The sequence below is a fragment of the Hathewaya histolytica genome (assembly GCF_901482605.1).
In the GTDB taxonomy this organism is placed as follows: domain Bacteria; phylum Bacillota; class Clostridia; order Clostridiales; family Clostridiaceae; genus Hathewaya; species Hathewaya histolytica.
The window spans coordinates 1324650-1382320 of record NZ_LR590481.1 but is presented as its reverse complement, the minus strand read 5'-3'; the positions used below and the strand labels follow the sequence as shown (position 1 = coordinate 1382320).

At 27.1% G+C, this 57671-nt stretch carries 55 protein-coding genes and 1 tRNA gene (2 of these 56 cut by a window edge); 11 read left to right on the top strand and 45 right to left on the bottom strand.

Features of this window, described 5'->3' with window-relative positions; all coding sequences use genetic code 11:
- Positions 1-984: the 3' portion of a tyrosine recombinase XerC gene (locus FGL08_RS06715; protein ID WP_138210049.1), read on the top strand. 6 nt of this gene lie to the left of the window's left edge; the window shows 984 of its 990 coding nt (coding positions 7-990); its start codon lies off the left edge, out of view; the stop codon is at positions 982-984.
- Between the two features lie 75 nt (positions 985-1059).
- On the opposite strand, the gene FGL08_RS06710 is transcribed toward FGL08_RS06715, so the two are convergent.
- Together FGL08_RS06710 and FGL08_RS06705 are read right to left on the bottom strand one after the other, a co-directional pair.
- Entirely contained in the window at positions 1060-1482 is a 423-nt protein-coding gene (locus tag FGL08_RS06710) for a hypothetical protein (protein ID WP_138210048.1), read from the bottom strand.
- 238 nt (positions 1483-1720) lie between these two features.
- A complete protein-coding gene (locus FGL08_RS06705; RefSeq protein WP_138210047.1) occupies positions 1721-2251 on the bottom strand; it encodes an ISAs1 family transposase in 531 nt (176 codons plus the stop codon).
- Positions 2252-2417: 166 nt separating this feature from the next.
- Between FGL08_RS06705 and lexA the strand changes: the two genes are divergently transcribed.
- Entirely contained in the window at positions 2418-3026 is a 609-nt protein-coding gene (gene lexA / locus FGL08_RS06700) for a transcriptional repressor LexA (RefSeq protein WP_138210046.1), read from the top strand.
- A 48-nt stretch (positions 3027-3074) separates the two neighbouring features.
- Here the strand turns inward: lexA and FGL08_RS06695 are convergent, their stop codons facing one another.
- From FGL08_RS06695 to miaB, 6 genes are all read right to left on the bottom strand, one after another.
- Positions 3075-4358 (bottom strand): methionine gamma-lyase family protein, encoded by a 1284-nt coding sequence (locus FGL08_RS06695; RefSeq protein WP_138210045.1) that lies wholly within the window; start codon positions 4356-4358, stop codon positions 3075-3077.
- A gap of 66 nt (positions 4359-4424) precedes the next feature.
- Positions 4425-4664 (bottom strand): RNA chaperone Hfq, encoded by a 240-nt coding sequence (hfq, locus tag FGL08_RS06690; RefSeq protein ID WP_138210044.1) that lies wholly within the window; start codon positions 4662-4664, stop codon positions 4425-4427.
- A gap of 91 nt (positions 4665-4755) precedes the next feature.
- Complete coding sequence (miaA, locus tag FGL08_RS06685) at positions 4756-5697, bottom strand: tRNA (adenosine(37)-N6)-dimethylallyltransferase MiaA (RefSeq protein WP_138210043.1); 942 nt, start codon at positions 5695-5697, stop codon at positions 4756-4758.
- Positions 5698-5709: 12 nt separating this feature from the next.
- Positions 5710-7596: a DNA mismatch repair endonuclease MutL gene (gene mutL, locus FGL08_RS06680; RefSeq protein WP_171012000.1), complete on the bottom strand. Its 1887-nt coding sequence runs from the start codon at positions 7594-7596 to the stop codon at positions 5710-5712.
- Positions 7597-7608: 12 nt separating this feature from the next.
- Positions 7609-10284, bottom strand: a complete 2676-nt coding sequence (gene mutS / locus FGL08_RS06675; RefSeq protein WP_138210042.1) for a DNA mismatch repair protein MutS — start codon at positions 10282-10284, stop codon at positions 7609-7611.
- Between the two features lie 20 nt (positions 10285-10304).
- A complete protein-coding gene (miaB, locus tag FGL08_RS06670) occupies positions 10305-11630 on the bottom strand; it encodes a tRNA (N6-isopentenyl adenosine(37)-C2)-methylthiotransferase MiaB (RefSeq protein ID WP_138210041.1) in 1326 nt (441 codons plus the stop codon).
- A gap of 181 nt (positions 11631-11811) precedes the next feature.
- Between miaB and FGL08_RS06665 the strand changes: the two genes are divergently transcribed.
- On the top strand, positions 11812-12984 hold the full coding sequence (locus FGL08_RS06665) for an aminotransferase-like domain-containing protein (protein ID WP_138210040.1): 1173 nt from the start codon (positions 11812-11814) through the stop codon (positions 12982-12984).
- Between the two features lie 124 nt (positions 12985-13108).
- The gene (locus tag FGL08_RS06660; protein ID WP_138210039.1) at positions 13109-14299 is read left to right on the top strand and encodes a pyridoxal phosphate-dependent aminotransferase; all 1191 of its coding nucleotides are present in this window, start codon (positions 13109-13111) and stop codon (positions 14297-14299) included.
- Positions 14300-14401: 102 nt separating this feature from the next.
- On the opposite strand, the gene FGL08_RS06655 is transcribed toward FGL08_RS06660, so the two are convergent.
- The 5 genes from FGL08_RS06655 to FGL08_RS06635 all read right to left on the bottom strand — a co-directional run bounded on the left by FGL08_RS06655 (position 14402) and on the right by FGL08_RS06635 (position 20344).
- Positions 14402-15292, bottom strand: coding sequence for a GNAT family N-acetyltransferase (locus FGL08_RS06655; RefSeq protein WP_138210038.1), 891 nt, complete (start codon positions 15290-15292; stop codon positions 14402-14404).
- 20 nt (positions 15293-15312) lie between these two features.
- Positions 15313-16368 (bottom strand): CotS family spore coat protein, encoded by a 1056-nt coding sequence (locus tag FGL08_RS06650; protein WP_171011999.1) that lies wholly within the window; start codon positions 16366-16368, stop codon positions 15313-15315.
- Between the two features lie 100 nt (positions 16369-16468).
- On the bottom strand, positions 16469-18382 hold the full coding sequence (locus tag FGL08_RS06645; protein ID WP_138210037.1) for a bifunctional 4-hydroxy-3-methylbut-2-enyl diphosphate reductase/30S ribosomal protein S1: 1914 nt from the start codon (positions 18380-18382) through the stop codon (positions 16469-16471).
- Positions 18382-19047, bottom strand: a complete 666-nt coding sequence (gene cmk / locus FGL08_RS06640) for a (d)CMP kinase (RefSeq protein ID WP_138210036.1) — start codon at positions 19045-19047, stop codon at positions 18382-18384. The genes FGL08_RS06645 and cmk overlap by 1 nt, the downstream gene beginning before the upstream one ends.
- A gap of 73 nt (positions 19048-19120) precedes the next feature.
- Positions 19121-20344: a BaiN/RdsA family NAD(P)/FAD-dependent oxidoreductase gene (locus tag FGL08_RS06635; RefSeq protein WP_138210035.1), complete on the bottom strand. Its 1224-nt coding sequence runs from the start codon at positions 20342-20344 to the stop codon at positions 19121-19123.
- Positions 20345-20544: 200 nt separating this feature from the next.
- Between FGL08_RS06635 and gltS the strand changes: the two genes are divergently transcribed.
- Entirely contained in the window at positions 20545-21729 is a 1185-nt protein-coding gene (gene gltS, locus FGL08_RS06630; RefSeq protein ID WP_138210034.1) for a sodium/glutamate symporter, read from the top strand.
- Between the two features lie 92 nt (positions 21730-21821).
- Here gltS and FGL08_RS06625 read toward each other — a convergent pair whose 3' ends face one another.
- From FGL08_RS06625 to FGL08_RS06615, 3 genes are all read right to left on the bottom strand, one after another.
- Complete coding sequence (locus FGL08_RS06625; RefSeq protein WP_138210033.1) at positions 21822-22775, bottom strand: aromatic acid exporter family protein; 954 nt, start codon at positions 22773-22775, stop codon at positions 21822-21824.
- A gap of 148 nt (positions 22776-22923) precedes the next feature.
- Positions 22924-22995, bottom strand: a tRNA-Glu gene (locus FGL08_RS06620).
- Positions 22996-23218: 223 nt separating this feature from the next.
- The gene (locus FGL08_RS06615; protein WP_138210032.1) at positions 23219-24604 is read right to left on the bottom strand and encodes a radical SAM/SPASM domain-containing protein; all 1386 of its coding nucleotides are present in this window, start codon (positions 24602-24604) and stop codon (positions 23219-23221) included.
- A 228-nt stretch (positions 24605-24832) separates the two neighbouring features.
- Between FGL08_RS06615 and FGL08_RS06610 the strand changes: the two genes are divergently transcribed.
- Entirely contained in the window at positions 24833-25054 is a 222-nt protein-coding gene (locus FGL08_RS06610) for a YuzB family protein (protein ID WP_138210031.1), read from the top strand.
- Between the two features lie 59 nt (positions 25055-25113).
- On the opposite strand, the gene FGL08_RS06605 is transcribed toward FGL08_RS06610, so the two are convergent.
- Together FGL08_RS06605 and FGL08_RS06600 are read right to left on the bottom strand one after the other, a co-directional pair.
- Positions 25114-25437 (bottom strand): thioredoxin family protein, encoded by a 324-nt coding sequence (locus tag FGL08_RS06605; RefSeq protein WP_138210030.1) that lies wholly within the window; start codon positions 25435-25437, stop codon positions 25114-25116.
- A gap of 43 nt (positions 25438-25480) precedes the next feature.
- Positions 25481-25696 (bottom strand): zinc ribbon domain-containing protein, encoded by a 216-nt coding sequence (locus FGL08_RS06600; protein ID WP_138210029.1) that lies wholly within the window; start codon positions 25694-25696, stop codon positions 25481-25483.
- 128 nt (positions 25697-25824) lie between these two features.
- Between FGL08_RS06600 and FGL08_RS06595 the strand changes: the two genes are divergently transcribed.
- The gene (locus tag FGL08_RS06595) at positions 25825-26085 is read left to right on the top strand and encodes a GIY-YIG nuclease family protein (protein WP_138210028.1); all 261 of its coding nucleotides are present in this window, start codon (positions 25825-25827) and stop codon (positions 26083-26085) included.
- A 58-nt stretch (positions 26086-26143) separates the two neighbouring features.
- On the opposite strand, the gene FGL08_RS06590 is transcribed toward FGL08_RS06595, so the two are convergent.
- The 3 genes from FGL08_RS06590 to FGL08_RS06580 all read right to left on the bottom strand — a co-directional run bounded on the left by FGL08_RS06590 (position 26144) and on the right by FGL08_RS06580 (position 28908).
- Positions 26144-27394: a dicarboxylate/amino acid:cation symporter gene (locus tag FGL08_RS06590; RefSeq protein WP_138210027.1), complete on the bottom strand. Its 1251-nt coding sequence runs from the start codon at positions 27392-27394 to the stop codon at positions 26144-26146.
- Positions 27395-27533: 139 nt separating this feature from the next.
- Positions 27534-27800, bottom strand: a complete 267-nt coding sequence (locus FGL08_RS13760) for a DUF5050 domain-containing protein (protein WP_512698495.1) — start codon at positions 27798-27800, stop codon at positions 27534-27536.
- Positions 27801-27804: 4 nt separating this feature from the next.
- Positions 27805-28908, bottom strand: a complete 1104-nt coding sequence (locus tag FGL08_RS06580) for a DUF5050 domain-containing protein (protein ID WP_138210026.1) — start codon at positions 28906-28908, stop codon at positions 27805-27807.
- 263 nt (positions 28909-29171) lie between these two features.
- Between FGL08_RS06580 and FGL08_RS06575 the strand changes: the two genes are divergently transcribed.
- Positions 29172-31520: a cation-translocating P-type ATPase gene (locus FGL08_RS06575; RefSeq protein WP_138210025.1), complete on the top strand. Its 2349-nt coding sequence runs from the start codon at positions 29172-29174 to the stop codon at positions 31518-31520.
- Between the two features lie 50 nt (positions 31521-31570).
- Here FGL08_RS06575 and FGL08_RS06570 read toward each other — a convergent pair whose 3' ends face one another.
- The 7 genes from FGL08_RS06570 to FGL08_RS06540 form a co-directional block, all read right to left on the bottom strand.
- Positions 31571-32467: a DegV family protein gene (locus FGL08_RS06570; RefSeq protein WP_138210024.1), complete on the bottom strand. Its 897-nt coding sequence runs from the start codon at positions 32465-32467 to the stop codon at positions 31571-31573.
- 172 nt (positions 32468-32639) lie between these two features.
- Positions 32640-33128 carry a methylated-DNA--[protein]-cysteine S-methyltransferase gene (locus FGL08_RS06565; RefSeq protein ID WP_138210023.1) on the bottom strand — a complete coding sequence of 163 codons (489 nt, stop codon included), beginning with the start codon at positions 33126-33128 and terminating at the stop codon, positions 32640-32642.
- Between the two features lie 75 nt (positions 33129-33203).
- On the bottom strand, positions 33204-34007 hold the full coding sequence (locus FGL08_RS06560; protein ID WP_138210022.1) for a lipid II flippase Amj family protein: 804 nt from the start codon (positions 34005-34007) through the stop codon (positions 33204-33206).
- Positions 34008-34081: 74 nt separating this feature from the next.
- The gene (locus FGL08_RS06555; protein WP_138210021.1) at positions 34082-34774 is read right to left on the bottom strand and encodes an ABC transporter ATP-binding protein; all 693 of its coding nucleotides are present in this window, start codon (positions 34772-34774) and stop codon (positions 34082-34084) included.
- A 16-nt stretch (positions 34775-34790) separates the two neighbouring features.
- Positions 34791-37301 carry an ABC transporter permease gene (locus FGL08_RS06550; RefSeq protein ID WP_138210020.1) on the bottom strand — a complete coding sequence of 837 codons (2511 nt, stop codon included), beginning with the start codon at positions 37299-37301 and terminating at the stop codon, positions 34791-34793.
- Positions 37302-37463: 162 nt separating this feature from the next.
- The gene (locus FGL08_RS06545; protein ID WP_138210019.1) at positions 37464-38345 is read right to left on the bottom strand and encodes a hypothetical protein; all 882 of its coding nucleotides are present in this window, start codon (positions 38343-38345) and stop codon (positions 37464-37466) included.
- Positions 38346-38491: 146 nt separating this feature from the next.
- Positions 38492-39262, bottom strand: a complete 771-nt coding sequence (locus FGL08_RS06540) for a nucleotidyltransferase domain-containing protein (RefSeq protein WP_138210018.1) — start codon at positions 39260-39262, stop codon at positions 38492-38494.
- A 607-nt stretch (positions 39263-39869) separates the two neighbouring features.
- On the opposite strand from FGL08_RS06540, the gene FGL08_RS13680 reads away from it, so the two are divergent.
- Entirely contained in the window at positions 39870-39995 is a 126-nt protein-coding gene (locus FGL08_RS13680; protein ID WP_279232945.1) for a hypothetical protein, read from the top strand.
- Positions 39996-40187: 192 nt separating this feature from the next.
- On the opposite strand, the gene FGL08_RS06535 is transcribed toward FGL08_RS13680, so the two are convergent.
- From FGL08_RS06535 to FGL08_RS06485, 11 genes are all read right to left on the bottom strand, one after another.
- The gene (locus FGL08_RS06535) at positions 40188-40814 is read right to left on the bottom strand and encodes a DUF5052 family protein (protein WP_243117954.1); all 627 of its coding nucleotides are present in this window, start codon (positions 40812-40814) and stop codon (positions 40188-40190) included.
- Positions 40815-40850: 36 nt separating this feature from the next.
- Positions 40851-41504 carry a TIGR00266 family protein gene (locus FGL08_RS06530; protein WP_138210017.1) on the bottom strand — a complete coding sequence of 218 codons (654 nt, stop codon included), beginning with the start codon at positions 41502-41504 and terminating at the stop codon, positions 40851-40853.
- Positions 41505-41727: 223 nt separating this feature from the next.
- Positions 41728-42255 carry a CPBP family glutamic-type intramembrane protease gene (locus FGL08_RS06525; protein ID WP_138210016.1) on the bottom strand — a complete coding sequence of 176 codons (528 nt, stop codon included), beginning with the start codon at positions 42253-42255 and terminating at the stop codon, positions 41728-41730.
- Between the two features lie 17 nt (positions 42256-42272).
- Positions 42273-42539 (bottom strand): hypothetical protein, encoded by a 267-nt coding sequence (locus FGL08_RS06520; RefSeq protein ID WP_138210015.1) that lies wholly within the window; start codon positions 42537-42539, stop codon positions 42273-42275.
- Between the two features lie 62 nt (positions 42540-42601).
- Positions 42602-43414, bottom strand: coding sequence for a CPBP family intramembrane glutamic endopeptidase (locus FGL08_RS06515; protein WP_138210014.1), 813 nt, complete (start codon positions 43412-43414; stop codon positions 42602-42604).
- Between the two features lie 282 nt (positions 43415-43696).
- Entirely contained in the window at positions 43697-44206 is a 510-nt protein-coding gene (locus tag FGL08_RS06510; RefSeq protein ID WP_138210013.1) for a TIGR04002 family protein, read from the bottom strand.
- Positions 44207-44428: 222 nt separating this feature from the next.
- Complete coding sequence (locus tag FGL08_RS06505) at positions 44429-45286, bottom strand: DMT family transporter (RefSeq protein ID WP_138210012.1); 858 nt, start codon at positions 45284-45286, stop codon at positions 44429-44431.
- A 173-nt stretch (positions 45287-45459) separates the two neighbouring features.
- Positions 45460-45669, bottom strand: coding sequence for a helix-turn-helix domain-containing protein (locus FGL08_RS06500; RefSeq protein ID WP_138210011.1), 210 nt, complete (start codon positions 45667-45669; stop codon positions 45460-45462).
- Between the two features lie 17 nt (positions 45670-45686).
- Positions 45687-46181: a DUF2975 domain-containing protein gene (locus FGL08_RS06495; RefSeq protein WP_138210010.1), complete on the bottom strand. Its 495-nt coding sequence runs from the start codon at positions 46179-46181 to the stop codon at positions 45687-45689.
- 127 nt (positions 46182-46308) lie between these two features.
- Positions 46309-47742 (bottom strand): DUF4153 domain-containing protein, encoded by a 1434-nt coding sequence (locus FGL08_RS06490; protein WP_138210009.1) that lies wholly within the window; start codon positions 47740-47742, stop codon positions 46309-46311.
- Between the two features lie 219 nt (positions 47743-47961).
- Entirely contained in the window at positions 47962-49638 is a 1677-nt protein-coding gene (locus FGL08_RS06485; protein ID WP_171011998.1) for a leucine-rich repeat domain-containing protein, read from the bottom strand.
- 469 nt (positions 49639-50107) lie between these two features.
- Here FGL08_RS06485 and FGL08_RS06480 point away from each other — a divergent pair, with 469 nt between their 5' ends.
- Positions 50108-50752: a hypothetical protein gene (locus FGL08_RS06480; protein ID WP_138210007.1), complete on the top strand. Its 645-nt coding sequence runs from the start codon at positions 50108-50110 to the stop codon at positions 50750-50752.
- Between the two features lie 129 nt (positions 50753-50881).
- On the opposite strand, the gene FGL08_RS06475 is transcribed toward FGL08_RS06480, so the two are convergent.
- The 5 genes from FGL08_RS06475 to FGL08_RS06455 form a co-directional block, all read right to left on the bottom strand.
- A complete protein-coding gene (locus tag FGL08_RS06475) occupies positions 50882-51652 on the bottom strand; it encodes a DUF2087 domain-containing protein (RefSeq protein WP_138210006.1) in 771 nt (256 codons plus the stop codon).
- A gap of 197 nt (positions 51653-51849) precedes the next feature.
- A complete protein-coding gene (locus tag FGL08_RS06470; protein WP_138210005.1) occupies positions 51850-52797 on the bottom strand; it encodes a ribonuclease Z in 948 nt (315 codons plus the stop codon).
- A 256-nt stretch (positions 52798-53053) separates the two neighbouring features.
- Positions 53054-54001: an alpha/beta hydrolase gene (locus FGL08_RS06465; protein ID WP_243117953.1), complete on the bottom strand. Its 948-nt coding sequence runs from the start codon at positions 53999-54001 to the stop codon at positions 53054-53056.
- 135 nt (positions 54002-54136) lie between these two features.
- On the bottom strand, positions 54137-54574 hold the full coding sequence (locus FGL08_RS06460; RefSeq protein ID WP_138210003.1) for a winged helix-turn-helix transcriptional regulator: 438 nt from the start codon (positions 54572-54574) through the stop codon (positions 54137-54139).
- 38 nt (positions 54575-54612) lie between these two features.
- Complete coding sequence (locus FGL08_RS06455) at positions 54613-55884, bottom strand: redoxin domain-containing protein (RefSeq protein ID WP_138210002.1); 1272 nt, start codon at positions 55882-55884, stop codon at positions 54613-54615.
- A gap of 454 nt (positions 55885-56338) precedes the next feature.
- Between FGL08_RS06455 and FGL08_RS06450 the strand changes: the two genes are divergently transcribed.
- Positions 56339-56734 (top strand): VOC family protein, encoded by a 396-nt coding sequence (locus FGL08_RS06450; protein WP_138210001.1) that lies wholly within the window; start codon positions 56339-56341, stop codon positions 56732-56734.
- A gap of 124 nt (positions 56735-56858) precedes the next feature.
- On the opposite strand, the gene FGL08_RS06445 is transcribed toward FGL08_RS06450, so the two are convergent.
- Positions 56859-57671, bottom strand: partial view of a tyrosine-type recombinase/integrase gene (locus FGL08_RS06445; protein WP_138210000.1) — the 3' portion only. 171 nt of this gene lie beyond the right edge of the window; 813 of the gene's 984 nt are visible here — the last part of the coding sequence; its start codon lies off the right edge, out of view; it ends in the stop codon at positions 56859-56861.

Sequence of the window (57671 nt, the reverse complement as noted above, 5' to 3'; positions counted from 1 at the left end):
AAAGAGTATTTGGATATTTTTGAAAGTAACCTTCCTTCTATATTAAAAGACTTTTTAACCTACTCTCTTTCTATTAAGGGTCAATCTATTAACTCCATTAAAGGATATCGTTCTGATCTTACCTTATTCTTTAAATACATTCTAATGGAAGAACAAAAATCACAAATTAAATTTGAGGATATAGATATATTAAATATAGATATGAAAAAAATTAAGTCTATAACCTTAGATCATTTAATTAACTTCATAAGTTTTACAGAGCTTTATTTAAATAATAGTAATTATGCTAGAGCTCGTAAAATTTCGGCACTAAAGTCATTTTTTAAATATTTACATGATATTAAATTGATTATTCATCAAAACCCTGCTGAAAATTTAGAGATGCCTAAAATCCCCAAAAGGCACCCTATTTATTTAAATTTAGAGGAAAGTAAAGATCTATTAAGAGCTGTTAAGAATAGTAAAGATAGGAATATGGAGAGGGATTTTTGCATTATAACTCTTTTTTTAAATTGTGGGCTTAGACTTTCAGAACTTTGTAATATAAATATATCTAAAATAAAAGATGATACTTTAAAAATAGTAGGTAAAGGGAATAAAGAGAGAACGGCATATTTAAATAAAGCGTCTTTGAAAGCAATTAATGAATACTTACCTATAAGAGAGACTATTATCCCCTATGTACCTGATGAAGATAAAGATGCTTTATTTATTTCATCTAAAAAAAGAAGGATAAGTCAAAGAGCTGTTGAACGTTTAGTCAAAAAATATGTTCAAATAGCTAATTTAGACTACACTGTATTAACACCACATAAGCTAAGACATACATCAGCTACACTAATGTATAAGTACGGTAAAGTAGATCTTAGATCTATACAAAGTCTTTTAGGCCACGAAAGTATATCGACAACGGAAATATATACACATGTAGATGAAGAAGATTTAAGAGATGCAGTTTATGCAAATCCATTAAGCAAAGATTAAAAGTCAAAGGATAAATACCTTTGACTTTTAATCTTTGTAACTATTATTATTTGTCAGTATTCTTTTTTATAGTAATTAAACCAGGGTATTCTTCCTTGAAGTTTTTTCATATAAAGACTTATCTTCTAATAGTTCTGATAAACCATCCTCATCTTCTATATAAGTCCATAACCCTTCCATATCTAAAATATCAAATGATTCTTCTTTAGTATCTAATTTATAATTTAACATGATATTTTTCTCTAAGTTATCTTTATCTACTACAAAGTCATCATTGTTAAGCTTTATTCTATTTAAATCACTCTTATTTAGCTTTACTGTTCCCATATGTATTTTATCATCATAAACTTTATTAATCTTAATGGATCTAGAAGAGTCTTTTTTTAGTTCTATGTATTCACCACAGATATTACAAAATTTTATATCGTCCATATAATAAAAATCAGCTTTACCACATTTAGGACATATAGAATTGTCAATTGTATTTTCTTTATCCATATTATCAACCTCTTTTAAATTCAACTTATTTTTATATGAATTTTAAGTTTATCATAAATGCTATAATTTATCAATACCGTAACATAGCATAGACAGGGCAAACGCATCTTTATATTGTATTTATTTCAATATAGAGATGCATTTTATAAAATATGTATAATCAAACAGAAACAGCATAAACAAACTGAATATTAAGAAGGTTATTCTTAGTTTTCGCCTAGTGGTATTTAGATGCTTTTTATTCTTTACCTCGTAGAGGGTCAAAGATAACTTTTTCTAAATATTTTTTATCTAATGCACACCTAACTTTTTTTATATTTAAACTTTTCTTTAAAGTTTTTTCTTGTCTAAGTAAATTTAAGGCTAAATGTCGTAAGACAGTCAAATTTTCAGCTGCATTATCTTTTCTAGCTCTACACTTATCTTCATTAAAAGATACGTCTAAAACCCAATGAAGCTTATTTTCTATACCCCAATGTTGCCTAACTGCATTTGAAAATAACTCTATAGACTCTAAACTTGTTATATAGTAGCTTCGCTCAAAAGTTTCTTTATCTCCTACAATTCGTTTTCTTTCAACCATACCTATGGATTGAATGTTTTTCCAGTCCTCTTTATTATCCAGCCATGCAATTTCATTAACTAAAAAGTATTTTCTTGTTTCAATTCTCCCATGATCTTTATCATGAGTAGTAAGGGTTTGTACTTTTATATCTGTAATTTTATCTCTCAATATAGATTCAAAAAATAATTTAACATTTTGTACAATTTAAATTATAAGCATTATTTCAACAAAATAAAAGAGCTAACGCCCTAAAAATTATATGCGTTTGCCCTGATAGCATAGGTATATAATAATTTAGAAAATTAGAACATTAGTTTGATTATTTACTATCTATGTGATATAATTTTTTTATCATAGTGAGGTGAAATAGATGTCAAATAAACAAGGTAGTAAACAACTAGAGATATATGAATATATAAAATCACAAATTCAATCAAAGGGATACCCCCCTTCTGTAAGAGAAATTTGTAAGTCTGTAGGACTTAGTTCTACGTCAACAGTACATGGGCATTTGTCAAGACTTGAGCAAAAAGGTTATATAAGAAGAGATCCAACTAAGCCTAGAGCTATTGAGATATTAAAAGAGTCTTTAATAAAAAAGGAAATGGTTGATATACCTATAATCGGAAAAGTTACTGCTGGACAGCCGATTTTAGCCGTAGAAAACATAGAAGATACTTTTTCACTACCTTTAAATTATGTTAAAAATAATAAGGAATTATTTATGTTAAAGGTTTCAGGAGAAAGTATGATTGATTCAGGGATTTTAGATGGTGACTATGCCATAATTGAAAAGTGTAATGTGGCACAAAACAATGACATTGTAGTGGCTCTTATTGATAATGAAGCTACAATAAAACGTTTTTTTAAGGAAAATGGATATTACAGACTTCAACCAGAAAACTCCACTATGGAACCAATAATAGTAAGTGAATGTTCTATTGTTGGAAAACTTGTCGGCATATATAGAAGGTATTAAGGTACAGCAAAACTTGTACCTTAATACCTGTCTATAAATTTCTTTAATTTATTTTAAGTTTAATACTCTTTGAATTGCTATTAAAATCCCTATTTTAGAATGATCAAAGGTAAGTCCACCTTGAAGATATGCAATATAAGGTTCTCTAATAGGAGCATCAGCAGAAAGCTCAATAGAAGAACCTTGAATAAATGCACCTGCTGCCATAATTACTTGATCTTCATATCCTGGCATATCCCATGGCTCACATTCTACAAAAGAATCTATAGGAGAACCTTGTTGTATACCCTTGCAAAATTGAATTAACTTTTCTTTATCATTAAATTTAATAGATTGGATTATATCACTTCTTTTTTCATTATATTTAGGTAGTACTTCAAAACCTAATAGTTCCATAATTCTTGAGCATAATATAGCACCTTTAACGGCTTCCATTGATATGTGAGAAGCTAAAAACAATCCTTGGAATAACGTCCTCATAACTCCAAAAGTAGAGCCACATTCTGCTCCAATACCTGGAACAGTTAATCTATAAGAAGCATTTTCTACATAAGATTCTTTTCCAACAATATAACCCCCTGTTGGAGCTATCCCACCGCCTATATTTTTTATTAAAGATCCTGCAATTAGGTCAGCACCTACATCTGTTGGTTCTATAGTATCTATAAACTCACCATAACAATTGTCTACAAAGCAGATTATGTCCTCACGTACGGATTTTACAGCCTCAATGATTTCTTTAATTTCACACACTTGAAGAGAATGTCTCCATCCATATCCTGTAGAACGTTGTATATGTACAAGAGTTATAGATTTATCATTATTTAGAACCTTTATAACTTCTTCAAGATTGACTTTATTGTTTTTTAAATCTATTAATCTATAGTTAACTCCATGCTCCTTTAAAGAACCTTTTGAGTTTTCTGTGATTCCGATAATACTATGTAATGTATCGTATGGAGTACCACAAACAGATAACATGGTATCTCCTGGCTTTAGATTACCTAAAAGTGCAGTTCCTATAGCATGAGTTCCATTTACAAAGTGAGGTCTTACTAAAGCAGATTCACAGTTAAATACTCTAGCAAAGACTTTATCAAGAGTATCTCTTCCAATGTCCCCGTAGCCATATCCTGTAGAGTTAGTAAAATGCATATCACTTATTCTCTCTTCCTGAAAAGCTTTTAGAACTTTTAATTGATTATATTCCCTAATTTCATCTAAGGATTTAAAGATATCTCTTGTGTCACTTAAAGCTTGTTCATATATACTTATAACTTCCTTATCAATATTATAAAATTCTTTTAATGTATTTAAAGTCTGGTCTAACATAAAATCACCTTTCCCTTATATTCTTGAGTGAATAATAAAGAATAGGATATATCCTATTCTTTATTATTATTTATTTAGATTATTATTATATAGAATCGGTTTTTGAGGTGTAATTGTTGATATTCCATGTTTATATATTAGTATTTGCTCTCCATTACAGTCCAAAAATACTGTAAAACTATCAAAACCCGTTACAAATCCTTTTAGACTATATCCATTGAGTAATCTAATATTAACCGCTATTTTATTCTTTCTAGCATTATTTAAGAAAATATCTTGCAAATTACTATTTAATTTATTATTCATATCATACCCTCCGTTTGTACCATTAAAAGTACTTTAAATTAATTATTCTATAAGTCTACTTAAAATCCTTTTAAGTTTTAATTAATTATTATTAATTTATTTTTCTTTTTAAGAAATCCTTATATATATAGTTTATAATATCTCCCTCTGAAGAAAAGTCATCTTTATATACCCATATAACTCTTTTATCTTTTCTAAACCAAGTAAGCTGTCTCTTAGCATAATTTCTAGTTCCTTTTTTGATTAGATATACAGCTTCTTCATATGAAATCTTACCTTTAAGATATTGTATAATTTCTTTATACCCTATCCCTTTCATAGATTGAGTATCTTCACTTAGCCCCATGGAAATTAAATCTTTAACTTCATCTATAAGACCTTGTTCTAACATTATATCTACCCTTTTATTAATTCTTTCATATAAATTATTACGGTTCATGTTTAGTACATAATAATATATATTGTAAGGTATATCATATATATCCCTTTCTTCATTAATTTCTCGTATAGTTTTGCCAGTAGTTTTATAAACTTCTAAAGCTCTTATATTTCTTTTAAGATCTTTTACGCTAAGTCTGTTATAGGATTCCAAGTCTACGTCCTTTAACATTTGATGTATATGTTCTTTTCCTTTCTCCTCTGCCAATTGCCTAAGATATTCTCGATATTCTTCATCACGATTACTCTCTGCAAAATTATAATTAAATATTAAAGAATCAAGATATAGACCAGTTCCACCTACTAACATAGGCAAATGACCTCTGTTTTTTATATCCTCTATCTTTTCTTTTGAGAGACTTGCAAATTCTGATACACTGAATTCCCTTCTAGGATCTACAAAATCAATTAAATGATGTGGTATGTCATCCATATCATTCTTATTAATTTTAGCAGAACCTATATCCATATGCTTATATATTTGCATAGAATCAGCTGAGATAATTTCCCCATCTAAAAGCTTTGCAAGTTTTATAGATATATCTGTTTTTCCAATAGCTGTTGGTCCAGATAAAATGAACAAATCTTTTTTCATATATATACCTCTTTATTGAATTCTTTTAAATACTTTCTCTACTTCTTTCAACGTATATTTAATTATAGTTGGTCTACCATGCGGACAAGTAAAAGGTTGATCTATAAATCTAAGCTCATTTAAAAGATGAGACATCTCTTCTATAGATAAATTATGATTTGCTTTTACTGCTGCTTTACAAGCGAGAGTGGCTATTTTTAAATACCTAACTTGTTCCTTCTCACCTTTACCCATGTTTTTTAGATCTTCTAATATATCATTAAAAAGATTATTAACATCAGTTTCACCTAAAAATATGGGAACTTCCCTTATACTAATAGTGTTTTCACCGAAGGGCTCTATATTAAAACCTGTATTAAAAAAAACTTCTTTATTTTCATAATATAAAGCATAATCTTCTTGACTAAGTTCTTGAACCTGAGGAAAGGCTAAAACTTGAGATATAACTTCCCTATTTTTTATTTCTTCCATATATCTTTCAAATAAAATTTTCTCATGGGCTGCATGTTGATCAATTATATATAATTCCTTGAAAGCTTCTCCTAAGATATAAGAATTATTAAATTGACCTATAATTTTAACCTCGGGAAATTTAGATTTCTTTACTTCTATAGGTATAGTAGTTAATTCCTCATTTATAGCTTTATAATTTGTATTATAGCTTAAATTTTGTTGTTCATCTTCAATTGAACTTTTAGTTTCTTTGGGAGCTTTAAAAATGTCTTCTTTACTACCTTTATAATATATAGAATTATTCTGTAAACTTTCCAGTGCCATAGTATCTGTGCCTAAATCCATTTTTTCTTGAATTCTTTCATTAGTACTTTCTTCGTTGTGGTTTTTTAAGTAGATATTTTCAAATTTATTTTCACTTAAAGTAACATTAAAGGAGTTTTTTAAAGAGTCTTTTAGTGCATGATGTACGGAATCAAAGATAAATTTAAAAATAAATCTTTCGTCTTTAAATTTTATTTCTGATTTTGTAGGATGGACATTTACATCAACAAATTCAGGATATATATCTATAAGTATTGTAAAGAAAGGAAATTTATTTACTGTTAAAAATGATTTAAAAGCATTTTCTATAGCTGCAGTTATAAGCTTACTGTTAATACTTCTTTTATTTACAAAAATACTTTGACGATTCCTACTACCGCGGCTTATATCAGCATTCCCAATATAACCATATACAGATACTACATCACTATGTCCTTCAAAAAAAGTTACATTTTTATAGACCTCTTTTCCATATAAAACCCTTATATTTTCTAATAAATCTCCATTACCACTAGTTGAAAAAACCTGCTTACCATTGCTAATATACTTAAAGGCTATTTCACTATGAGATAGTGCTATTTTAAGAATCATATCCGATATAATAGCAGCTTCTCGTTTAGAAGATTTTAAAAATTTTTGTCTTGCTGGTACATTGAAAAATAAGCCTCTAATTTCAATGGTAGTTCCTATACTACAACCTACATCTTTAAAATCTACTATATTCCCACCTTCAATTATTATTTCTTTACCTTCCACAAATTCAGGTTTCCTACTTTTTAGTGATACCTTAGATACAGATGCTATACTCGCTAGGGCTTCACCCCTAAAACCAAGAGAAGTTATGTTATATATATCATTGATATCTATTATTTTACTTGTAGCATGTGGAACAAAGGCAAGCCTAATATCTTCTGGATGAATTCCTTTTCCATCGTCAGACACTATTATGGATGTTTCTCCACCATCTTCTATTGAAATCGATATATTTTTTGCTCCTGCATCTATAGAATTTTCAATTAATTCTTTTACTGCTGAAGCAGGTCTTTCTACAACCTCTCCAGCAGCTATTTTATTTGATGTATCTTCAGATAATAAGTTAATTCTATTCAATTTATCTATCATAGCTTTAAACACCTAGCTTTCTTTTAAATTTTTAGCTTTTTGAATAATTTCAAACAGCTTATTGAATCCATCCATAGGTGTTAAATTTAAAATATCTATATCACAAATTTCATTAAAAAATTCACTTTTTTCTATGTCCTCAAAGCTAATTTGTACTATATCATTTTCATTTGTCTTCTTAATATGAGTTTCTTTTATTATATTATTATGATTTTTAATAGTTGGGCAATTTGTAGAATCCTTTAAAATTGTAGATTCATCTTTTTTAGTATCAGATATTGAGTCTTCTTTTAATGTTATTAAAATCTCTTTCGCTCTTTCTATAACATCATTTGGTAATCCAGCTAACTTTGCAACCTCTATACCATAAGATTCATCAGTTCCACCTTTTATTATCTTTCTTAAGAATACAACTTCATTATCTATTTTCTTTACAGCTATGGAATAATTTTTAACTCCAGGTATTTCTTTTTCTAATTTAATAAGTTCGTGATAGTGAGTTGCAAATAAGGTCTTACATTTTAAAGTATCCTCTTTGCTTATATGCTCTATAACCGCCCAAGCAATACTTAAACCATCGTGAGTACTTGTTCCTCTACCAACTTCATCTAATATAACTAGACTATTTTTAGTAGCATTTTTTAGTATATTTGCAACTTCCCACATCTCTACCATAAAGGTACTTTTTCCAGAGGCTAAGTCATCAGATGCCCCTATTCTTGTAAATATTCTATCACATATAGATATATTAGCATGTTTTGCAGGTACAAAACTTCCTAGTTGAGCCATTAAGGTAATTAAAGCAACTTGCCTCATAAAAGTAGATTTTCCTGCCATATTTGGACCTGTAATAAGCAACAACCTATTTTCTTCATTGTCAAGACAAGTATCATTCTCAACAAAAGAATTTCCTGTTAGAGTAATTTCAACTACTGGATGTCTTCCCTCTTTTATATCTATTATCCCATCTTCATTTATTATAGGTTTTACATAGTTATTTTCTTTTGCTACGGTAGCTAGTGAATTTAAACAATCAAGTTCAGATATTATAGTTGCTGTTGCCTTCATTCTTTCTATTTCTTTTTCTATACTGTCTCTTATATTTATAAATAAGTTATATTCCAATGAAGTTAACTTTTCCTCTGCACCAAGAACCTTAGCTTCCATTTCTTTAAGCTCTGGCGTTATGTAACGCTCTCCATTACTTAAAGTTTGCTTTCTTATATACCTATCTTCTGGTACTAAATTTAAATTACTCTTAGTTACTTCTATATAATATCCAAATACTTTATTGTATCCTACTTTTAAAGATTTTATTCCAGTAATATTCTTCTCTTCTTTTTCTAAATTAGCTATCCATTCCTTACCATGAGATCTGGCATATCTTAGGGTATCTATATCATCATCGTAACCATCTTTTATTATGTTACCATCTTTTAAGGTATTTGGAGCATCTTCTTTAATAGAGCTATCTAATAACATATATATATCATTTAATGTATCTAGCCTATTACATAAATCTTTAAGAACATTACTTTCAAACTCACTTAATATGTTTTTTATGCTTGGAAGCTTACATATGGAATTTTTAAGACCTATGAGTTCCTTTGCATTAACATTTTTAGAGCTTATCTTTCCAACCAATCTTTCAATATCATAAATTCCTGATAAAGCTTCTTTTAAATCTTCATGGGCAAATACATTGTTTATAAGCGCTTCTACTGCATTTTGCCTTTTTAATACTACTTCTTTATTAAGTAAAGGTTGTTCAACCCATTTTCTAAGTCTTCTAGCACCCATAGAGGTTGAAGTCTTATCTAAAACCCATAAAAGAGACCCTTTCTTATTTCTTTCCTTCATGCTTTCAGTAAGTTCTAAATTAGTTCTAGAATTATTATCTATTATTAAATAATCTACAATTTGATAATATTCAATAGAAGTAATATTAGATAAGAGAGTTTTTTGTGTGTGATTTATATATTTAAGTAAAACATTTATAGAAGACTTAAGAGTATCTTTAATATTCTCTTTTAGATTTTCAATCTTTTGTTTTATGTCTAATTCAAGAGCTTCTTCTAAATAGTCTTCATCATAGAAAGTTAAAGTAGCTGAAAATCTCTCCCTAATATTTTCTATTAAATCTTCTGCTCCGTCTTTTCTAAGAAGTATTTCGGAAGGTTTAAATTTTGAAATCTCATCCAATATTTGAGTGTGTGTTAAATTACCTAAGGTACAGTAAAATTCACCAGTAGAAATATCTGAGGAACTTATGCTTACTTCTCCTGTGTTTTTATTAAAATAAATACACATTAAGAAATTATTTTTACCTTCTTCAAGAAAAGATGTATCCGTATAGGTACCAGGAGTTACTATTCTTATTATATCCCTTTTGACTATACCTTTAGATTTAGAAGGATCCTCTACTTGCTCACATATAGCAACCTTATATCCCTTTGAAATAAGTCTACTTATGTAATTATTAGCTGCATGATATGGTATTCCACACATAGGGGCTCTTTCTTCTAATCCACAATCTCGCCCAGTTAAAACTAGTTCTAACTCTCTAGATGCTATTACTGCATCCTCAAAAAACATCTCATAAAAATCGCCTAGTCTAAAAAATAGAATGCAATCTTTACATCCTTCTTTTATAGACATGTATTGTGTCATCATAGGAGTTAATGCCAAGTTTATCTCCTCCTCTTAAATTACACTTCTTCTCCTAGAAGTGAAAATGATTTTGCTTCTGTTATTTTAACATTTACAAGTTTTCCTATATTACTTGAGTTTCCTGTAAAGTTTACTAATTTTGAAGTTCTAGTTCTACCCATGAGTTTAGTCTCATCATTTTTACTCAAACCTTCAACTAAAACTTCTACGACTTTGCCCTCATAAGCTTTATTTTTCTTTTCTGAGATTTCATTAACTACTTCAACTAATCTATCAAATCTTTCATGCTTAATTTTTTCCGAAACTTGTTCTTCATATTTTTCAGCTGGTGTACCCTTTCTCTTTGAATATAAGAAAGTAAATGCTGAATCATACCCTACAGTTTTAACAAGTTCTAGGGTATCGTTAAAATCTTCTTCAGTCTCACCTGGGAATCCTATTATAATATCTGTAGATAAAGATACATCAGGAATTTCTTTCTTAATATTTTCTACTAATTCCAAGTACTGTTCTTTAGTATAATGTCTATTCATTTTCTTTAACATAGAGCTTGAACCAGATTGCACTGGAAGATGTATATGCTCACATAATTTATCACATTCTGCTATAGCATGTATAACTTCATTTGATAGATCCTTAGGATGAGATGTCATAAATCTTATTCTTTCTAACCCTTCAATTTCATTTAATCTTCTTAGTAGTCCTGCAAAGTTAATATCGGGAACTAATCCTTTTCCGTAAGAATTTACATTTTGACCAAGTAAAGTGATTTCTTTATACCCTTGTGACACAAGTGATTTAATTTCTTTTTCTATTTCTTCAGGGCGTCTACTTCTTTCCCTTCCTCTTACATAAGGCACTATGCAATAAGTGCAAAAGTTGTTACATCCGTACATAATAGTAACAAAAGCTTTTATAGAACTTAATCTGTCTACTGGCATATCTTCAACTATATCTTTTTCCTTGTCCCAAACATCTATAATTGGTCTATCTCCCCCTAAAACTCTATTTAAATACTCAGAAAATTTATATGAATTATGAGTCCCTATTATAATATCTACAAATGGGAATCTTTTAGCTATTTCTTCTGCCATACCTTTTTGTTGAGTCATACACCCACATACAGCTATTATTAAATCTTTATTCTTTTCCTTTAATTTTTTTAACATACCTAAATGACCAAATACTTTTTGTTCAGCATTTTCTCTAACACAACATGTATTAAAAACGATCAAATCAGCATCTTCTCTATTATTAACATATTCATAATTTTTAAGCTTAAGCATTCCAGATATTTTCTCAGAATCCTCTTCATTCATTTGACATCCCCATGTTTCTATATAATACTTTAATTTTTTGCTCATTTATAGTCTCCTCTTCTACATAATAATACTTATTACTAATTCTTTATTATATATAAAAAAAGTATATTTTTAAAGTGTTTTTATAGCTTTAATCTTATTGAAGACAAACTTAGTATAGTTGAAAATAAATTATGTACTGATGTATAATAGATTCATTAATTTAAAGGAGATACATGTTAATATGAATTTTAATTTTTCAACTAGAATAGATAACATTAATACACATGAACTAGGAGACTTTTTAAAGCTAGCTGAAAAAAGTGATATTATATCTTTTGCTGGAGGATTTCCGGCATCAGAAATGTTTCCCATCAGCCAGCTTAAAGAAATAAGTATTAATATAATAGATAATTATTCAAATACAGCATTTCAGTATGGTGCCACAGAAGGGTATACTCCTTTAAGACATACTATATCACAAATTAAGATGCCAAAATTCGGTGTGAAATCCTCATTAAAAAATATAATGATAACCAGTGGAGCGCAGCAAGGACTAGATTTATCTGCAAAACTTTTTATAGATAAAGGTGATAATATAATTTGCGAAAGGCCTACCTATTTAGGAGCTCTTTCTGCATTTAAAGCATATGAACCAAATATATTAGAAGTGCCTATGGAAAGTGATGGTATGGATTTAAATCTTCTTGAAAATTTATTAAAAAAACATAAAAATATAAAGTTTATATATACTATACCAGATTTTCAAAATCCAACGGGTATTACAATGTCTAAGACAAAAAGAGAATATTTAGCATTCCTAGCATCTAAATATAAAGTACCTATAATTGAAGATAGTCCTTATTCCGAGCTTTCCTTTGAAGGAAGGATACTTCCAAGTATAAAAAGTTTTGATAAGAATGGCTATGTAATATATCTAGGCACATTTTCTAAAACACTATGTCCTGCATTTAGAATAGGTTGGGTTTGTGCAGAAGAAGATTTAATACAAAAATATATTCTTTGTAAGCAAGGAGCCGATCTTCAACCAAGTACTTTTAATCAGATAATAACCTATGAATACTTAAAAAAGTATGATTTAGACTCTCATATAAACAAATTAAGAGGAGTGTATAAAAATAGAGGAAATGTAATTTTAAATGCAATAGCTAATTATCTTCCATCTTATATTAGTACAACATATCCTGAAGGTGGTATATTTACCTGGATAGAGATACATAATAAATATACTTCAAAAGAATTCTTAAATAGGGCTTTGGATGTACAAGTAGCTTTTGTATTAGGAGATGCTTTTTTTGCAAACGGAAATGATAATAAACACTTGCGTGTAAATTTTTCCTCGGTAAATGAAGAAAAAATATTTGAAGGAATACAGAGGTTAGGAAAGAATTTGTAAGTAGCACTTGAAAGAAGTCATGCAAATGGTTTAAAATATAATAGAATTCTTTCAATTAAATGAATTTAATTTCAATTTTCTTGTTTTTTTATATAAAGTAGATAGGAATTGTGGGGGTAAAAAAATGAATTTGTCTAATAGGATTAAAGAAATGCAATTTTCACCGATTAGAAAGCTAATCCCGCTTGGTGATAATGCTAAAGATAGAGGTATTAAAGTATATCATTTAAATATTGGTCAACCAGATATAGACACTCCAAGAACATTTATAGAAGGGTTACGTAACTATGATGAAAAAGTTCTTAAATATGCAAACTCACAAGGACTTAGTGAACTTATTGATAGCTTCAGAAAATATTATAAAGAGTGGGATATAAATTTTGATAAGGATGATATAATTATAACAAATGGAGGTTCAGAAGCAATCACATTTGCTTTAATGGCTATTTGTGACCCAGAAGATGAAATAATAATTCCTGAACCTTTTTATACTAACTATAATAGCTTTTCAGCTATAGTAGATGCTAAAGTTGTCCCATTTCAAACTAAAGCTGAAGATGGATTTCATCTTCCGAAAAAAGAAGAGATTATAAGTAAAATTACCGATAAAACAAGAGCCATTATGATATCTAATCCGGGAAATCCTACAGGTGTTGTTTATACTAAAGAAGAAATTAGAATGCTTGGAGATATTGCAAAACAGTTTAATATCTACCTAATAGCCGATGAAGTTTATAGGGAATTTGTTTATGATAATTTAGAATATACATCTGCCCTATACCTAGAAGATGTATTAGACAGGGTAATTTTAATTGACTCTGTATCAAAACGCTACAGTGCTTGTGGTGCTAGAATAGGACTTCTAGCTTCTAAAAACAAAGAATTAATGAGTGGGGTTTTAAAACTTGCCCAATCAAGGCTTTGTGTTCCAACTATAGAACAATTAGCTTGTGCTAATCTAATTAATACACCTAAAAGCTATTTTAATGATGTATTAAAAGAATATGAAAAAAGAAGAAATATATTGTATGAAAAACTATCAATGATACCAGGAGTTATTTGTGAAAAACCTAATGGAGCTTTCTATGTTGTAGCAAAACTTCCTATTAAATCTGGAGAAGATTTTGCTAAATGGTTACTAACTGATTTTAATTATAATAATAAAACTGTAATGGTTGCCCCAGCAGAAGGATTCTATGCAACAGAAGGTTTAGGCAAAGATGAAATAAGAATTTCTTATTGTATAAATTCATCAGCTTTAGAAGAAGCTATGGATATTTTAGCAGTGGCTATCAAAGAATATACAAACCTTTAAAAATAAACCTTTTAATGCTTATTATTATGCGAACTATAGCTAATAGTAAACTAGCTATATAAAATAAAGGAGAGCTAAAAAGCAATTCCTAGATTACCTTCTTTAGCTCTCCATTTTTCCTATAAACCATGTACTTCTTTTTTTATAACATTTGAATCCAAAAGACTTATAAAGATTTATCGCTGTTCTATTAATATTGTGCACCTTTAATTTTAAAATTTTATCCTCTGAACAAATTTTAAAAGCGAGTTCTATAAGTTCATTTAAAAGAATTTTCCCATATCCTTTTCCTCTATACTCTGGTACTATTCCAAAATTCACAATGGTTAAATAGTCATCCTCTAAAATTAGTTGACCATATCCTATATAATTTCCATGTAATTTTAAAAATAGTGAAGCACCCTCTATATAATAGTCTTGTTTTTCATCTTCTAAAATATCATTAATGTTTATAGGAGTACGGTTTTCATTTCCAAATACAGCATTTTGTACATTGCAACGTATTTGTTCATGAATACCTTCCTCAAAATACTCTATTTCTACATTTGTATTTGCTTGATTGATTATATATTTTTTTAAAGCATCTAAATGTAATTCCATTTCTACAATACTTTTATGCTTTTTAAAATGTAACTTTGAAAGTAAATTTTCATTTAGTTCATTATCCTCACATTTATACATTGCACCAGAAGATTTGTTGAATATTTTCCATATATCAGATGCAATTATTTCTAGATTAATTTCAGATAAAGTGTAAAATTGATTTATAGTACATTTAATTTTTTTAAAGGAATTAACCCATATAAACCCTATAATTTCATTATCATATTTCAATACTTTAGCCTTCTTTCTCAAAAAGAAACGTTTAAATAAATTAGATCTACTATATATGTTTAAAAAATCTTTATTTAGAGCATTAAATTGCTTATTATAATTATTAAGTTGTTTCAGCTTTTCAATATTATCTTTCTTTATATTTTCCCATACTACCATATTTTTAATCCTCTATTTAATTATTTATATTTGTTAAGGAAATATATATATTCTTTATAAAATATGTCCTGTTTTTCTATAGATTCTAAAATTTTATCTAATTTTTTTCTATATTTAGTTTCGGTCCATTTTTTATGTTTTTTATATCTCTTTTTTCCAAGTTTCCAAAACTTATGAGGAAACATTATTAAAGAAAGCATTATTTCTAATTCTTCCTTACTTAAGGGATATACGGAGTTATATGACATTATAAGTTCTTTAGCCTTTTCAAAATTCCAATTGTAATATTTTTTGTCCATTAATCTCCTTATAAACCTACCTAAATCATTAATCCTTAAATCTATAATAATACGATTTAAGTCTATTAAAAAGTACGTATCATCCTTTTTTATTACATTTTGATAATAAAAACTTCTATGACATATTGGTTTTTGTTTCTTAGCATCTTTACTTAATCTATAATAACAGGATATATTTAAAAGATTAAGAGAATTCAATGACCTCTCAATAAAAGTATCTATATTCTCATAATATAAATAATCGAAATCATTTTTTAAAATTTTTTTATTTATAGTTAGTTTATAACTATTCATATCTTTTATGCACTTATTATATATTTCAGGCCAGTTCTTTAAACAATTTTTTAATTTATATCCCTTAGTATTTATTTGTTGTGAAGCAATATGAAATTTAGCTAAGAGTTTCACAGCATCCTTAGCTTCTTCTAAATCGCTAAAATCACATTCTCTTCCATCTATCCATTCAGTCATTAAGAATATATATCCCTTATGGGTAACATAAATTTCACGTTTTTTAGTAATTAAGTATCTTGGAGTATTTGTAAAACCATTACTAATTAGGTCTTCCGTAAGTTTATATGAGTTAATTATTTTCTTTTTACCACTTTTCATTCTTTTTAAACAATATATATTATCTAAAGTATCTATTATTTTATATGCACTTCTAACCTTATAGGCTTTTTTTAGATCTATAGAATACTTACTGCAAACATATGATATGTTATTTAATTCTTTTTCACTTATAATATCATTTAATAGATTATTATAATTATTCAAATATACCCTCCAAAATCATCGATACTAAATTATATTATAAATTAAGAAATATATTACTTATGTAACATATAAAAAACGCGAATAAATCGCGTTTTTTATATTAAATATCCATTAATTCTTTTGTACTTAAAGAAACTCTTCTTTTTTCTGAATCTACCTCAATAATTTTAGCCTTTATATTCTGTCCTATTTCTAATACATCTGTAGGTTTATCAATTCTAACATGGCTAATTTGAGATACATGTAATAATGCATCCATTCCAGGTTCCAATTCCACAAAGGCTCCAAAATCAGAAAATCTAACAACTTTACCTAGAACTATACTTCCAACAGGGTATTTTTCATCTGCACTGTCCCATGGATTGCTAGAAAGTTTTTTTAAGCTTAAGGAAAGTTTTTTATTTTCTTTATCAACATCTAATACATACACTTTAATTATTTCACCAATTTTAAGTTGTTTATTGATATCCTCAACTTTACCCCAAGATATTTGTGAAATGTGAAGCAAACCATCTATACCATTCACTTCTATAAATGCACCAAAACTATTAATTCTTCTAACAACACCCTCAACAATAGTATCTTTTTTTAAGTAATTCCAGCTTTCATCTTCCCTAGATTCTTTCTCTTTTTGTAATAAAACTTTTCTAGATACCACAATTTTAGTATTATGTCTTTCTCTATTAAATTCTATAACTATAACATCTAAATCTTTTCCTATAAATTCACCTAAGTTATCTACATATCCAACTTGTATTTGAGAGGCAGGTAAGAATACTTTTATACCTTTATAATTACCTACAAGGCCTCCCTTTACTTCTTCCTTTAGTCTTATATTTATCATTTGATTATAATCAAATGAATCCTTAAGATCTTTATAGCCTTCTTCTCTTTCAAATTCTATTCTAGATAAAACTACATTTCCATCAGAATTTCTTACCTGTATAACTTTGGCTTCTACCATATCACCTAGCTTAAACATATCTTCAATTTTAAAATGCTCATCACTAGTTATTTCATTTAAAGGTAATACTCCCTCTGATTTATAATTTAAGTTTATAAACACTTCTTTTGAATTTATAGAGATAACCTCTCCTTTTACCACTTTTCCAATATATATATCTGTTTCATTCTCTTTCATATATTCTAATTGTTCATTTGTTTCAGATTCTATATTATCCATGTTTTCCATTTTTCTTATTGCCTCCTCAATTATCCATTGTGGCGTTGAAGCTCCGGCAGTAACACCAATATTCTCAAAATATCTTAACTCTTCTGGAAGTTCACTGGCATTCTCAATATGGTAAGTATTTTTACAATTTTCTTTACATATCTCATATAACTTAGTAGTATTTGAACTATTTTTACCACCAATAACAACCATGGCATCTACAGTTTTAGATAATTTCATGGCTGAACTTTGTCGTACCTCTGTGGCATTACATATAGTATTAAATGCAATAACTTCTTTACACTTTTCGGTAACCACACATAAAACCTTTTGCCAGCTACTTTGTTTTTCTGTGGTCTGAGATACCAAGCAAACTTTCCCCTTTAAATCGTATAAATTACTACCGTCTTTTGTTATGATTGCATCATCATTACAACTTCCATTTATACCTATAACTTCAGGATGATTTTCATCCCCAAGAATTATTATTTTATAACCTTCATCATAGTATTTAGCAACCTTTTTATGAATATTTGTAACATAAGGACATGTGGCATCTATAACATCAAATCCTCTATTAATTAATTCTGATTTTACAGAAGGCTTAACCCCATGAGATCTTATAATAATAGTATCCCCATTTTTCAATGTATCTATTTCATTAAAATCAACTGCTTCTATATTATTATCTTTTAATTTGTTAACTACATCATTGTTATGAATTAAAGGTCCTAAAGTAAATATACTTTTATTAACTTCATTTTTAGAATTTATAGCTGTATCTACTGCTCTTTTAACTCCAAAACAAAACCCGGCACTATCAGCTAATTTTATATTCTTCATCATTTGTCCTCCATTATAATAGGATTTATATAACCTATCATAGAATCTACTACTTCTTTTATTGTCTTACCAGTAGAATCTACAAGTATAGCATCATCTGCCCTTTTTAACGGATCTACTTTTCTCGTAGAGTCGTACTCATCTCTCTTAATTATATCATTTAATATGGAATTGAATTCTACATCCATGTTTTTATTTCTTAGTTCATTATACCTTCTAGTAGCTCTCTCTTCTGGTGAAGCTGTAAGAAAGAACTTAAAAGCAGCATCTTTAAGAACTACTGTACATATATCTCTACCATCCATTACAACATCATGTTTCAAGGCTATCTTTTGTTGTAATAATACAAGTTTCTGCCTCACTAATTTATTTGCAGCATATTTAGAAACATTATTGCTTATATATGGAGTAGTAATTTGGTCTTGTACATCTATTCCATTTAAAATTAAATTATCACCTTGAAAATACATATCACTTTTATCGATAAGTTCTTCCAGGTCTTTATTCATTGTTTCATCTATATTATTTTTAAGTGCAAGATATGCAACCGCCCTATACATAGCACCTGTATTTATATACATTAAATTTAGTTCTTTTGCAAGAAGTTTAGCAATAGTGCTTTTGCCTGCTCCCGCTGGTCCATCTATTGCAATGTTATATCTCAATTATTTCACGCCTTTCATTTTAATATATAATTATATTATATATAATAATAAAAATCTGTCTTAATAACAAGTATTAAATACTTATACCAGCTATGTATCCTGTAGAGAAAGCTATTTGAAGATTGTATCCTCCTGTAAATGCATGAAGATCTATAATTTCACCTGCAAAAGAAAGGTTAGATATTATCTTAGATTTCATAGTAGATGAATCAATTTCTTTTGTATTTATTCCACCTGATGTTATTATTGCTTCTGCAATTGGTCTATATTTTTTTATATTAAGTTCCATACTAGTTAAAAGTTCTACTATTCTTCTTCTTTCTTCCTTTGTTATTAAATTAACCTTTTTATTTGGATCTATTCCAGATAACTCAATTATAGTATCTATAAGTTTACTTGGTAAGAGATCATTTAAAGAGTTTTTAAAATCTTTATTTATATATTTTTTAAAGTCTTTTTGTATTCTCTTATCTAACTCATTTAATCCTAAAGCTGGTTTAAAATTAACAAAGACACTCAACCCATCTTTTGTTGCTTCTTCGGAAATTTTAGCACTAGCACTTAATATTAAAGGTCCAGAAATACCATAATGAGTAAAAAGCATTTCTCCAAAATCTTTAAAAATTATTTTGTTCTTATGCTTAAAAGTAACCTCTACATTTTTAAGAGAAAGTCCTTGAAGTTCCTTAACAAAAGACTCTTTAGTTTCCATTGGAACTAAAGCAGGTTGAATATTTTTAATGCTATGTCCTAGCTTTTGTGAAAATTTATATCCCTCTCCGTTAGATCCTGTTTGAGGATATGATGCGCCTCCTGTACATAAAATAAAGTAATCTCCTTCTAATTTTGATCCATCTTGAAATTCTATATAATTAATTTTCTTATCAGTATATGCAATATTAGAAACTTTTTTATTCAATAATACCGTTACGTTTGATTGTTCTAATTTACATTCTAAAGCTTTTATAATATCTGAAGATTTATCACTTTGTGGGAAAACTCTGTCTCCCCTTTCAACTTTTAATTTAACACCAGCATTTTCAAAAAAATTCTTTGTATCCTCATTGGTAAAAGTATAGAAAGAACTATATAAAAAATGAGAATTTCTTGGAACTTGATCAAAAAATTCAGAGATATCCTTATTGTTAGTTACATTACATCTTCCTTTACCAGTAATAAAAAGTTTTTTACCTAGTTTTTCATTTTTTTCTATTAAAATCACAGAATGATTTTTACTCGCAGCTATGGCAGCCATTATCCCAGCTGGCCCACCACCTATTATTATAATCTTGCTCAATATAAAACACCCACCTTATAAGGTAAAATTCATATAGGTATAGTATATTTGTATTTAAAATATTTGTCTAGCTTCTATAACGTTTAATAGGCATACCAGGAATTTATATTTGACATTAAAAAGCTTTTTTATTATAATTGTCTTCATTAGAATTAAATGAATTATTAGAAATTTCACAATACTAACTGGGGGTGCAACAAATGATTCTAAAATTAGACATGCTTCAAACTATGACTTTAGCAATTTTAGTGTATTATCTAGGAAACTTAATAAAAAACAGAGTGAAAATCCTAGACAAGTTCTGCATACCTTCTCCCGTTATAGGAGGATTAATCTTTGCAATATTAAATTTAATTTTAAAGGAATCTAATTTACTTGAAATTTCTTTAGACACAACCCTTCAAAAACCTTTTATGATGGTGTTTTTTACCACCATAGGCTTAACTGCTAGTGTGAAACTAATAAAAAAAGGTGGAAAGCATGTAATAGCCTTCTTTTTTGTATCTCTTATGCTAATATTTTCACAAGACCTCATTGGTATAGGAATCGCTAAGTTAATGAATGCCAATCCACTCTTAGGACTTATATGTGGCTCTGTTACAATGGTCGGCGGGCATGGAACAGGTGCAGCTTTTGGTGCTTTATTTGAAAAAAGTTATAACTTTGCTGGAGCTACAACAGCAGCTATGGCTGCAGCAACTTTCGGACTTATTACTGGAAGTCTACTAGGTGGCCCTGTAGGTAGAAAACTTATAGTAAAAAATAACCTAGAACATTCAATACATGAAATTGAACTTATACATGAAAATAAAGAAGAATCTCTATCATATGAAGGGATATTTAAAACATTATTTATTATAATGATATCCATAAGTATAGGATCAATATTAGAACATTATTTATCTAAACTAGGGTTAACTTTCCCATCATACATAACAACTATGGTAATTGCATCTCTTATTTTAAATGTAGGTGAATCCACAAATAAGTTGGAAATCAACGAAAAATGTGCAGATCTATTAGGTAGAATTGGTCTTAATATATTTTTATCCATGGCCTTAATAAATTTAAAGTTATGGGAACTAAGCCAACTAGCTCTTCCATTAATAGTTATATTAGTAGCTCAAGCTATTATAATGTTTGTATTTGCATACTTTATAGCTTTTAGATTATGTGGAAGAGATTATGATGCAGCAGTAATATCATCAGGCTTCTGTGGTTTTGGAATGGGTGCTACACCTAATGGTATGGCTAATATGGAAGCATTAGTTGAGAAGTTTGGTCCTGCTCCAAGAGCATTCTTTGTTCTTCCCATAGTTGGTGCATTTTTTATTGACTTTGCTAATTCTGTAGTTATAACACTAATATTAAACTTCTTTAAATAATAAAAATAGAGTGTGAAAAGTAAGTTCAAACTTGCTTTTTAACACTCTATTTTTTAATAACTTAATCTTTTTATAATGTTTATTTTTTAACTTTATATATATTCTAAAAATTCTTTCTCAATTTCTAAAAAATTTTCAATATCATTTAAAAATTGAAATAATATAGCTCTATTTTCAAACTCTTCTCGTGTAACGGGCAACTTCTTTTTTCTAAAAAACTTTTTTAACTCTTCTAATTCCAACAAAAGTTCTTCAGTACTTATATTCTCATCTATTGAATGTGAAACCCTTTCTGTAAATTCAGCAACTATACAAGTTTCCTCAAAGGTCATTGAAAGCTTTAAAAAATGTTTTCTCATATATTTTAGTATTTGAAACTGAATATTTCTCATTTCAAAGTACATAATATATGGACTTTCATTTTGGAATAAATAATTATTAAAATGCGTATAAGCCCTATTATGTGCTTTATTTAATCGTTCTTCTAGATTATTAAATAAACTTTCTTCATAAATAGAAACATATTGGTTTCTTAAAGTGATGGCCATTTGAAGGAATATTTCTTTCATATTATTTTCAATATATTTCTCATCTTCTTTAAGTTGGGCTTCTATATTAGGCATATATAAATTAAAAATTATAGCTATTCCAGCTCCAACAAACATTAATAAAAGTTCGTTTTTAATCCAAAATACACTTACTGATTTTTGAGATAAAATATGAGTTACCAATACAGAACTTACGACAATTCCTTCCGAAATTCTTAATCTTACGGCTAGTGGTATAAAAATTAAAAGATATATACCAAAAACTATAGCTTTAAATCCTAAAACCATAAATAAAATACAGGAAATAAGTAGTGCTAATATAGTAGACATAAACCTTTTAAATGCAAATTCTATAGACTGTTTCTTTGTATTATGTAAGCTTAAAATAGTTATTATACCTGCTGAAACAGCGAATTTCAGACCTAACTTTTCTGCTATGATCATAGCTAAAGTAGCTCCTATAGCAGTTTTTAAAGTTCTAAATCCGATAAATCTCAAATAAATCTCCCCTTTTATATTTAATAAAAAATGTCGATGATTCTAAGTCATCGACAAAAGAGTTTGTTTAAATTATATCATAAATGAACTTAATAAAAAATAAAAAGAACCAATCTTAAGATTAGTTCTTTTAAAACCAATTACGCAATGACTCCTAGGGGACTCGAACCCCTGTTACCACCGTGAGAGGGTGGTGTCTTAACCACTTGACCAAGGAGCCTTATTGTTTTCAACATTAATTATTATAAAACTATTTCTAAATAGTGTCCAATAGCTAATATGCATAGAACTATTAACATTTATTTGTATAATATATACATGAATGTTGTATTTTATACACCACCAATTAAAATTTAATTGATGGTGCATAAATCTAAAGACTTACAAAACTAAAATTGTAGGTCTTTAGATTTATCTTTATAAAATATAACATATGTTATATTTTAACCCTTGGACATTTCATAATTGCCTTTATTATTAAATTCTTCTTTATAAGCTTTCTCTGCATAGGGTTTAAAGTCATTAGAAAGCTTATCTAATTTGTTCATAAATTCTTTGTCTGTAACCATTAATTCAGCACTAGGATGAGTGGCTTTAGCACCAGTATCTTTGACTATTTTTCTTAACTCTTTTGGATTATCTATCATAGGACAAGGCATCAATAAATTTTGATTATATGGTTGTCTTTTTCTCAACTCTTTAAAGTAAAGCGATTTAAAAGCTTCTACTAATGATTTATTAAGAATATTGTCTGTAGCAAAGTGAGAAAAAATACAAGGTTCTAAATCTCCTTTAGAATTTATATGACAATAATATTTTCCAGCAATGCAACCACCTACATACGGTGCATCATTAAAAAAGTCTATAGCAAAAATTTTTTTACTTGTTCTAATCTTTCTAGTGGTTTCGCCTAATTTTAGACGTTGTTCAGGTGTAAGCATGTAATCCATTTCTTCCTTTGGATTATTTCCAACCGGCATAAACATAAAATACCAGATCATTCTAGCACCTTTATCTATTATCATATCTATAAATTTATGGGAGGTTACAGTGTCTATATTATATTTTCCAGTTGCAGTGGAAACACCAAAAGGAACTCCTTTTTCCTTTAATAAATCCATACCTTTCATTACGGAATCAAATACACCTTTAGACCTACGTTTGTCTGTATCCTCTTTGAAACCTTCTAAAGAAAACATAGGCATTACATTACCTAAAGAAGTTAATTTTTCTACTAGTTCTACATCAAACAAAGTTCCATTTGTAAAAGGTGTAAAATATACATCCTTATATTTCTCATATATTTTTAACATATACTTATTAAAAAAAGGCTCTCCTCCAAGAATAATAATATAATATATACCCAAACTACGAGCTTCTTCAATAAGTCTATCTACTTCTTTATAAGGTAAATCATCATCTTTACTATAATTACCCGCATAACAACCTTCGCAACTTAGATTACATCTCATAGATGGACTTATTAAAATAGTAAAAGGTATTTTTGTGTCATGTCTCTCCCCTTCCCTTTCCCTTTTAGGAACTCCATACCATATGGCATTTGAAACAAAGTTTGAAAAAAATTTCTTTAATGCAATACTATTTGTATTTTTTAAAATATCTTCAACATATTCTTTAACTGAAGGTACTTCTTTATAATATTGTTCTATTTTTTCTATACCATCTCTATTAAGGTCATCTTTTATACCCTTCCTTATAACTGTAAATAACCGTTCAACATTTTTTTCAGGATTTTTCTCAAGTAAACTTAAACCGGTTTTAACTATAGCATCCTTTGTACCTTTTTTCATAAGATCTTTAAAGCCCATAAAATTGCCCCCTTATAGAAAGACTTTAGAAGAAAATTTAAGTTAATATTATATATTTATTTTATATTTTAATGATTATGCGTAAATTTTATGGTTTTTTATTATATAAGTAGGGGAATATTATAATTAGTTAACAAAACAATTGATTTTTTAATTGATAAATGTTATTATTTAATAGTAAATTTAAAAGACGTTTTTTTAATTAACTTTTACCTAGGAGGAATTACAATGAAAGAAATTTTCTTTTGTGAAAATAATGTTAGCAAAGGTTTAGAAACTATTATAGAAAAATTACAAGTAGAATTTAGTGATTTAACAATATATCAAGAACCCTGCCTTGGATATTGTGGAGAATGTATGGCAACTTTTTATGCTATGATGGATTCTGACATGATAACTGGAGAAACTCCAGAAGAGTTATATGAAAATATAAAGTCAAGATTACAATAAAATTTAAATAAAAAAGAGTTGCATTAAATGCAGCTCTTTATAACTATATAAAATAATTATTATCTTATATACTTATATAGTTTTTCTATTTTATTTTGAAGTTCTTTAACACTTATAAATCTAGCCTCTCTTATGGACTCTTTTCCTTTAATAAATATAATTATACAAGGAAGCGTAAACACACTGTATTTACCTGTTATTAATAATAGTTTTTCAATTTCAACTTCCCTAGCATTAATCTTTGGGAAAGACATTAATAAGGACTCTATCTTAGATAATAACTCAATACAAACATTACAATCTTGGGATGAAAAATATAGGAGAGCAATCTTATTTTCTTCTATAAAGTTTTCTATTTCTCCTATTGATTTTAACTTAATCATAAATTCCCCCTATAATATTCCTAAGTGAATTAGATATACTTTATTACCAATCATTCCATCCATCTAATCCATGTTTAGCACCCATATAGAAAAATTCACTATGTCCACATCTATGACAAACATATACCTTAAATATTAATTGCTCCTCTACATCGAAAATTTTTCCTAAAAAACCCCTATTATTATCTTGAGAGTCAAATCTGTATTCCTTTAAATACTCCATTTTCCCGTTACATCTTAAACAATTAAGCTCACTCATATGCTCACCACCTTAGTACAAAATGATATTGCTTTAATTATAATAATATATTATATTTTAAAATATGTATATATCTTGTATAATTGTTTTCATACAAAATATAATATATAATATCTTAGGTGATAAAAATGTGTTATGTTTATATATTAAAATGTGCTGATAATACTCTATATACAGGATGGACAAACAATTTAGACAAGAGAATAAGTAGCCATTCTAATGGTAAGGGTGCGAAATATACAAGAGCTAGACTTCCAGTAGACCTTGTATATTTTGAGAAGTATGAGGATAAAGTATCTGCACTAAAAAGAGAGTATCAAATTAAACAAATGAATAGGAAAGAAAAGTTGAAATTAATCTCTAGTTCTAACTTATTAGTAAATACGTAGAATCTTGTATTTATATTAAAATAGACTGCCAAATTATAAATGAACAGTCTATTTTATATTATGCCTCTATTTCAACAGTTTTTTTACCCTCTACTATTCTTTCTACTAACATTGCACATACTGTATTTCCAGTGGAATTTAATAAAGTTCCTGGAGCATCAATAATTGTGCCTATTAGTACAATCATTGGTAAAGCTTCTGCTGGGAATCCATATATACTTATAATAAGCATTTCCCCCATCATACCACCACCTGGAATAGCTCCCATAACCGCTCCAACAAGTATTGAAACAACTAAAATACTTAGTATAGAACTAAAATTATTTATATTTCTACCGAATATTCCAAACAAGAAGATTATTTTAATAACCCCTCCAATTACTGAACCATCCTTATGAATATTAGCTCCAAGAGGTATAACGGTCTCTACAATATCATCTGCAACTCCCATAGCTTTTGTTGCCTTTAAATTTGCAGGAATACTTGCTGCACTGGAGCAAGTAGCAAGAGATGTAACCGTTGGAAGTAATGCATTTTTCCAAAAAGTATTGACTCCTCGTTTACCATCAGCTAAAAATGCATAGAATGTAAAAAATCCAAAATAATATACTAAAGTGAGAACTATATACAATATAAAAACCCTTATATATCCTTGTAAGATTTGAGTCCCAAGTTCTCCAACTACATTGGCAAAATAACACCCTAGACCTATTGGAGAATAATACATTATTAAATTTATCATTTTCATCATTACCTCAGAACCAGAAGATAATAATTTTGCAAAAGGTTGTCCCTTTTCTCCAATTAGAGTAGTAGAAATACCTAGTAACATGGAAAATATAATAAGTTGCAACATACTTTTTTTAGTAAATAGCGATAAAAAATCGGGTACAGTAACAGTATTTACAACATGATCTAATATACTTAAATCTTTTGCTTGAACTGCTGACTTTGTTCCTTCATTTATAATACTTTTTATAGCTCCATAATTTATACCTTTAGCTGGATTCATAATCAAAGATGCAACTATTCCTAATATAGAGGATAGCAAAGCTGTAAATGTAAATACAATAAAAATCGTCCCTATTATTTTACCAAGTCTTTTAACATTAGTCATATTAGCTATAGAGGATGAAATGCTAAAGAACACCATTGGTATTAATGTTACAAACATTAAGTTTAAGAATAAGTCACCTAAGGGTTTAACTATTGAAACCCTAGTCCCCCAAATTACGCCCATAAAACCACCAAGGATTATAGATAGTAATAATATTATAGAAAATTTATAATTTTTTAGTATTGACTTCATTTATTTCCCCCAACTATATTTTACTTTATATACCTAAATATTATCATAAACACTTATTATATCCAACTAATTTAACATAAACTTAAGCGAAAAGCCGTACAAATATAATTTTTACATATTGTACAGCCTAATTAAAATATTATTTTTTTATTTTTAAATTTTTATTATCTGAATCGAAATGTATCCATTTAGAGCTAATGTTAAAATATCTACACATCTTATTTGTTAATTTCATTCTAGCATTCCCATTCATATCTAACTTATATATACCATAATTTTTTTCTTCATCAGTACTTTGATTATCTACACTATAATATAAATGTTTACCATCACAATTTAAACTGTATATACCAGTTAAAGCTTTATAAATAACTTTTTGAGAGGCTCCATCTAAGTTACATCTTATAATTTCATTGGAATATTTTTTTATGGAATATATGATTATCAGATACTAAAAAATTACTTGAGTCAAAATTTAAAACTTTCTTAAGAGCTTTTCCATTAGTTCCAATTCTCCAAACACCATTTGTAAGAGTAGTATAATCGGTACCGTTGAAATAAATTAAATCTTTATAAACTAATATTTTAGGATATCCATATGACAAAGTTATATTATTACTTTGAAGAAATACATTTTCCCTATTAGTACCATTAGTTTTAATTTTAAATATACCTGAAGTTTGATCTCCTAAGTCCAATGAATAATATATATAATCATTAACAACTACCATTTGAACTGGATAGTCGTTACTTATTTTTTTAGCATTACTACCATCTTTTCTTATTTTCCATATGCCTCTTGAATTTGAAGATATATCTGAGCCAAGGAAGTAAACCCAATCCCCCACAATATTAATACACCTACCTGATATGTTAGTTACTTTTTCATTTGATTTATAGCCATCCTTTGTTCTATAAATCTTTCCTTTATCATTATCTCTTGAATAGTATATATAATTCCCATCATAACAAAGCTCACTATAATTCATAGAATTTCCTGTAGAGTTTCCGTAAACATATAATTTTGAATTAAACTCTCTTTTAATGTCTTTTCCCTTATCCTTTTCTATGAACTTCTTTTTATCATCAGAAGATTTATCCTCAACTTTTTCTTCTATATATTTAGATATTTTATCCTCTGATGTTTTTGATGATTTATCACCTTTTCCATTATGTATAGATGTACTTGGACTATATTCCCTATATTTCTTTGTAGTATTATTATTTGCTATGTTTTTATCCAAAATCTTTGCTTTAGTTAAATTTTTTTCTCCATCTTTTTTAACCTTAGTATCTGTTTCTTTTATAGGTAAATTAGAACTTGAACCTTTAGATTCATCAGTCTTTGAATTAGAAATAGTTTTTGGCTTGTCTTTATTAGAAAGCTCAAGCTTATTAATTTTATCTTTGGAAATAAAATGTACTACAGTGGCTAAAACAACTAAAGAGATTAATCCCAATATAAAAATTTTCTTGTGACCATTGTTCTTAAAAAATTCCTTCTCCCCTTGCACGTAAGTTCTCCCTCTTATATGTACTAGTAAATATATAATTTAAAATATATACCAAGTAATATTAACACAATATTAACACATAGTTCAATATGTTATTATTAACTTTGCCAAAATTCTAAAATATCCTAAATAATTTACTATTGTAGCTGTTTTTAATTCTATAGTACCTAGCTAATTAATTTATTATTATACAATATTTATTTAATTTTTAAGATTAATTTAATAAATACAGTTTATAATAATAAATGGAAAGGGGATAATAAATGGAAAATCATGAAAATAATTTAAATATAGTAGGACTTACAAAAGAAGAGGTATCATTAAGAATAAAAGAAGGAAAAATTAACATAATACCTAAACCACCTTCTCGTACCCTATGGGAAATACTTAGAGCAAATTTATTTACAGGATTTAATGCTATAAACGCTGTGCTAGCAGTAGCAGTATTTATAGCTGGTTCACCTAAAGATTCCATCTTTGCTATAGTTATTGTAAGTAACGCTATAATAGGTATCTATCAAGAATTAAAAGCAAAGAAAACCTTAGAAAAACTATCTCTTATAAAAGGTAACAATGTAAAAGTTTTAAGATATAAAAATATAGAAAATATTAATGCTGAAAGGTTAGTTATAGATGATATTATATTTTTAAATTCAGGAGATCAGATTTTAGTGGATTGCGAAGTATTACCTAATAATAGCATAGAAGTTGATGAGTCCCTTTTGACTGGAGAGTCGGAATCTATTTTAAAAAAACATGGAGAAAAATTATTATCTGGTAGCTTTATAGTTTCAGGAAGTTGTTATGCAAAGGTAGTTAGTGTTGGATCTAATACATATTCATCCAAGTTAGTTGAAGAGGCTAGAAAATTTAAAATTATAAACTCCCAACTTCAAAATGCTATAAACAAAATTTTCAAGGTAGTACTTTATTTTATAATTCCTATTGGAATATTACTTACGTTCACCCAATTATTTATTGCTAAAAGAACTTGGCAAGATGCTATATTAGGTTCTGTATCAGGTATTATAGGGATGATTCCAGAAGGATTAGTATTACTGACGAGTTCTACATTTATTATAGCTATTATACGCCTTTCAAAGTGGGATACCTTAATTCAAGAACTTCCAGCAACAGAGGTCTTAGCAAGAGTAGATGTACTTTGTTTAGATAAAACTGGAACTATAACTAGAGGTGATTTAAAACTAGATAAAGTAGTTCCTTTAAATGATTATAGTGAAGAATACATAGGAAATATACTATCTGCTATAATTCATTCTTCAGAGAATTTAAGTCAAACGCAAAAGGCTATTTTACAAAAGTATCCTAATAATTATAATTTAGTTATAAAAAATAAAATTTCATTCTCTTCCTCACGAAAATGGGAAGCTATATCATTTAAAGATGAAGGATCTTGGATACTTGGTGCTCCTGAATTCATATTAAAAAATAGATATAATGAAGTTTCAGATGAAGTAGAAAAGGCTGCTTTAGAAGGCAAGAGAGTATTGTTATTAGCAAAATTTAATGGTGATGTCTTAGATGATAGATTAAATGGTGATATTGAAAAGGCAGCCTTATTATTTATAGGGGATGTAATAAGAGAAAATGCTGAAGAAACTGTTAAATATTTTAGTGAACAAGGAGTAACCTTAAAAATAATTTCAGGAGATAATCCTATAACTGTATCTACCATAGCTAAAAAAGTAGGAATTAAAGGAGCAGAGAATTATATTGATGCTAGAAATTTACCAAAAGATAATGAAAAATTACAAAGAATAATTGAAAACACAACTGTATTCGGTAGAGTGTCTCCCTATGAAAAAAGAGAAATTATAAAAGCACTTAAAAAAAATGGTCATACAGTTGCTATGACTGGAGACGGAGTTAACGATATATTAGCTTTAAAAGAATCTGATTGTGGAATCGCTATGGCTACAGGTTCTGATGCTACAAAAGCAGTTGCTCAATTAGTTCTATTAAATTCTGATTTTTCATCCCTCCCCCATGTAGTTAAAGAAGGAAGAAAACTTATAAATAATTTAGAAAAAGTATCAGAACTATTTGTATCTAAAACTGTATATTCAATTCTCTTGGCTTTAATATTTACTCTTATTTTAAAACCTTTTCCCCTATTGCCGATTCAACTTACTTTTGCTGGTGCTTTAACTATAGGTATGCCATCCTTCTTTCTGGCTTTAGAAGAAAATAATGAAATTATAAAAAAAGGCTTTTTAAGAAGAGTGTTAAGGTATGCGATTCCAAATGGAGTTGTTATTGGTATAAGTACTACAATTATGTTTTTAGTAGCATACTATAATGGATTGTCAATAACGCAATGTAGAAGTATTTCTCTTATGATATTTGCTTTATTAAGTCTTTTTATACTTCTAAAAGTGGCCTTGCCTATAAATAAATATAGATTATGTATTGTTAACTCAATGATAGGATTACTTGTCTTATTTTTTTCTGTACCATTGCTAAGAAGGATTTTGGATATAGACCTCTTTCCTGTATCATATATTCTTATTATGATAATAATTTTAACAATTTCTATGATTTTTATGTTAACGATACCTAAGATTATAGGAAAAATAATAGAAAAAAGTTAAGATACTTTCTATAAAAATAGCAAGAAGAATATATTCTTCTTGCTAAAATATTATTTATTAACTTCTATAACATGATTTTGTCTATGCTTACCAATAAAGAATACTGCTAATGCCCCAGGCCCACCATAAGTACCAACTACAGGACCTATATGATTTATAATAACATCCTTAACTTTAACCTCTTTTAATATAATCTCTTTTAATTTTTCTGCTTCCTCTTTTACATCTCCATGAGAAATTGCGATAACTTGTTCTTCAGGATTTTCGATTTTTTCACATACTAATTTAGCTAATTTATTTAGTGCACTTTTTCTTCCCTTTACTTTTATAACTGGTAAGACTCTACCTTCATTATTTAAAGTTAATATAGGCTTTATATGAAGTACCATTCCAAAGATAGCTGCTGCTGAAGATATTCTTCCCCCCCTTTTTAAATGATTAAGATCATCTACTGTGATATAGGTATTTAGATTTAATTTATTAGTTTCTAAAAAGTCCAATACCTCATCCATAGAATGGCCCTTGGATTGCATTTCTAAAGCTTTCACAACCATTATCCCTTGTCCCATTGAAGCTGTTAGTATATCCACTATCTCAATTCTTCTGTTATCATACTCTTCAGAAACAATGTTTTTAGCTATATTAGCACAATTAAAGGTTCCACTTAAACCTGTAGAGACACAAATATATAAAATATCTTTTCCTTGATCTAATATTTTTCTAAATATAGAACAATAATCTTCTGGACTAGGTTGAGAGGTTTTTGGAATTTCACCTTTTATCATACCAGCATAAAATTCCTTATAATTTAAACTTTTACCAAAATCGTCCTTATATTCTTTTCCCATAAATCTTAAGCTTAAACTAACATAAGATATATTATTATTTTCTATATATTCTATTGGTAAATCACAACAAGAGTCTGTAATTATAGTATAATCTTTCATTCTATGTCTCCTTTAAATATATTTATTATAATCTATCCAATAAATAGGAGTTATAATTAGGCCTTTAATATATCACAACACAAGCACATAAATATTTTGTATAATTACTATATCAAATATCAGATGCGATTAAAATATATTTTGTAAGAAAAATCTACACTTTTTAAATATTTTATTGATATCTTACTCCCTCAATTTCTAAAAGTCTCCTTTTAATTTCCATTTTATCTCCTAAATATCCTGTCAGAGAACCATTTTTACCTATTACCCTATGACAAGGAATAATTATAGGTATTGGATTACTTCTATTAGCACCACCAACAGCTCTAACGCTATTAGGATTTTCTATATCTATTGCTATATCAGAGTAAGATCTAGTTTCACCATAAGGGATTTTCATTAAAGCTCTCCATACTTTTTTTCTAAATTCTGTTCCTTCTAAAGAGATACTAAGTTCAAAAGTTTTTCTTTCTCCCTTAAAATATTCTTCTAACTGTTTTATAATTTCATTACAAGCTAAAGTGTTTTCCTTAATATCTTTGTTTTTAGATAAATATGCTTGAAAATTTTCTTTACATAATTCTATTCTCTTAAGTCCCTTTTCATCTACTATAATATATAGCTCTCCTATTATAGAATTATATCTAGCATAATAATTCATTTTAATTTTCCTCTCTTATATATTAATGTGTAAGTAATTTATATACTATTCCTTTATCAATAAGTTTAAATCTTCTTAAATTACTCTTGCTATATATTCAATAGTCCTAGCTGCAGGAACTAGTAAAAATTGAGCTAATATAGTTCCAAAAATTAATCCTGCAACAACAAAAGTTATGCATCTACTAAATTGCCCTTCGCTACACTCACCTCTAATAACATCATCTGTTAACATTGATATATATGGATCTATAAAAATAAACATTAAAATTGTTGAAATTCCATTTATCACAGACGATAAAGTACTACAAGTAGTTCTTAGATCTGGATTCAAACAACCTGCATATAATGATGCTAGTACTCCAACAACTGATATAGAAAAGGCTATAGTATTTAGAACTATAATTTTTTTAGGCATTTTTTTTAATTGCTTTAATTGAGGTATATTATCCCTCCTAGGAAGAGTAATACTATTTTTAAACTGTTCTATACCAGACTTTGAAAAGCCATGAAGCAATACTCTAGGTATTGACCTATGTACACTGAAAGATTCTACTGCCTTTGAAAATAACTTTATAAATGTAGGCATTAATAAGGCCCCTATAATAGTTGCTAAAGTAGTAGATGCTATTATACACCTAAAAATATTCAAAAGTTCCTGTGAATTACCTGTTTTTATACTATTTTCAATTGTTTTAGCCATTAAAGGTGCTTGTATTGTATTTGCTGTTCTGGAAATTAGTGCAAAAACATTAAATACAGCAAAGGATATAGCTATTCTACCTGTCTTAACCCCAACTATCCTTACGGAATAGGCAAGAGTTGAAATAATATATATAACAATTGTAAGCGTTAAAACAATCATTATTTGTGTTGACATTTTTATACCCCCAGAATTTCAAAATAACAACTTGTATGTTTTTCATTAAAACTTTTATAATATACTAAACAAATTTAGTATGCTTCTTTCTTTAAAATCTCTCCATCTTTAAGGGTTATAAGATGTGTTCCATATTCTGCAGCATCTTTAGAATGAGTTACATTGACTATAGTCACCTCTTTTTCTCTACTTACTCTTTTAAACAATTTCATTATTTCCTCACCAGTCTTAGAATCTAAATTTCCTATAGGTTCATCTGCTAATATCAAGTCTGGATTATTAATTAGTGCTCTTGCTATAGCAACTCTTTGTTGCTGTCCTCCCGATAATTCCCTAGGAGTCACACGTCGCTTATGACTCATCTCTATTATATCTAATAGTTCATCTAATTCCTTTTTAAAATTTTTGGGCTTGTAACCCTCTAATAATATTGGTAATAATATATTATCTTCTACAGATAAATTTTGCACTAGATTATAAAATTGAAATACAAATCCAAGTTCACATCTTCTTACTTTGCTTATTTCTTTATCCGAAAGCTTAGAAATTTCCTTGTTATTTATATAAACACTTCCTGAGGTTGGAGTGTCAAGTCCACCCATTAAATATAATAAGGTACTCTTTCCACAACCTGAAGGTCCCATTATAGATACAAAATCTCCTTTGTGAACGTTTAAATTTATATTTTTAAGTACAGCAACCTCTTCATTGCCCATTTTAAAGCTTTTATTTAAGTTTTTAACTTCTATTATTATATTTTTATCCATTAAATCTCACCTACTTTTACTCATATTTGATCTCTTCTACTATAGAAATTTTAGATGACTTAAATATTGGTACTAATGAAGCTATGATTACTAAGATGAATCCTAATATTCCTAGTAAAGTAACAAGTTTTACTGGTACAGTTACACTTATATATGAGTTAAGCGAATAAGTGATTTCCTCTACAAAGCTAGAAATATATACCCCTTCTAAAACCCCTAAAATAGCTCCAATAACCCCTATTGTAAAGGCTTCTATAATTAGCATCTTCATTCTTTTTAATTTACTCATTCCAATAGACGCTAACACTGCAAGTTCTCTTTTTCTGTATATAAAACTTACCATTAAATTATTCATAATTCCTAATGAACCTATAACTAAAGACATGAGTGAAAAACTTTCTAAAGATTTCATAAGTCCTCCATTAGCTTCCTTACTTACTTTCAAATCATCTTCCTTATTGGTAAGTACTATATTATAATTTTCTACATCTTCTCTAAATTTATTATCTAGTCCATCATAATTTTTTAAAGACTTTACAAATATTGAACTTCCTACCTTTCTACCCGCATGATTTTTTATGCTACTTAAGTCACCTAATACTATGCCACCATTACTTATAATCTCTGATTTAGCAAATCCAATTATTTTATAACTTTCATATTTATCATGTAATTTTAAAGTTAGATTATCTCCAATTTTCAAATTCTCCTTTTTCTCTAAAACATCACTTACAATTAAAGATTTTTTATTATGTAGTTTTTCTAGTATTTTCTTCTTTGGAGTTCCTTTGTAATCATATATCTCCACATTTTTATAAAATCTCAGAAACTTATTTTCTTCAATCCCTAATAACTCTTTAATCGTAAAATCTTTATTTGCTAGTTCAACTTCCTTTAAAGAAATTTCTTCTGAAAATAGCCCTATATATGATTTTTTAGTAAGCTCCTTTATTATATCATTATCCTTATATCCTTGAATTTTAAAATTATAATCCATATTTCTATAAGCATTTACAATTAAATCATTTACATTACTTGATGATATATATATTGAAATTACAGCAGCTAATGTACTGCAAAGAAGTATTGTATTATTTATTAAAACTTTTGATTTTCCTACATTATACAAAGCTAGAACACCCTCATTTTGAAAAACAAGTCTATATATTTCTTTTAAAATATATAAAACCATCCTCATAACATAAGGTATTATAAAGACCATAGAAAAAAATATAGAAAAGGCAGCTGAAATTGATAATATAAAATTTCCACTCCACTTATATTTTGATATGTATATATATGGCCATACTAATAGTAATACTCCTAAAATAAGATAATTAGATTTAAATTTAGTGCCTTCGGAAAACTCACCTAGTATTATATTTTTAAGAGACACTTTAGATGAGTGAATTATAGGTAAAAGTGAACTAACTATAGATAGAACCATAGCTAATATAAACGACCATAAAAAGTTAAGACTATCTATAACCACAACAGTTTCTACACCATAGCTTTTAAACACATTTGAAGAATCTGATAAATGTCTAAGAATAGGTATACCAAGAATATTACCTAATATCCCACCGATCAAACCATATAAAATACTTTCCATAAGTAATATTGCACTAGTTGATAATTTAGTCGCTCCTATACTTCTAAAAGTTCCTATAACAGGCATCCTTTCAAGAACAATAACCTTATATGCAGAAAAAATTATAAAGCTTGCCATTATTAATACTACAATGAGCATTATGTAGAATGGTATAGTAAATTGCTTAACATTTTTATCTAAGGATTTTTTACTGATAGTCTCACTAAAATCATAATACGGAAATTTCTTCTCATATTCTTTTTTTATTTTTTTTATATCCCTAGTATTATGAACTTTAACTAACATTGTAGTGGTAGAAGGTTCTATATTAAGTTCTTTTGAAAGCCCTTCTCTATCCATAACTAGATTCATCTCACCATTACTTTCTGAGAATAACCCTTTATTTACAGCAATAGCGGCTACTTTTAACTCTATTTCTTTTTTATTAATTTTCACTTTGAAGGTATTACCAATATTTAATTTTAACTTTTCACTTAATTTTTTAGATAGTATAACTTCATTATGCTTTATATTATTGAAATCTATATTTTTGCTTTCACCACTTAAAATTATTTTATTTATAGAATTTAATTTAGATATATCAGAGGCTCTTATATTTACTCTTAGTAAATCCTTACCTTTTTTCAATTGGCCTTCATCATTTAAAATAGGTACTAATTCTTTTTCCTTTATATCCTTTTCTATCTTATTCTTATCCAAAAATATATTTCTATTGTTTGATTTACTTGTTATTATAAGATCTGCCTCTCCCACCTTGGATTTCATCCTCTCCATGACCATACCTGAATATGATTTAGATATTCCTAAGGATGCAAAACACATAGCTGTTGCAACCATGACAGAAACTATAATAAGTAAGGACCTTAATCTCTTTTCCCATATATTTTTAAACATAAATTTAAATAAAATACTCATATCTATTTTACCCTCTTTTAATATATAGTGTGTTACTTATATTATACATTGTATTAGAAATAAAAAAATCCTTAGATTAAATCTAAGGGTTCTTTATTTTTAATTATTTTATTATATTTATTAATTATGTACTTTATAAATGTATTTTTTAGTTTTAATAATTTATTTTATAAGTTTCTTTATCTCATCTTGAAGTTCTTTTATTCTATTGTTTGCCATAGTATTTTGTTCAATTAATTCTATTAATTTTGTATTTAATTCTTTTTCAATCACTGATATTTTTTCATAGTTGCTTTCCTTAAGTTCAAGAATAATTCTGTTTTTTTCTAAGCTTTCTTTTTCCTTAATTAATTCTACACGTTCTTCATACTCTTTTTTTAGAGAATTTTTAATTAGTCCTGCTTCTGATTCTGCTTTTTGAAGTTTAACTTTTAACTCACTATTTTCTTCCTTATAACTATTCATTAAGTTCATTAAATGATTTTTCTCTTCCTCATTTTGCTTAAGAGATTCCTTTACTTTTTTTAATTCTTCTGAAACATTTCCATTCTTTTTAAGTCTTTCCTCTAACTCTTTTATCTTATCTTCCAACATAGATTTTAAACTTTTGAAACTATTATTTATTTCTTCCTGTTCTTTAAGTTTATTATCTATAGTAACTTTTTCTTTATTAATTACCTCTATTTTATTTCGAAGTTCTTCGCTATTTGATTTTTCTATATCCAATTCATTTTTCAACTTAGTTATTTCCTTATATTGTTCATCTAAGGCTTTTCTTTGTTTATCCTCTTTTTCGTTGTCTAAAACCTTAACACCTTCCACTAAATTTATATATATATCTATCATTCTCTTAGTTATATGCTGAAGTTCATTTATATCACTTTGTACATTAAGAGTAGATTCCTCACTTACTTTATGTAGTTCATAGAAACTCATTAGTTCTTCCATAAACTCTTTGTTATTTATACCAAGAGATTTAGCTGTTTCATTAAATTTAAGCTTTATCTCCTCATCTACTCTTACACTAAATATTGAATCTGCCATAGTTTTTACTCTCTCCTCACAAAATTAAACTAATAATGTTTTATCCTTAAAATCTGTTTACATTAATATATATTATACTATTTTATAGATTTAATTAAAATATAAAAAGAGAGGTAGTTCCTATTTTAAGAATTCTTTTAGTTTTCTTATCCCCAGATCTCTTCTAAAGTTTTTCTAAATAAGTCATTTAAAATTGAAGTATTAATGGGATCATTATCTTTTAGATTTTTTATAAATTCACTATAATAACATATATTCTTATCTATAAAGTCATTAATAATGTCTATTCTTGTTTCTGTATGAATCTCTTCCCCTAACCTTTTTCTATGTAATAAAGCTCTAATTTCCTGCAGTAATTCATCATTATTTATTTGTGTTTCAATAAGCCTATTAAACTCCACAGGTGGAATAGTTTTATTGTTTTCTAACCATTTACATGCCAGTATAGGTCTTAAAACATATAAATATTTTTTTACTCTAACTTTATCACTCTGCAAGTAACTTTTGTAGTTTGCTTTAGCCATATTAAAATAGTGATACATACTAGCTTTAGGTGAAAAATACGTATTGCTTAAATCTTTTAAATCATTTATAAATAAAGCCTGCTGTAAATATATTATAGGAGAATACAACCATTCCATTAGTGATGGATTACAGCTTCTAAATAAATTTAGTGCTTTTGTAATATCCCAGCCACTTATATCCAATAAATCATTAATTGTATATTCTAATACATCTCTCTTTTTATCTATTGATAAATACCAATCAAGTGTATGTATATAAATAAACCTAACATCATAATCACTATCTTTTGATGGAAATCCCCAAGCACGACTTCCTGATTCAACTGCAAATAATATTTTAATATCTTCTTCTTTTTCAATAGTTTTTAACTTTTCAATAATTACATCATTCATATCCTATCCCCCATAACTTTTGACTTAAACATATATTGTTTGTATCAACTTTAAAATTTAATTTAGAACTATTATATCACTTTCATAAAAAATTCTATATATAAGCCCTAAAATAACTATTTGTAAAATTCTAGGTTGCCCCATTTTCTTTTATATGCCTCATTTTATCTCTTCTTAATGTTATAACCCTTTTTTATTTTTTCTTTTTAAATAAAACAATTTTGAAGTGTTTTTGTATAACTTTTAAGTTTTCTTATATTCCTCAATTTAAGTTCTAAAATCATAAGACTTATGTATACATATATATACTCAATGTATATCAACCTAATATGCATATGTAAACAGATGTATACATATGCATATTGTAATTCAAGTGATTATATGTAAATAAAAGTTGCCACTAGATATAACTATCATTATATCTAGTGATAACTTAAACTTATAAAAATGCAGAAGTGAAATTATAAAATACGTATACTTATGAATTTTTAGTGTTCAAAAAGAGGGAGCAGTAGATTTTATTAAATTTATTAGTGTATAATTTATATAAAATCACTAAATTAAAATAGTCATTTATATAAAATTTCAATTTAAGGGGATGAATTCAGTGGATAAAAATGTTCATTGGTATATAGAAACTAGAGTTCAAAGAACTATTAAGAGTTTAAATAGAGGCCAATTTGTAAAAGATAGGATAAAAGTAATTATAGTAAACCAAGTTCTTGGTTATTAATAAATATAAGCATAAATAGAAAGATGTCTTCCTGTTTAATTCTAATTTAAACAGGAAGACATCTTTACTTATTTCTATTTAGTTATATCTTTCTTCTATTTCCTTCTTTGATTTTTTCAAAACATTTTAGTAAAGATACTTTCAGCAGATTCTCTTTCATTTAAAAAATTAAATAATCTATTGTACTTGCTTTTAATTCACTAAATCCATATCATAAATCGAATAATCACATCTATATATAAATAGATATTTTCCATCTATTAATATACCTGTAGACTTGTCTATCCCTGTTGCAAAATAACTTACATTATTACCTGCAAAAGTAGCTAGTGGTTTACCAGATTGTGATCTAATTAAAACTACTTTACTTTTACCTGTGGTAAGGTTTCTCATATCATTAATCATATTATTTAAAAATGGAGTTGATCTTTTTAAGTTTTTAATTTCCACTTTTTTAGAATATTCATTAAAAATATCTTCTAATCCTTTTTCGTACATAATTAGACTACTGCCAACATGTAGCATAGATTTACCACCTACAGTTAGTTTCATAACTGCAGATTTTTTAATTGTTTTACCATCTTCATCCTTAGAATTAAATTCATCTTCAGTATTTATGCTTATGGATTTTCCTTCTATTCTATCAATGATGTTACTGTCTTCATCATAAGTTTGCACAATAGCTTCTCTTCCTTTTAAACTTTCTAACATCTTTCCCATCTTATTTCTAAAAACATTACACCCGCTTAAACTTATGGTGCTTAATATTATTATTGAAACTATTAAAGCATTTTTCAAAAATCCTATTCTTTTGTTCACAATACTTTTCCCCCATGCAAAAATATTTTAATATAGTTATTTAGAAGAATTATTAATAAGATTATTAGGATTTCTGGTTTGTATCCATATAAGTCCCGGACCTGTAAACTTACATACTAGTCCTTCTCCTCCTGCTATGGATCCTAAAAATCCAGAAGCCATTTCTACGCTATAATTAAGCGCACTATCCCATAATACTAAGTGAGCAGTATCCACTATATAAACTTCTCCAAATTCTAGACGTTTTTCATAAATTGAACCATATGATGAAAGGAAAAGCTCTCCTTCCCCTCTAGCTTCCATTTGAAACAATCCTTCACCAGAAAAAATCCCCTTTGCACCAGATCCCTTTGTTTTTATTTCTATTCCTTCTGTGGAGGCTAAAAATGCACCTTTTCCTAACCTGTAAGCTCTGGAATTATCTAAAGTTATATGTTTTATATCTCCCAAATATGAAGGTGCTAATAATAACTCACCATTGTCCCTTGCTTTAAACTTTTGAATAAAAGCACTTTCTCCTGTAAGCATTCTTCCAAAAACTTTACCTAGTCCACCAGTTTTAGCAGTGAGTTCAAAGGCATCAGACATGGAAACCATAGCCCCTGCTTCTACCATAATTTCGTCTCCAGGCTGACAAATTAATTTAAGCGTTCTATTAGCTTCCTCAAATAATAATTCATGTTTTATCATAGTTTGCACTTAGTTAATATGTGTAATATAGATACACAAAATTACCAAGTATTCACTTCCTTCCTTTTTAATTTTGTATTATATTTTCATCTTTATTGATAATTTAATTTATAATATACAAGTTAATTATATTATATATTATTAATAGTTAAAATATATTAATATTTTAAAAGGGTGCTATATAAATAACTTAATCATTTATACACCACCCTAAATTGCTATGTTAAATTATAAAATATAGTTTACTACACAGTAATATTCTTTTTTCTTCTTTTTCAGTTTTAATAAACTTTATATATATAAAGTAAGAACTTATTAATATAATGACTCCAATAATTAGTTCTGTTAAACTAAAATTAGTAGATTCAATTTTAATTCCATAAAGCGACAAAATATATATAAAATTATTAACAAAATGAAGGAAAATACATGGTAATAATGAATTAGTTTTATAATAGATATATCCTAAAATAATAGCTATAAAAAAAGTTTCAACTCCTTGAATAAAATTTCCATGAATAATTCCAAACATTAATGCCGATACTAATATAGATTTTAATGTACTATATTTTTTTAAAAACATTTCTAATATTATTCCTCTAAATAATATTTCTTCACAAATAGGTGCTACTATAACTATTAAAATTGTAGTACTAATAAGGTTATTATTGAATTTATCCATAAAAATCTGACTAATAGGATCACTAAATATCCATTCTATAACTATTCCTAAAGTGTTTTCATAAATCAACGTATAACTTAAATAAATTAAAACTTTCTGTTTAATTTTAAAATTAATACTATATTTTTTTTATTAATTTTAAAAAAAACTATGTAAAAAATAATTCTTAATACTAAAAATAGATATTCTAAAAAATATGTAATATTAGAATCACATTTCTTGTAATAATGTAATATAAGAGTTGGAAATTCTCCTATGCCATATATCATAGCAAATACTATTAATAGAAAAATAGCTTGTCCTATAGTCATTTCTTGTGAACTAACTAGTTCGTTACCAACCTTCCCCATCATTTTATTTCCTCCAAATATTAAAAATATAATACCTCTATACAGTTAATTTGCTTAGTACCACTTTAATAAATTACCTTCACGTTTTCTTCTTTTTCAGTTTTAATAATTTTTTTATGTATAAGATAAGAACTTATTAATATAAGAGCTCCAATTACTAGTTCTATTAAACTAAAATTACTAGACTTAATTCTTATTCCATAAAGCGATAAAACATATATAAAATTATTAACAAAATGAAGGAAAATACATGGTAATAATGAATTAGTTCTATAATAAACTATAGCTAAAATAATTCCAAGAATAAAGGCATTAATTCCCTGCTTGATATCACCATGAATTATTGCAAAAAATATTGAAGATGCTATTATAGCTTTTAAATAATCATATCTTTTTAAAAGTCCTTTAAATAGTAAACCTCTAAATATTATTTCTTCAAAAATAGGTGCAAATATTGATAAATATATAGAAATATATATAAGATATAATCCCTTTTTATTTTTAAAAGCATAATCAACTAAATCTACCTTTATAATAGAATCTAAAAATATTTCTATACTATTATCATAAAACCATATATATCCTATAACTATTAAAGATAACCAAATATAAATTTTATAGTTTTTAGTCCTTTTAAAGTCTAAATGAAGTTTTCCATAATTTTTATAAAATTTAATAAATAATAATTCCATTACTATAAATAAGACTGATTCAATTAATTTTATCCATATGTTTGGTTTAAAATATAAAGTTCTTTCTAAAAATGCAGAAATGGCACCGTTAGATATACATGACAATATCATGTAAAACAAGAAAATAAATATATTTTCTAAAATACTTACCCCTTCTTGGTTTATACTATCTTTGTTGTTTTCCATTTACTTATCCCCCATAGATTTTGCAACACACATATATATAATATATTACCATATATCCTTTAAACTTGAATTAATACCTTTTCTCTATCTATTGGTTGGCACTATCAATCTACATAGTGAATTTTCAACACCAAATTACTATACATGCTAGGTGAAGTAAAATAGAGACAAGTCATAATTTAACTTGTCCCCACTGAGAGTTATTATATTCTAAAGGCAATCTATTATTATCTATACTATATAAAGTATTCATTCAATCCCTTTACTATGAAATTTTTGTCCTTATTTTTTTGATATTTTTATTTTGTCTAGTGCACCCCCTAAAATCATAAATGCAATTCCACTTCCTATTGGTTGTAAAAAACCCATAAGGAAACTTACAATTGCAATTTTAAAATCACCAAACATAATTCCAGTAGCCAAATAGTAGCCTATAACTCCAAGAATCCCTGCTATAAACACAGCATAAGTGTTTTGTTTGCATATTATAGTATTTTTCTTAGAGGTAAAAAATAATACTAAGATTGGTTTGATTATCATTGTAGGTATAACCCATACCATTCCTCCTGGAGATATGGCATCAGAAAGCCCTGCTCCTATGGCCGCGGCTATCATAGCATAAGGTTTAGGTAATATAGCTGCAGCTAAATATATAAATGCATCTCCTATATGTATATATCCTCCATTAATACCTGTAGGTATATGAAATAAAAATGCAGTAGTTAGACAAATAAGCGCTGCAAACATACTTGTGACAACTAAAATTTTAGTATTTTTTGAACTGTTAACCATTATACATAATCTCCCTTTCATATAAGCTTACTTATAACTCAATAATTACTTCATCTTTTTATAAGACACAAATTATTTATAATGAAATATTATCACGACTTTCATATTTTAAAAAGTGTATGGATACAATATGCTTATAAAGTAAACAAAATATATAAAAGTCTCCCATACACTTTTATATATTTTGTATAGGAGACTTTTCCTTAATATATTATATGAAAACTAGTCTAAGGCTTTCTTTTTATTATGAAAGTAAACTATTATAGCCATTAGCGTTATTATGGTTCCACCTGTAATACTTAAAAGGTCTGGTACTTCCCCCCAAAATAAAAAACCTATTATAATAGAAAATACTATGTTTGCATAGTTATATATAGCAACTTCTGATGCTGGAGCGTACTTATAAGAATAAGTTAATGCAAACTGTGCCATAGCTGCAAAGACTCCCGTACCCATTAAATATATAAACTGTACTATGCTCATTGGCTTATAATTCATTATAACAAAAGGTATAGTTCCTAAAACAGATACTATGGAGAAATAAAAAACTATTGTTGAAGGATTTTCTCTATCCTTTAAAAACCTAACTAAAGTATATGCTGCTCCTGCAAATGCTGCGGATAAGAATCCCGCAAAGGCTGGTAGTACACTTAAATTCCATTGAGGTCTTATAACCAAAATTGCCCCAATAAAAACTACTATCATGGATATGCCTTTAATAGGTGTAAACTTTTCCTTTAAAAACATAACTGCAAATAAAGTTATAAAAAATGGTGAAAGCTTGTTTAACATAGAAGAATCTGCTAGAGCTAGATTGTTTATAGCATAGAAATTTAATATCACTCCAGAAAGTCCAAGAAGTGATCTTGCAAGTAAGTACTTCTGATTCTCTTTCTTTCCAAACATAGGTATATTACTTTTCCTTAATGCCACAAAAGCCACAATTAAACTAACTAAATTTCTAAAGAGAACCTTCTCCATCACAGGAAGATCACCAGATAACTTTACCATTGCTGACATAAAAGCAAAGCATAAAGCTGAAAGTAACATATACACTACCGCTTTTGTTTTATTTTTCATATACGTCCCACCTTAAAATGTATTTTTAAAATAGATAAATTAAGTGCTTTATTATCCGAAATAATATCTTAAATATAAAGATTTTTATTAATGACCTTTATATCCTAAAATCATTATATCATTTTACACTATAATAAAATAATGGACTATACTTTTGTTATAGTCCTTAACCATTATTTTTGTTCTATATATTCTAAAATATCACCAGGTTGACAATTCAATTCCCTACAAATAGCTTCTAAGGTTGAAAATCTAATTGCCTTTGCTTTGTTGTTCTTTAATATGGATAGATTAGCATTAGTTATACCTACTCTTTCTGCTAAATCTTGTAGGGAAACTTTTCTTTTAGCCATCATAACATCTAAATTAATTACTATTGCCATAATCCTTTCTTCCTTTTCTATATTGTATAATCATTTTCCTCTTTAAATTTAACAGCTTCTTTAAAAATTTTAGATAATATAGCTATAAAAATTCCTGCTAATAAAAATATTATAAGTTCTGTATCTGTATGTATACCTTTAGTATCTATATATATAAATTTATAAGTACCCTTTCCTATATTAAAAATAAAATTAAGAAAGTAACATCCAGATATCACAAAACAATATTTAGAAATCTTATTTAAAGAATTTACATTTTCCCACAAGAAAGGATTACCTTTAACTAAAGTACAAGTTATTTTTTTTAGTTCAAATACTATTAGAAATATACATACTATACCAAGAGTTAATATAATAGCCATTAAAGGCTTCCAAGTTCCATCTAAACTCTTACTATTAATAAAAAAAGTATTATAATATACTATTGCAGTCATAACTATACCAAATACTAATATTATGTTTAAAATAATCCCTAAAGTTCTTGATAAAGCCTTACTTTCATAGAACTTCATAAAATTTCCTCCTAGTCCATTAATCTTTCTATATGTTAACATATAATATTATGTTTCTCAATAATAAACCCTTGTTTTTCCATAAGTTTGTACTCTAAATAATTATATTAAAAATATATCTATATGATTATTTAATAGAATTCCCCTTAGAATTAAAATAGTTATATTCATGCCAATAATTTATTTCTATTTTATTGTTATAAACCCAATTATGATATTGTTCCATTGAAATCTCTCCTTTTTTAAGCGCATTTTTCATGGTCATGTAACTATCAAAAGAAAGTGAAGTTAAATAGGTATTATCGATTTCTGTAGAATTTTTAGCTATATTTATATTTTCTCTTGTTATGAAATTATCTATATTAGTAAAATTAATGACAATATACATTACAGCTCCCAAAATTATAATTGATTTAAAGAGGTTTATGTCTTTAAATATAAAGAATAAAACAAGTACTAGGATTATACCTAAAAAAACAGTAAAGACAATAACCAAAATTCTAAGCCTTGTAAATCCAAAAGCAACAATATAAAGTCTCATCTTATATAAAGCTGAAAACACCATATTAAAAGTTAGAACTGTAATTAGGGAGTATAAAGTTAAAAGTATTTTCTTTTGTAACTTCCCTTTAGATTTTGTATTATTTTTAATTAATATTATGGATACTACATTTACAAAGACTAAAAATACTAATTGAAAAAAACCACTTCTTGCATATTCTGAATAATTAAATCCATTAGGAAGGCTTTTAGAACCATATAAGTACGATATTTGAATTTTGGTAAAACTTATATATATAAAGGTAACTATAGAGAGAGTAGTTATTACAACTAAACTATTAAATTTAAAACTGTATTTAATGTCTTCTTGCACTTTTATATTATTTATAGAAAAGGAATTGTATAATCCAAATATAAATATTGAGGCTAAAATAGATAAAAATGTTCTTAAGAGAATTTTACCGAAAACTTCATTATTTATGCTAGAGCTTAAATTTTCTATATAATACTCAAAAACTTTATCTGCCTTTCCCAGTATTAAAACGAGCATAAAAATAAGAGGAATAGATATTAAAAGTCCTAGTAATATATCCCTATAGTTTATAGTATCTTCTTTAGTGTTTATTTGCTTAGTTAAGCTTTTAATTAATACTCTAATAATTTTTATATTATATAAAGATTCTATAAAAACCTTTTTTATAATACTCCTATAGATAACTTTAAATTCGAACCTTATATCTTTATAAGTTAAAAGTAAAAACGAAGAAGTTAAGGAAAGGGGTATTATAATTCTATTCAAAAATCTAAATATAGGATTTGTATATATAGCATAAGTTAAAGATAAAATAATGCTTACTGCAATAAGAAAAAATCCCATAGGATTTTTATTTTTTATTCCGTTAGTTACTAAAAATCCAATAATTAGAGCAGCTATTAATATAGGATAAGATAACCCCATGTAATAAAATATAAAATTATAAACTAAGAAACCTATAAAAATTGCTGTAAAAAGAATTTTTAGGTTAGATTTTATTTCTTCTTTTGAAAGCATTTCTTTCATAATTATCCCTCCAAGGTTTAACAATTAATTCTACTTAAGATTATCATAGTTTAAAATGAATTTCAATATATTTTTATTGTTTTACGATAAAAATATATTTATAAAAGATATTATTAAACACTGATAAATAAAAAGCCATCATAAGATTTATGATGGCTAATAAAACTTAAAAATTAAGAACTCCTATTTTAAATAAGAGTTCTTAATTTATTTTGTAATTTATTTAGAAACTTTCTTTTTATTATTTAAAAATAATAAAACTGCTACTAAAGTGGTACTTAGTCCTATTCCAAAAAATATTGGCATCCTATTCTTTTTATCAGTTGTTGAAACAACCGTACTTTTGCTTTCATCTTTATTAGTCTTTTCTTTACTTTCACTTTCTTTTTTAATTGTTTTTTCTGATGTTTCAACCTTTTGCTTATTATCTTTTTCTGGTTTAATTGATTCTTTAACTTCTTTTTCTAAATTTGTTAAGTCTTTTGATTTGTTAACTGTATCTTCAGACCTTACATTCTTAGATACACTTTCTGATTTCACATTATTTAAACTTACATATTTAGCTTGTCCATTTTTATTAAAACTATTTATGTGTTTTTTTATTCCATTTGAACTAGTGTTTACACCTTTACCTAAGGATGTTCCCTTTTTTAAATTTCCTTTTCTATCTTTTTTACCATTATGTGTTACTTTTTTATTTTCATGCTTCTTATTTTCGTGGTTCTTCTTTTCATTTTTTATGTCTTTATCCTTATGTTCTATATTTGTATCTTTAACTTTAGAATTTATATCCTGTTTAATATTTAACTTTATACCTAAAGAGTAAAACCCGTAATCTAATAGAATGTTAGATTCTATCTTTCTTGGTTCTTTTCCTAAATTCTCTTTAACTATAACTTCTATTTCTCTTGTATCCTTATTATAATTAAGTAATACATTTTCGTTTTCTTGTCCAGCTAGAAATTGAACTTCTGGGATAGCATCATTAGCTTTCATATATTCATCTAATCCCTTAACTGGATCTTTTATTTTATAGATAGATTCCTTATAATCTATATTTATATTAACAGGACTTTTTAGGCTTTGAACCAGCATACCAACATATGTTCCATCCCAGTCCACATATGATTTCATAATTAAATTTGATAATGGGCTCATATCTGTTATGTTGTTTGCTCCAACCCCTATTAAAGTTAATTTTTTCAAACTTTTTGTAAAACTTATATCGCTAACTAAATTACTTTCAAGATTTAATTCTTTCATATTTATAAGCTTTCCAAGTGGCTCAACATTAACTGTTTGTTTACCACGGTTGCACCAATGCAAATCTAACCATTCTAATTTTTCAAGTTTTGATATAGGTGTCATATCTACTATAGCTTCATTATTATATATATTTAAATGAGTTAAATTGGTTAAATTAGATAGTGGCGTTAAGTCTCCCAACATATTCCTATCTAATTCTATGTATGTAAGTTTTTTTAGATTTTTTAATGGTGTTAAATCTTTTATTTCATTTTCACTTAAATCTAACTTCTCAAGATTTATAGCATACTGTAATCCTTCTATACTTTTGATACCTCTATCATGTATCCCCTTTACCAACCATTGTTCCATAGGTAAGAATGGTATTGCCTTATCCCCATTTATCTCCTTAAGAGATTCCATCTCGGATTTTTTAATTGGGGCATCTGATTTTCTATCTTCTCCTAAAGCATAATTTATAACTTGTCTAAATTTAGGATCAGGTATATCTATGATTTTCTCATCTGATACTTTTTCTATTACTTTTCTTTCTTGTGCATATACTTTCATAGTTACAAGTGTGTTATTTGCTATCATTGTACTTATAATTGTTGCTATGACTATGGCTACTTTTGACTTCTTCTTTAACATGTTTTCCTCCATTTAATAAATTATATTTTGATAAATTGTATTAATATTGATTTTATAAGTTTTACGAAATATAATAAATTTAATATCAAAGCTCATATAATTTAGTGTATAACACTAAAACTTTATTCTAGCTTATATGTTACGTACAAAAACGTCATGTTCACACAATAATTAAATAATTATGAATTTTATGACATTTTACTGTATTACTTTACATAACATTACAAATAATCATATTTAATTAAGTAATTAATACTATCTAAAAACGTTTTTAAATGGATATTCAGTACTATTAAACGGTAACATAAAGTTATAACAAAATAAACACTTTTTTGACAATTCATTATCCATATTTCCAATGATTAGGGATTTATATATTAACTTTATCAATAGCTATTACTATTATGCATAATTCCATCATACTTATTAAAGTATAATTCTTTAAAAGTAATCTTATGAGGTGAACTTTATGAATAGAAAGAAAAGATCTAAGATAAATTTTTTTAAAATTATATTTGTCATAATTATATTAATTCTGGTAACCACTTTAGGTATTTACTACAATTATTTCTATCCTAGGACTAAGGTTAAATCTATAACCTCAAATATGTCTTTAGATAAAAATTATTTAGTAAATAAATTTGAACCTAAGAACATTAAATTTTCACTAAATAATATCAATGTACAATCTGACATAAATTTTAATGAAGAAGAGTTAACAGATTTATTTATAAACATTGTTAATAAGACACCAGAACTTAAACAATATTTAGAAGGTTTAAGTATTAAAATTGAAGGTGAAAATTTAAAATTATACACTCATGCAAATTATAAAAAAATCCCACTAGAGGCGGTATTAACTTTTACTGTAGCAAGTAATGAAGGAAAAGCTTTTATTAATTATAAGGAAGGGAAACTAGGATTTATATCTATTCCAAAAGAAATTATTTTCTCAAAACTTAAAAATACACCTTTATTAAAATTTGATAAAGAAAAAGGCAACATAATAGTATCTCCAGGTAATATCCAAGGTTTTAAAATTTATATTAATAACTTTTCACTTAAAAATCATAAACTTAATGTAGGATTCAAGGGAAGTAAAAAACTTTTCTAATTAATAAATAATTATTAATCTGAATGTTATCATAATAGGTTTTTATTATACAATTTATAGTAACATTAAAAACCAAGCTAGTTTCTATTTAAACTCCATGGCTTGGTTTTCTTTTTTGTAAACTATATTCTACTCTTTTACCCAATACTTACTACAATCATCTGTTCTATCTATAAATCCATATTCAACTAAAGCTCTTCTTAATGTTGCATAATCTTCATAAATTCTCTTAAGTATTTTATTTAATTCTTTCTCTGTATAAAACTTACCTTTATTAAAATTCTTTATAATCTCTTCAAGTATTATGACCTTTTTCTTTTCTTTTACAGGATAATTTTTTAATGCTCCATTAGAATCAAAGTTATTTTTGATAACATTCATCTTTTCTTCTTCTGTTATATTATATCTATGATCTATCATTGTTGCAGTTTTGTGTATTTCACATAAATTATTATTATCTAATTCACTTATTTTCTTTTCTGTATAACTTGAAAGTAACTGCATCATAGCTAGAAATAACTTCGCCTGCTTTTCCTTCTCTCTTAGTTTATAACGATGATTTCTTATAGTTGATGTAGCTATCCCCATTTCCCTAGCTATTTCTTTATCTGATTTACCTGTAGAAAAATTTAACAATATTTTTCTTTGAACCTCTGTAATTCCTGTAAAATTTTTATTCATATTAAGAATATAATATAACATAGAACCATGATTATTTTTCACATGTATCTCTGTAGTCTTTTCAGAATCAAAAAACTCTGAATCTACATTATATATTTTTCCTTTTATAAATTTCTCCCCACATATTAAACAAGTGAAACATTCTTCCTCTTCTACATAACCTTTTTTAACCTGCTCTATAGTAGCATCCCAAAAGAAATTATCTCTTTCCATCTCCATAGCAACCTCATTTCTAATTTTTAATTACTTTATTATATTATAAGGTTATTTTATAGTATTGTCTATATATGAATAGATAATATATATTTTTGTTTGTATATTATGCTTGTATATTTTAAAAACTATATGTTTTTTTATTTTACTATACTCACTTTAAAAGTTTATGTTATTTCTTGTAAACTAGATAATTATCTATATTAATCATTATACTTTAGACTTTTTATCATTCCATCTTTAGCTAAAACCGTATCTTTAAAAATGTTCTTGGCATTATCTAAATAGTCCTCCGGATTTGAAATAGCGGGGCTAAAATGTGTTAACATAAGCTCCTTAACTTTTGCTTCTCTTGCCAAGGTAGCACCTTCACTAAAGATCATGTGCTTATTCTTTATAGCTTTGTCTAAATCCTCATTACTACCATAATTGCCCTCACAAATAAACAAATCACTTTCTTTTATAAAATCTACAATTTTGTCTATTGGCCTTGTATCACTAATATAAGAAATCTTAACTGCTCTTCTCCTCTCTCCATTTACCATAAAAGGCTTATATAGTACTTCTTCAAATTCTATAGATTCTCCTTGCTGCAAAAGTTTCCATAAATGTTTAGGAACATTGTTCTCTTTAGCTTTTTCTACACTAAATTTAGGTAATCTCTTATAATAAAAGTTATATCCTAGGCATTCTGATGAATGTTCTAATGGAAGAACCCTTATCTCAACATTACTTTGAGTTTTTTCTTGAACTAAAATTGAATTATTTTTCTCTATCTTAAAGTATATGGATTCCTTAGGGTTTTCTACAAAGTTTATTTTATATGGTAAATATGGATTGATTATATTTAGAGAAGAAACGACTTCCTTTATACCCTTTGGACCTATAATTGTTATAGGCTCTACTCTTCCACTATTACCTATAGTTGCTAACAACCCCGGAAGTCCTACAATATGATCCCCATGATAGTGTGTAATACAAATAATATCAATAGATTTAAATCCCGTACCAACAATTTTCATAGATACCTGTGTTCCCTCCCCTGCATCTATTAAAATTTTTCTCCCTAAATAACTAATTAAACTTGCTGATAAAAATCGATTAGGCATAGGCATTCCACCACCTGTACCTAAAATACATATGTCTATCATAAAGTTCACCATCCTTTAAATATATTAAAAATTCTATCCCTGAACCTAGGGTATAGCTTTAAAATTTTTTATTATTTTATCACTTTACAATTAACTTCCTATATTCTACCATTATATAATAATTTATATTTAATCTCTATAATTAAGTATTATTTGTAATTTAATAATACTTAATCATACTTATATTAATTTTCATCTAAAGCAAAAAGGGTGTCTTAAAATGATTTAAAGATTATTTTAAGACACCCTTTTTGCTTTACTTTAAACTATTATGAAAAAAGTCTAATATATTCTTTTCATACTCTTTTTTGTATAATTTATAAGTTCTTATATGTTCTGCTTTTTCTGTAATCCATAACTTTACATGTTCATCTTTTCTAGCAATATTATATAATTTTTCACTTTCTTTATAAGATATAGTTAAATCACCTTTTCCATGAATTAAAAGTAGATCTTTATTCTTATAATTTGAAATAGCCTTAAGGCCATTAACATCAGCAATATCTACACCTATAATGTGTGGCAATACTCCTAATATAATATTCGTAAAAGGAAAATCCGGTAAGTGTGTCCAATAAGGTAAGTTTGCCTTTAAATATCCTTCTAAGCTAGCAAAAGGACTGTCAGCAACGATAGCTTGTACATCTTTAGACATTTCCCCGACCAATATGGATGTTGCAGCACCCATGGACCATCCGACTAGTCCTATTTTTTCTGAATGTTTATTATTCCTAGCAAAATCTACAGCTGTTAAAAGATCGTATTTCTCAAACTCTCCTAGTGAAACAATTTTCCCTTCTGATTCACCTGCAGCTCTAAAATCAAATGTTAAAACATTATACCCTTCGTTACATAATCTTTTTGCAATATTTATAATTTCTATATCCATTAAAGCTCTATTATCTCCATATCCATGGGCAAAGATAATAGTTTTTTTACTTTCTTTATGTTTTCCATTATTTTGAGCAGGAATCCACCAACCCTTTAATAAAATATCGTCATACTTACTATGAAAAGATACATTTTCATAGGATAATCCATAATTTTTAGGACTATTAGTAATAGGCTCCCTTTTAGGCATTGCTAAGTTTAGCCCTACATAAATAGATACTGCAAAACAACTTAAGCATGATAGTAGAATTATTCCAATTAAAATATTAGCCCATTTTATTGTTTTATTTTTACTTGTTTTTTTAAAAGCCATCCTTTGCTCCTTTGTATGTAAAATTGATATTTTAGATTTTATCATAAGATGTCGAATTATGTCTATATATTTATAAAAAAATATCTCATCTAAAAATTTATAATTCTTAGATGAGATATCATCTTATTTAGTAAGTTATTTGTCCTCCATTGGCTTTACACCTATTTCATTTTTTGATACTACTGAATCACAAGTCGGACAATAGTATTGATGTTCTACTTTACTTTCACATTTTTTATGAACAAGCCTTTTATAACATTTATGAAGATGTTTTTCTCCCCACATAATCAAACTATTAAATATATCCTCTAAATCACTACCACTTTCAGTTAATACATATTCATATCTTGGAGGATGCTTTTGATATAGCTGACTTTTTATAAGTTCATCTTCTTCCAAATTTTTTAATCTACTAGATAATAAATTTGTTGGTATTCCTTGTAGATTATCTTCAATTTCTTTAAAAGTTTTATGACCCTTTTTTATTTCATGTAATATAAGTAATGACCACTTATCACCTATAATATTTAATGTTTGTGCAATATTACAATTTAGATTATATTGATTTTTCATGCCGCTATTCCTCTTTTTCTATAAGAATCTCTATATATTTAATTTTGCCTTTTACCTTCTATTGTTTGCTTTATAATATTTTGCATCATACCTTTACTTAATGCTCCACTTACATAACCAAATATATTTCCTTCTTTATCAATCATATAGGTAGTTGGAAATGAATTAATTGCATAGTCCATAAAAACTTCTCCACTTTCATCGAAAACAACTGGGAAAGAATATCCATTTTTCTTTAAAAATTCTTTTATTCCTTCAACATCTTTTTCCTGTCCCCCTGGATTTGCAACTCCTAAAATAATTACATCTTTACTATTTTTATTATGCTGTTTATATAATTCTTCTATATGTGGCATTTCAGAACGACAAGGAGGACACCATGTACCCCAAAAGTTTAGGAATACTACCTTACCTTTATAATCTGATAATTTATGCTCCTTACCATATTGATCAGTAAGTTTAAAATCAAAAGCTGGTAATACTTTCTTTTCTTTAGCTTTATTTTCTTTTTCTGCAGTTGAATTTTCTTTATCCTTATTTGCCTCAGAATTTACTGAACTTTTGTTGCTTGAACTAGTAAATGAGTTTAAATATCCACTAATATTATTAGCCCATCCAGTAAAAGTCATTACTCCAATAATTATAAGAACTACTCCACCACCCTTAATAGCGTATTTAAGTAAATTACGTTTAGCTTTTAAAAAGTTTAGAACCTGTGTAGTAAATAATCCTAGCAATAAAAATGGTATAGAAAAACCGACTGCGTAAACTACTACTAATACATTTCCAACTAGAGCACTTTTGGCACTTGATGCTAAAATAAGTACTGAGGATAAAGCTGGACCAACACATGGTGTCCATGCAAAACTAAATGTAAATCCCATAACAAATGCCATAAGTGGATTCATATTGTTATAATTAAGGTTAAAATTAAGTCTGTGCTCACCTTTTAAAAAGTTAAAGTTTAAAAATCCAATTTGTACTAATCCAAAAATTATAATAACAATCCCAGATAAACGGGTGAAAAGTAATTTGTTACCACTTAGGAATTTCCCTAATACTGAAAAGGATAGTCCTAAAATAAAAAATGCAAATGAAATTCCAAGAACAAAAAATATTGTGTGTAAAAACACCTTTTTTCTCTCATAAGTTATAGTTCCATCCGAATTTTCTTTTTTCGCATTACCTGCTAAATACCCAATGTATATTGGTAATAACGGAATAACACATGGAGAAAAGAATGACAATATACCTTCTATAAAAACTAGTAAAAAACTTATATTATTTGCGGATATGATTTCTTTAAACATTTTATTCACTTCCCTTATATGAATTTATTTATTAAAATATATCACATTAGGTTCATATAATCAAGTTACTTTAAAAAGTAAAGTTACCTCTCCAAAAATAAAATGCATATATTAAAACTTATGCATTTTACTCTATAGTAATGCTTCTTCTTTTTCATCTTTACATACCTCTACAATTTTACCAAAGACTATGACGCTTTTATAGCTTGTAGTAAAACTTGAAGGTTTTATTTCTGTATCTGTAACTACACAGAAAGATATCTTAGGTTGATTTTTAAAATTATCGATTGTATCATATGTTGCATTTATAGTACATATTTAAATAAATATTTTCACTCCATCCTTTACCTGTACACTTAAATACATCTAATAAACATCTTTGTACTTGATAGAACTTATCATTTATGATAGTATAATCTTTATATTAATTTCTTAATTAAAAGGAGAATTATATATGAAAAACATTATTCCAAATATATCTGTGAAAAATTGTAAGGAAGCTCTTGAATATTATAAAAAACTCTTTAATGCAGAGGTTAAAAATCTTCAATTAGCTGATAACGTTGAAATGTTTAAAGAGCATAAGGGAAAGATTATCCATTCTGAACTTCACATAAATGAAAATTGTATATTATATTTTGTAGACTTCTTTGATGAAAAATCTGTGGAAAGCAATATAAACTTAATTCTTAACTTAGAAAGTGAAGAAGAAATAAATAACCTATACTCATCTCTTAAAGAAAGTGGCACTACATCTTTTGAGCTACAAAAAACATTCTGGGGCGCATATCATGCTGTTGTAACTGACTGTTTCGGGGTTATATGGTCTTTAAATTATTCTATTCAATAGAAAATATAAAATTTATAACATATAATAAAAAAGCCTATGCATAATAAAATCGTAGGCTTTTTTTATTTCTATAGTTTTTATTTGTATAGTTACGTATATAATCATTATTTGTTTTATAATAACTTTATAAAATTTGAATTAAATCACCAGGATTATTTTTAAGCTTGTCTACGGAGTGTAAATATTTATTAGTTGTTGCTATATTAGAGTGAGCAGCAAAATCTCTTACCTTCTCTAAGGTTGCTCCTGATTGAATAACAAGAGTAATTGCAGTATGTCTTGTGGAGTGAACCTTTAACTTCTTTTTTATCCCTGCATTTTTGCAAGTTCTATCTATAATAAGGTTTAAAGTGTTATGATTTAGCTTTTTACCATTTAAACCATTAGAAGAGTGCCCTATAAATAAATATTCATCATGGTTTAATTCTAGGGACCTATCAGTTTCTTTTAAATATTTTAATATGAGATCCTTAACCCCCACTTGTAACTTAACTAAATCTCTCTTTCCACCTTTTCTTATAACTTCTATAACATCGTACTCCCCATAGGTTTTTATATGACTTAATTTTATATTTATAATTTCAGATTTTCTTAAAGCTGTAGTTAGAGCAAGTGAAAGTATGGTTTTATCCCTGAGGCCTATTAGGTTATTTGTATCTATACTTTCTAATAATTTTACACACTCTTCTTCTGTTAGAAACTCTGTTTCTTTTGTAATTACAGTAGGCTTCTCTTCTTTTAAATCCCCAAAGGGATTATATTTTATAATCTCTGTATTGGTAGAGTTATCCCTATATTTTAAAATCCATTTATAAAGTGCACTTAATGATGAAAGTTTTCTATTAATAGTAGAGGATGCATATCCTTTATTTTTTAAATATATAATATAATTTTCTGCATGAATGAAATTAACCCTTTTTATGTCTTCTAAACTAAT

Coding starts and splice junctions, on each gene's coding strand:
- FGL08_RS06710 (WP_138210048.1), bottom strand. CDS start 1,482: ATGGATAAAGAAAATACAATTGACAATTCTATATGTCCTAAATGTGGT.
- lexA (WP_138210046.1), top strand. CDS start 2,418: ATGTCAAATAAACAAGGTAGTAAACAACTAGAGATATATGAATATATA.
- FGL08_RS06695 (WP_138210045.1), bottom strand. CDS start 4,358: ATGTTAGACCAGACTTTAAATACATTAAAAGAATTTTATAATATTGAT.
- hfq (WP_138210044.1), bottom strand. CDS start 4,664: ATGAATAATAAATTAAATAGTAATTTGCAAGATATTTTCTTAAATAAT.
- miaA (WP_138210043.1), bottom strand. CDS start 5,697: ATGAAAAAAGATTTGTTCATTTTATCTGGACCAACAGCTATTGGAAAA.
- mutL (WP_171012000.1), bottom strand. CDS start 7,596: ATGATAGATAAATTGAATAGAATTAACTTATTATCTGAAGATACATCA.
- miaB (WP_138210041.1), bottom strand. CDS start 11,630: ATGAGCAAAAAATTAAAGTATTATATAGAAACATGGGGATGTCAAATG.
- FGL08_RS06665 (WP_138210040.1), top strand. CDS start 11,812: ATGAATTTTAATTTTTCAACTAGAATAGATAACATTAATACACATGAA.
- FGL08_RS06660 (WP_138210039.1), top strand. CDS start 13,109: ATGAATTTGTCTAATAGGATTAAAGAAATGCAATTTTCACCGATTAGA.
- FGL08_RS06655 (WP_138210038.1), bottom strand. CDS start 15,292: ATGGTAGTATGGGAAAATATAAAGAAAGATAATATTGAAAAGCTGAAA.
- FGL08_RS06645 (WP_138210037.1), bottom strand. CDS start 18,382: ATGAAGAATATAAAATTAGCTGATAGTGCCGGGTTTTGTTTTGGAGTT.
- gltS (WP_138210034.1), top strand. CDS start 20,545: ATGATTCTAAAATTAGACATGCTTCAAACTATGACTTTAGCAATTTTA.
- FGL08_RS06615 (WP_138210032.1), bottom strand. CDS start 24,604: ATGGGCTTTAAAGATCTTATGAAAAAAGGTACAAAGGATGCTATAGTT.
- FGL08_RS06610 (WP_138210031.1), top strand. CDS start 24,833: ATGAAAGAAATTTTCTTTTGTGAAAATAATGTTAGCAAAGGTTTAGAA.
- FGL08_RS06605 (WP_138210030.1), bottom strand. CDS start 25,437: ATGATTAAGTTAAAATCAATAGGAGAAATAGAAAACTTTATAGAAGAA.
- FGL08_RS06600 (WP_138210029.1), bottom strand. CDS start 25,696: ATGAGTGAGCTTAATTGTTTAAGATGTAACGGGAAAATGGAGTATTTA.
- FGL08_RS06595 (WP_138210028.1), top strand. CDS start 25,825: ATGTGTTATGTTTATATATTAAAATGTGCTGATAATACTCTATATACA.
- FGL08_RS06590 (WP_138210027.1), bottom strand. CDS start 27,394: ATGAAGTCAATACTAAAAAATTATAAATTTTCTATAATATTATTACTA.
- FGL08_RS06575 (WP_138210025.1), top strand. CDS start 29,172: ATGGAAAATCATGAAAATAATTTAAATATAGTAGGACTTACAAAAGAA.
- FGL08_RS06570 (WP_138210024.1), bottom strand. CDS start 32,467: ATGAAAGATTATACTATAATTACAGACTCTTGTTGTGATTTACCAATA.
- FGL08_RS06565 (WP_138210023.1), bottom strand. CDS start 33,128: ATGAATTATTATGCTAGATATAATTCTATAATAGGAGAGCTATATATT.
- FGL08_RS06560 (WP_138210022.1), bottom strand. CDS start 34,007: ATGTCAACACAAATAATGATTGTTTTAACGCTTACAATTGTTATATAT.
- FGL08_RS06555 (WP_138210021.1), bottom strand. CDS start 34,774: ATGGATAAAAATATAATAATAGAAGTTAAAAACTTAAATAAAAGCTTT.
- FGL08_RS06550 (WP_138210020.1), bottom strand. CDS start 37,301: ATGAGTATTTTATTTAAATTTATGTTTAAAAATATATGGGAAAAGAGA.
- FGL08_RS06545 (WP_138210019.1), bottom strand. CDS start 38,345: ATGGCAGATTCAATATTTAGTGTAAGAGTAGATGAGGAGATAAAGCTT.
- FGL08_RS06540 (WP_138210018.1), bottom strand. CDS start 39,262: ATGAATGATGTAATTATTGAAAAGTTAAAAACTATTGAAAAAGAAGAA.
- FGL08_RS06530 (WP_138210017.1), bottom strand. CDS start 41,504: ATGATAAAACATGAATTATTATTTGAGGAAGCTAATAGAACGCTTAAA.
- FGL08_RS06520 (WP_138210015.1), bottom strand. CDS start 42,539: ATGATGGGGAAGGTTGGTAACGAACTAGTTAGTTCACAAGAAATGACT.
- FGL08_RS06515 (WP_138210014.1), bottom strand. CDS start 43,414: ATGGAAAACAACAAAGATAGTATAAACCAAGAAGGGGTAAGTATTTTA.
- FGL08_RS06510 (WP_138210013.1), bottom strand. CDS start 44,206: ATGGTTAACAGTTCAAAAAATACTAAAATTTTAGTTGTCACAAGTATG.
- FGL08_RS06505 (WP_138210012.1), bottom strand. CDS start 45,286: ATGAAAAATAAAACAAAAGCGGTAGTGTATATGTTACTTTCAGCTTTA.
- FGL08_RS06500 (WP_138210011.1), bottom strand. CDS start 45,669: ATGGCAATAGTAATTAATTTAGATGTTATGATGGCTAAAAGAAAAGTT.
- FGL08_RS06495 (WP_138210010.1), bottom strand. CDS start 46,181: ATGAAGTTCTATGAAAGTAAGGCTTTATCAAGAACTTTAGGGATTATT.
- FGL08_RS06490 (WP_138210009.1), bottom strand. CDS start 47,742: ATGAAAGAAATGCTTTCAAAAGAAGAAATAAAATCTAACCTAAAAATT.
- FGL08_RS06485 (WP_171011998.1), bottom strand. CDS start 49,638: ATGTTAAAGAAGAAGTCAAAAGTAGCCATAGTCATAGCAACAATTATA.
- FGL08_RS06480 (WP_138210007.1), top strand. CDS start 50,108: ATGAATAGAAAGAAAAGATCTAAGATAAATTTTTTTAAAATTATATTT.
- FGL08_RS06475 (WP_138210006.1), bottom strand. CDS start 51,652: ATGGAGATGGAAAGAGATAATTTCTTTTGGGATGCTACTATAGAGCAG.
- FGL08_RS06470 (WP_138210005.1), bottom strand. CDS start 52,797: ATGATAGACATATGTATTTTAGGTACAGGTGGTGGAATGCCTATGCCT.
- FGL08_RS06465 (WP_243117953.1), bottom strand. CDS start 54,001: ATGGCTTTTAAAAAAACAAGTAAAAATAAAACAATAAAATGGGCTAAT.
- FGL08_RS06460 (WP_138210003.1), bottom strand. CDS start 54,574: ATGAAAAATCAATATAATCTAAATTGTAATATTGCACAAACATTAAAT.
- FGL08_RS06455 (WP_138210002.1), bottom strand. CDS start 55,884: ATGTTTAAAGAAATCATATCCGCAAATAATATAAGTTTTTTACTAGTT.
- FGL08_RS06450 (WP_138210001.1), top strand. CDS start 56,339: ATGAAAAACATTATTCCAAATATATCTGTGAAAAATTGTAAGGAAGCT.